Genomic DNA, 57,671 nt, shown 5'->3' with positions numbered 1-57,671 from the left:
GTGAAGCGCGATTTTATCCTGCGCGGCCTCATCGACGCTTCGGTGTCTATCAACGCCTTGGCCAACAATGCCCCTGACGACTTGAACGAAGTAGTCGAGGAAGCGGAGAAGACCCTCTTCAGCGTTACCGAGAAGCGCGTCAGCTCGTCATTCCGTAAAATGAGCGACCTGGTTACCGAGGCCTACGACCAAATCACCCGTTTGGCTAATCAGAAGGACTCCATGGCCGGTGTGCCTACGGGCTTCACGGACGTGGATAACTTGTTCCACGGCTTCCGCGGTGGCGACTTGGTTATTTTGGCGGCCCGTCCTGGCGTGGGCAAGACTTCGTTCGCGCTGAACTTGGCCACCAATGCGGCGAAGGCCGGCGTGCACGTGGCCTTCTTCTCGTTGGAAATGAGCGCGGACCAGCTGGTCCAGCGTATCTTGAGCTCTGAGGCCCGCGTGTCTCTTTCCAAGCTGCGCAGCGGTATTGTGCAACCGGGCGACTGGGAGGCGCTGGCCAACGCTTCGGGCGTCATGTCGGGACTGAACATGTACATCGACGACTCGCCGGGTCTGTCCATCTTGGAGGCCCGCGCGAAGGCTCGTCGAGAACTGCGCAACGTGGTGGGAAACGAGAAGGGTCTCATCATCGTCGACTACCTGCAGCTGATGCAGCCGGCCACGGCCCGTCGCGACGGCAACCGCGCCGTGGAGGTGGGTGAGATTTCCCGTGGCCTGAAGGTGTTGGCCAAGGAAATGGACATGCCCGTCATCGCGCTGTCCCAGTTGTCCCGCGCCATTGAGCAGCGCGGTGCGAATAAGCGCCCTATGTTGTCCGACCTGCGTGAATCTGGTTCTATCGAGCAGGACGCCGACATTGTTATGTTCATCGACCGCTCCATGAACGAAGTGGAGGCCGAAAGCGACAGCCGTCCCGATCTGGGTCAGGCCCAGCTGATTGTGGCCAAGCACCGTAACGGTGCCACCCGTGATATCGATCTGGCGTTCAATCCCGAATTCACCAAGTTCATGGACTTCATCGACGACTCGCGCGTCGGTTACTAGGGTAGTTCGTGGGTGCCTCGCTGACATTTCTCCACACGGCCGATTTGCACATCGGTGCACCTTTCCGCGGCTTGCGGGCGCTTTCGCCCGCCTGGGCCGACCGGCTTATGGAGGCTATTCCCGAAGCGTGGGACCGCGTGGTGGATATTGCGCTGACCAACCACGTGGACTTTGTGGTCATTGCCGGAGATATTTTCGATTCGGCGCGCGCTTCTTACCGCGACTACCTGCGTTTTTTCCAGGGTTTAGCGAAGTTGGATGCGGCGGGTATTCCCAGCTACCTGTGTACGGGTAATCACGACCCTCTCAGCCTGTGGCAGCAGGATTTTTTCGCGTTGCCTCCCCACGCAACTATTTTGGCAGCCGACCGTCCCGACTTCGCTCTCTTCGAGCGCGACGGCAAGCCGCTGGCAGTCATCGGGGGGCGAGGATATCCCAATAAGGTGTGGTCGCCCCACGAAAATATCGCCGAAGGAATCACGCGCGCAGCTGCTATTCGCGCTTTGGGACCGCTTGCCGCCGAGGCGCCCTTTGCGGTGGGCGTGCTTCATACGGGGCTGTGCCTCGACACGGTAAAAGCTCCGACGGAGCCCAAAGAGCTGCTGCGCGCGGGATTCGATTACTGGGCTCTGGGCCACATTCACCAGCGCTGGATGAACGACGAACGGGCACCGCGTCTGGTGTTCTCTGGTTGTATCCAGGGAAGGGACGTGCGGGAAACAGGCCCACGCGGCGTCTACTTGGTGCATCTGGAACAGGACCGTCCCCCTTCGCTGACCTTTGTGCCCACGGCGTCCGTGGTATGGGAGCGCCTGACTGTCGATGTGACGGACTGCGCCAATATTCCCCAGCTCATCCAGAAAACCATGCGCGAGCTTTTTGCGCTGAACGGCGATGCGGCCTGTGAGGAAATGATCACCCGTATCACCTTGACGGGGGCCACGCCGCTCCATGAGGTGCTGCAGCGACCTGGTGTTTTGGAGGACGTGCGCGCTGCTTTGAACGACTCCTACACCGAGTTTTTCTGCGATGCGCTCATCGACGACACGCAGATGCCCGTTGATAGGGAGGCGCTGCGGACCGAAAACCTGTTCCCCGCGGTGTTTATGCGCGCGGCTGATACCGTGCGCGCCGATCGAACAGCCGAGGCGGATTACCTCCAGGAGGAGTTTCTGGCCCGCAATGTGTCGCTTTCCGAGCCGCTGTCGGCCAAGCAGATCGACAAGCTGGCCGAGGAGGCCGAGCGCTTGGTGCTCGATCTTCTGTTGCAAGGAGACGAGGCTTAAATGTCCCACGATCGCCTTGCTCTTTTTCTCCAGCATATGCGCATCGACAACTTCGGTGCCTTCAGCCGCCGCACCTTAGGTCCTTTCGGCCCTCACCTCAACGTTGTCTTCGGGCAGAACGAGGCGGGAAAGACCACCGTGGCCTCGTTTGTGGGCGGGGTGCTTTTTGGCTGGGAGGAAGCCCGCGGCAATCGCAACACCTACCGCCCCGTAGGCGCGGACCGCGCCGGTTCGCTCTTCTTTGCGGCGGTTCCTGAAGAGGCAGCGGAAGAGGCTGGGACCGAGACAAAGAAGCGCGGCGCCGTTCTCCGCGAGGAACCGGTCGTGGCCTCGGTTTCTCGAGCGCGCAATGCCGACGGGCTGCAAGGGGATACCTTCGTGGTGGAAGATATCGACAAGGATACCTTCCGCACCATGTTCTCCCTGAACAGCGACGAGTTGCGTTCGCTGCGCAACACGACGGACACGACGGCGAAGCTGTTGACGGCAGGATCGGGGACGGGTTCGTCGCCGGCCCACGCTCTGGCCCACATCAACGAGCGCCTGGCCACGTACACGTCGCGTGCGGCGGGGGCCGAGCATTCCCTTGTGCGGCTCGCGGCAGCCCGCGCCGAACTGCGCGAGCGCCAGCACCGAGCCGCCGCCGAGGCGGATGCGCTGCGCGATCAGGACCGCGAACTGCACCAGCTTGATCCTGAGCGCCAGGCCATGGCGCAGCGTGTCGATGAGGCCAATCGGCTTATCGAGGCGCTGACGGCGGCTCAGGCCGAGCTGGAGCGCAACACGGCCGAAGAGGAGAAGCTGCGCCGCGAACTGCGGCGCCTGCGCGAAGACGAAGCCCGCGCCGCCCAGGAGCGCGTACGCTTGGAGGGGGACATTGGCCGCCATCTGGCCTCGCTGACCAGTACCGACGAGCGCCTGTTGCGCGATCGTCTGGACAGCTTGAGCGACCAACAGACCCGGCAGGGCCATGCCGTGGAAGTGGCACGCAGCAACTACACATCTTCCAAGGCGGTCTACGAAGCGCTGGTGGAAACCACCGACGAGCGCTCCGATCGTCGGGAACGCCGCTCGAAGCGCCGCCTGCAAATTGCCTTCACCCTGGTGATTCCTGCTATTCTGTTTCTGCTGGGCGTCCCTCTGTTCGTGGAAGGACGCAATCGCGGGTCTATGACCTACATGGCGCTCGGCTTCGCCCTTTCGCTGTTTGCCGCCCTCATGGCCGTGGGTGGTTTCGTGATGCTGTTTCGACCTAACAAGCAGGAATCGGCGCGGAAGGAGCGCTTCGACGATGCCCATTGGGTGATGGTGCAGGATAAGAAGAAGCTTGAGGCGTGCCTGGCCGAGGAAGAGGCCATGGCCCAGCGCATTGCTCGGGCCTTGGAGGACGAAGGGCTGTCCGAAGCGGGCTCTTCGCTGCGCCAAGCGCGGACTATTCTTGACGAGGCGCGGGACACGCGGGCGGAGATGGCTTTGTGTACGCAGCGCCAGCAGGCGGCGGCGTCGCGTCGCGGCCAAGCGGAACAGCGTCTGGAGGAGCTGGCCGAAGAGCGTGGGCTAATTCTGCGTCGGGCCCAGCTGGAGCCGACGGCTACTATCAGCGATGTCGAGCGCGAGCTGGCCCATCGCCTCCAGCAGCGCGAGGGACTTTTGGAGGCCTTCGAGGCCATGAACCAGCGCATTGGCGAGCTGACCAGCACGCTGGTAGCCGCCCAGTCCGAGCATGATTTCGATCGGCTGAAGCTGGAGGCCCAGCAGGTAAATACGCAGCTGGAGGAAGCGCGCGCCGATTTCGCTCGCTTGCTGCTGGCCAAACATATGCTGGAAGTGGCCATTTCCACCTGGGAGTCGAAACGACAACCTGAGGTGTATGCCCAGGCCAGCCGTTTGCTGGCCATCATGACCCAGGGGGCCTGGACGGAAGTGTCGCTCACGCCCGAGGGAACACTGCAAGTGTCCAACGCCCTGAAAGAAACCCGCGCACCGGTGCACCTTTCGCTGGGCACCTGCCAGCAGCTGTACCTGGCCCTGCGCATCGCCCTGTTGACCAGCGCCGACAACGTGGGCCGGGCCATTCCCATCTTGGCCGACGACATTCTGGTGAATTTCGACGCCCAACGCCGCTTGGGCGCGGCCCGCGCCTTGGCCGAGCTGGCGCAGCAACGGCAGATCATTTTGTTCACCTCCCACGAAGAGGTGGTTCGTGTGCTGAAGAAGGCCGCCAAGCAGACGGGGCACCCCGCAGTCATCATCGATTTGTAGCGTGGCGTCGCCCCCCGCTGACCGTTCCCGAAGATTCACCCAGGAATCCCCACCCGATGGCAGGGCTTTGATGGCACGGGTTCCTGCGGCTGGTATACTGGGCTCTTGCAGGAAATAACACCTCATTGTTCCAGAGCAGCGACGAAAGGAACCGGCATGCCCAATACAGTGCTCGTCGGCGCCCAGTGGGGCGACGAAGGCAAGGGTAAAATCACCGATCTCATTGCCAGCGATTACGACTACGTAGTCCGCTTCCAGGGAGGCAACAACGCAGGCCACACCGTCATTCATGGCGACAAGAAACTGGCGCTGCACCTCATGCCCTCCGGCGTTATGTACGAGCACGCGGTGCCCGTCATCGGCAACGGCGTGGTGGTGGACCCCGGCGTGCTGGTGAAGGAAATGGCCATGCTCGAGGCCGAGGGCGTTTCCTGCAAGAACCTGAAGATCTCCAACGACGCGCACCTTATCATGCCCTATCACAAGGATCTGGACGGTGCCGACGAGAAGAGCCTAGGCACGAAGAAGATCGGCACCACCAAGCGCGGCATTGGTCCGTGCTATCAGGACAAAATGGGCCGCAAGGGCATCCGCATGCAGGATTTGCTCGATGAGAAGATTTTCCGCTTGAAGGTGGAAACGGCCCTGGCCCAGAAAAACCCCATCCTGGAGAAAATCTACGGGCTGCATACCTACACCGTCGAGGAAATTTGCGACGAGTACCTGCCCTATGCGCGCATTCTGGCGCCCTATGTGTGCGAGTCGGCTCACATGCTGAACTCGGCGCTCAAGGAGGGCAAGACCATCCTCTTCGAAGGCGCCCAGGGCACGCTGCTCGACATCGATCACGGCACCTATCCCTTCGTCACCTCGTCCAGCTGCTGCGCTGGCGGTGCCCCCACGGGCACGGGCGTGGGTCCCAAGGCCATCGACAAGGTACTGGGCATCCAGAAGGCCTACGTCACTCGCGTGGGCGAGGGTCCCTTCCCCACGGAACTCAAGTTCCCCGAGAACGGTGGCACGGGCCAGGATGCCGAGGACGGCGAACTGCTGTGCTCCGTGGGCCACGAGTTCGGCGTAACTACGGGACGTAAGCGCCGTTGCGGGTGGTTCGACGCGGTTATCGGCCGCTATGCCGCCGAGGTGAACGGTCTGACCGATGTGGCCCTCACCAAGCTGGATGTGCTGTCGGCCTTCGACACCATCAAGGTGTGCGTGGCCTACGAGTGCGACGGCCAGCGCTACGATTACTTCCCCATGCAGCAAAGCGTGCTTCACCACGCGAAGCCCGTTTATGTGGAGCTGCCCGGTTGGAAGGACCAGGACATCACGGGTTGCCGCACCTATGAGGAGCTGCCCGAGAACACGCGCAAGTACATCGAGTACCTGGAGGAAGTTACCGGTGTGCCCATGAGCATTGTGTCGGTGGGCCCCGATCGTGATCAGACCATCATTCGCGACAGCTGGTACGAGACGAAATAGGCCGCTCCGGCGGTTTTGCCAGACCCTGGCCGCAGCCTCGCGGATGTTGCGGCCAGTCTGCACCTTCACCTTCTCGGTTGAAATTGATGAAAGGACGAAACGTGAACATTCTGCTTATCGGTTCCGGCGGCCGCGAGCACGCCATTGCATGGGCCCTGCAGAAGTCTCCCCACACCGATGTGCTCTATGTGGCCCCGGGCAACGGCGGCACGGCCGACATTGCCGAGAACGTCGACCTGGACGTGGCCGACGGCGAGGCGCTGCTCAGCTTCGTGCAGGAGCGCAACATCGGCCTGGTGGTCATCGGCCCCGAGGCGCCGCTGGTGGACGGCGTGGCCGACCTGCTCCGCGCCGACGGCGTGCCGGTGTTCGGCCCCAATGCCGACGGCGCCCAGCTGGAAGGGTCCAAGGCCTACTCCAAGGCGTTCATGGAGGCCAATGATATACCCACGGCGGCCTACGGGCGCTTCGACAAGGAAGCCGATGCCCTGGCCTACGTGCAGGAACAGGGTGCTCCCATTGTCATCAAGGCGGACGGCCTGGCCGCGGGCAAGGGCGTAGTAGTGGCCGAGACGCTGGAAGATGCCGAGGCGGCGGTTCGCGCCTGCTTCGATGGCGCTTTCGGCGATGCCGGCAGCACGGTGGTCATCGAAGAGTGCATGACCGGCCCCGAGTGCTCGCTGCTCTGCTTCGTCACGAACGGAAAGTCCTTCCCCATGGCCCCGGCCCAGGACCACAAGCGCGCCTACGACGGCGACTTGGGCCCCAACACCGGCGGCATGGGTGTGTATTCGCCCGTGCCCATCGTCACCGACGAGGAAATGGCTGCCATGGTGGCCATCATGGAGAAGGCGGCCGCTGCTACGGCCCGCGAACCTTTCGCCATGGACTACCGCGGCACGCTTTACGGCGGCTTTATGCTGACGCCCGAAGGGCCGAAGATTGTCGAGTTCAACGTGCGTTTCGGCGATCCGGAAACCCAAGTGGTGCTGCCGCGTCTTGAAAGCGACCTGGTGGAGGTCATGATGGCCGTGGCCGAGGGCCGCGCCGACGACATCGACCTGCGCTGGTCCGACGACTGGGAGGTCTCGGTGGTGCTGGCCAGCGAGGGCTATCCCGGTTCCTACGAGAAGGGTAAGGTCATTCTGGGCATCGAAGAGGCCGAAGAGCTGCCCGGCGTGCTGGTGTTCCATGCGGGCACGCGTCGCAATTACGATGGCGAGCTGCTTACCAACGGCGGCCGCGTGTTGAACGTGGTGGCCCGCGGCGACAGCTTCGAAGAGGCCCGCGAGCGCGCCTACGAGGCCTGCGAGCTCATCAACTTCGAAGGCAAGCAGCTGCGCTACGACATTGGCAAGAAGGCCCTGCAGGGCCGCAGCGCCTGGGAATAACCGCGTTCCGCCCGTCCTAGGACGGGCGGAACTGTCGATGCCGAGGTTCTGGCAGGCGTCTGTCGGAACCTCGCTTTCTTCCTTGGGCGAACCTACGAGAAAGAGGTAACGGGAGCATGATCTCAGAGCGATTGCTGACCCAGGCGGTGCGTTTGTGCACGGCCAACTACTTGAAGCTTTCCCCCTGCGAGGAGTCGTTTATGCCAGCTCCCGAGCCGGGTCAGCGCTACATGCTGTACATGCATGTGCCGTTCTGCGAGCGCCTGTGCCCCTACTGCTCGTTCAACCGCTTCCCCTTCCGCGAGGAGCGGGCGAAACCCTACTTCGAGAACATGCGCAAAGAGATGCGCATGCTGAAGGACTTGGGCTACGACTTCGATAGCGTGTACATTGGCGGCGGCACGCCCACCATCATGATCGACGAGCTGTGCGAGACCATCGACCAGGCCCGCGACTTGTTCTCCATCAACGAGGTGTCCAGCGAGACGAACCCCAACCACCTTATTCCGTCGTATTTGGAGAAGCTGAAGGGCCGCGTGCAGCGCCTTTCCGTGGGTGTCCAGAGCTTCGACGACGGCCTTCTCAAGCAGATGGACCGCTACGACAAGTACGGCAGCGGCCAGGAGATCATGGAGCGTATTCAGGAGGCGTCCCCGTACTTCACCTCCATGAACGCCGACATGATCTTCAACTTCCCGGCCCAAACCGAGGACATCCTCATCAACGATATCGAGATGGTCATTCGCTCGGGGGCCAGCCAGACCACCTTCTATCCGCTTATGGCCTCGCCGGCGGTGGAGCGTTCGCTGGCGGCCACGGTGGGGAAGGTGGACTACAACCGCGAGCGTCAGTTCTACGAGATCATCTGCGATTTGCTGCTGGGCGATTTGCCCGACGGGCGCCCCGGCCTGTTCGAGCTGGGCAGCGCCTGGACCTTCAACCGCCGCGGCACCGGCGCGGCGGGCGAGGACGCCATGATCGACGAGTACGTGGTGGACTATGAGGAGTACCCGGCCATCGGCTCGGGCGGCATTACCTATTTGGGCTCCAACCTCTACGTGAACACGTTCTCGGTCAACGATTACAACGCCGCGCTTGATGCCGGCCGCATGTCCATGATGGGCAAGACCACGTTCTCGCTGCATGATCGCATGCGCTATCGCTTTATGATGCAGCTGTTCGGTCTGCGCCTCGACAAGCGCCAGTTCGAGCGCGATTTCGGCGTGTCTATCGAAGTGGGCCTGCCCGTAGAGATGGCCTTCATGCGCGCGTGCGGGGCCTTTGCTACCGACAATGCTGACGAGCTCACTTTGACTCCTAAGGGTCGCTATCTGGTAGTGGTGATGATGCGCCAGTTCTTCATTGGCGTGAACAACCTGCGCGACCAGGCCCGTGCGGCTCTGACGGGCGAGGAGCGTGAGCTGATATTCGGCGACGGCTGCAAGAAGGAGCCTGCCGCAGCAGCTCCCGCGGCGGCTGGCGCTACGACCGATGGCGCTGCTTCGGGAGAAGCCGAGCATGAGAGTGTGGCCTACATTAAGTTGGAGGAAGCGGTGGCTGAGGCCCAGGCTGAAGCGGCGGCCGATGCCCTTGAAGACGCCACAGCTGCCCATGACGCAGCGGCATCCTTTATCGCCAGTGCGCACTAGCTGCCTTCCGAGGTTTGATGACGTATCTTTCTGGCATAACGCTTGCCGCCTACGGGCTGGTGGTGTTGTTGCTGGTGGCGGCAACGGTGACCGACGTGCGCACGCGTCGCATTCCCAATCTGGTTCCCCTGGCCATAGTGGCACTCTGGGGCTTGTGGCGTATTGTCCTGGGATTTGCCGGCATGCATACGGGCTTGGGCTTTGTTGAGGAGATGTTCGCGCCGGCCCCTGATGTGACCGTGCCTCCCGGCCTTGAGATTGGCGGCATCACCGTGGCCAGCGGCATCCTGGGCGCGGTGGTGCTCGGCGGTGGTTTGCTGGTGCTGACGGTGGGATACGAGGCGTTCACCCATAAGCAGGCTTTCGGTGGGGGAGACATCAAGCTGATGGCCGCCCTCGGTTTGTTCCTGGGTCTTGAGCGCGGGATTGTGTGCTTGATGGTGGCCTGCGTGTGCAGTCTGATCTACGCCGTTATCGCGCGGAGGATTGCGAAAGCGGCGGCGCCTGCTCGAGGCGCCGCGGGCGAGGAGCCAGCGGGGCTCGCCCAGTGCGACGGGTGCGATGGGCGCAACGGCCGCAGCGGGCACGATGGGGTCGTTGGACCCGGTAGCCGCGCTGGGCACGGTGGAGACGATGTCCGACTCGAGCGGGAGAAGAGCTTTGGCGCTACGGTTCTGCCCTTCGGGCCCTTTATCGCCCTCGGTGCTCTGGTGGCGTTCGTCTTTTAGGCCGCGGGAGCCATGAACCGTCTGCCACAAAGCCCATTTTTCTTCTTGCATTGCCGCGAGAGTGCCGCTAGAATATATCCTCGCATTGGAAACCCCGCGTTTCCGCGCATCCGGTCGGGTAGCTCAGTTGGTAGAGCAGCGGACTGAAAATCCGCGTGCCGAGGGTTCAAGTCCCCCTCCGACCACCATGAATGACAGAGCCCCTGCAAAGGGGCTCTTTTCGTATAACGAGCAGTTTGAGAAGGCGAGCAAGGTAAGGGATGAAGGGGAACCTAAGATGGCTGGCGGGCTTCAGCCTGTATTGGGCTTGGGTCGTCATTGTCTTCTATAGCGACACCCTTATGCTGTTCAGCACTGATCCTGCTTCGTCTCTTGAGGTGTTCTGGGTGTGGGCCACCTGGGCTCATTTCGTGGGCCTCGTGCTATTTGCTATTTTGGGTGCTCGGACTCCTCAGATTCTCACAGGAAAGCTGGCGTGCTGGGCTGCAGGGTGCGCGACAGCCTTGGGTGCTGCGGCTGCGGCGGGCTCATTTCCTCTTGCCAGTCAGCCGGGAGGCCTTTGGCTTTCCTTCGGAGGAGCGTTCCTCATCGGTCTGTCTTCGTCCCTGGTTCTCTTGCAATGGGCGGCGTTCTTTGAGCGGGCGCCTTCGTCGAGTGTTGGCATTGCATCGGTGATGTCGTTTGCGGGCGGCCTGCTGGTGTATCTGGTTGCTCGTTTGTTCCCGCTTATGGTGGATTTCTCCCTGGTCTTTATCTTGCCCCTGGCTTCAGCGGCTATCCTCGCAGGGCCAGCCCAGGAGTGCGCCTCTCAGGGCGAAGGCGAGGGCGGCGGTGTTGCTTCATCGGAGGATGCCTCTCTGTGGCGGAGGCGCTCTTTTGTTTTGGGTCTCGTTGCCTTGGTTTTGGCGGTGGTGGTATTTGCCGTGTGCGGCGAGTTGCTGCGGTCGCTGTCAGTGCGTGTCGGTGGTGCCGGCGCGCAAGCTATGGGCATCCCTTATTTGACCGGCGGCCTGGTGGGGCTAGCCGTGCTTGTTGCGGTCTTGCTGATACCAGGAACCAAGCGCGTTCGCGGTCCGCGGCCCATCACTGTCTCCCTGTTGCGCGGCGTTGTGCTTGTGATGGCCCTCGCTTTCTTGGTCGTACCGTTTCTCGAGGGGCCTGCCATTAGCTTCGCTTATGCCATTTTCGGTGCGGGATTCTGGTGCTTCCGAGCAGTTAGCTGGGTTGTCTGCTTTTCCGGGGCTCGTCATCTTCATGCCCGCTCTACAACGTTTGTGGCCGTGATGGATGCGGCTTTCGCTATTGCCGTAGTGGGCGGCGGCGAGGCCAACGAGCTCCTTGTCTCCACCATTGACAGCCAAGTCTTGAATCTGGCGACCGTGTCTCTGTTTACGGTGTTCGTGCTCATGGTGGTAGCTTTGGTGGTGCTGAACAGCTCGGCCATGCGTTACTTTGTGCAGGGAGCTACTTCAGGTGATTCGATCAAGGTTGATGGAGCAACGGAGGACACGCCCCAGTTTCCCGAAGCTGACAACGGTACGGCGGCCAGCGAGGCGCCCTCGGGTGATACTCGCCTCGCTGCTAACGTGGATGCGCTCGCGGAACGTTACGGCCTTACTCCGCGAGAGCGCGAAGTTGCCCATTTGCTCGCCCGTGGCCGCAGTCTTCCCTTCGTGCAGAAGGAACTGCACATTTCGCAAAACACGGCACAGACCCATGCTCGGCATATTTATCGCAAGCTCAGCGTGCACTCACGCCAGGAGTTCATAGACCTGGTTGAGATTGGGAATTACCAGGTCAAAGAGGACTATCACTGAATTTATGTGAGGGAAATCACAGGCTTTCATCAATTGTTTTTCGTCTTGAGGCTGACCCATACTGACTCTTGTCGATTCAACCTGTATCGACGATTTCGAGACCGCGTAGATACATGCGCGGACCAAGGAGGGAGTCATTATGTCTCAAAAGAATCTTTCCCGTCGTACGTTTCTGACCGGGACCGCTCTTGCTGGCGCCGGGGCCGCCCTTGCGGGTTTGGCCGGCTGCGCACCCGCCGCAGAGGACAAGGCCAAGGGTGAGGAGGCGTTGAGCCAGACGGGTGCGGAAGCTCCCGCGGCTACGGCCTCTGCAGGCGACTTTGCCATCGCCGCTGTGAAGGTAGCCGACGCGGGCACGCCTGTGAAAGAATGCGACTACCTGGTTATCGGTGCGGGCAACTGCGGCATGATGTCGGCGGCTCACGCAGGATCACTCGGCCTTTCCACCATTGTCCTGGAGAAGACGTCCATCACGTCGGGCTCGTCCGTAGGCACCGAGGTAACCATGGGCTTCTCCGACAACAAACCGATCATCGAAGGCGCCAAGGATCCCAATATTGTCAACGTGTCTCAGGAAGCTGGTACGCCTGCGGAAATCTACGATTGGTTCATGAAGCACAACTCCTATAAGGCGAACGCCGAACTGGTGTCCAACTACATCAAGAACAACCATCGCCAGCATGACTTCTTGTACGATCACGGTGCGCGTCCCATGATGCTGCTCCCCTCGCTTGATGCCCCTACCAACGGCATCATGTACGAAGGTCAGGGCATCGGTGCCCATGACGTGATGGAAAGCGCTGCTCGTGAGTACGGCGTCGAGATTCTTGTTGAGTCGCCGGCAACGGCGCTGGTAGTGGACGATCAGGGGGCTGTCGTGGGAGCGATGGCTACCATCGATGGATCTGAGGGCTATGTGGCCGCTAAGGCAGTGTTCGTGGGCACGGGCGGTTTCTCGAACAATGAGGCCATGGTGGAAGCCCTTATTCCGGGATGGGGACCGCTGGCCTGGAAAAACGATGGTCATCTGGCCCACGATGGCGATGGCATCTGCATGATGCTTGGCGCCGGCGCCGTGCCTTCGGACACTTCTTTTGCCCAGCCCGCTGGCTCGGGTGTTGAGGGAGCTACGTGGGAGTCTGCCATTGATCGTGCCGGCCGTGAGCCCTATTTGTGGGTGAATCGCGTGGGCGAGCGCCTGGCTAACGAGAAGTGGACCACGATGGATCAAACCTACAAGGTGGCCATTAACCAGGACGACTACTGCTACTTCAATATCATCGACAGCAATGCCGTTAAGCGTATGCAGACGGAGCCGTTCATGTGCGACGCCCGTACCGTGCTTGGCTCGAACGACCCCATGGAGAACATGGGCGAAGAACTTGAGGCCGGCGTAGAGTCGGGTCTGCTGTACAAGGGGGAGACCTTGACGGAGCTGGCCCAGGCCGCCGGCATTGATCCTGAGGGGCTCGAAGCTACGGTGGCGGCCTACAACGAGCTGTGCAAGAAGGGCGAGGACGATCAGTTCTTCAAGCCGGCGGAGTATCTGTTCGCCCTGGAGGAGGGTCCGTTCTATGCGCTGCGCAACATTCCGGGATGGTACTCCACGCTTTGCGGCGTGAAGATCAACGGCAAGATCCAGGTTATCGATGAAACGGGCCATGCCATTCCCGGCCTGTATGCGGGTGGCCTCGACTCTGGCGAGTTTTTCAAGGACGATTACTACCACGGCTTCTCGGGTAGCTGCTCTGGCTACTCTTACTTCACCGGTTTCTTTGCTGCTGATATGGCCAAGGAGTACATCGATTCGCTGTAGGAAGCCACCCTCCCTGTTTCCTTCAGCTTATTGAAGGCTCCAACCTCTGCGGTTGGCGTCCATGTGAGCCCGGCTCCGGAATATTTCGGGGCTGGGCTTCCTGGATTCTTCAGGGGTCTGGGTTCGCGTTGTTGGTCAATCGGAGCCCGTTTTCCATCGGGCACGGCGAATTGGCTTCTTTTTGGTCAATCAGCCCGCGTTTTCCATCGATTCGACTATTGAGATGAGCTGTTTTTGACCACCCTTTTGAGGCGCTTCAAGAAATACCAGGTCAGAAGCGCGCTCATTTTTCCTTGATGGAAGTTGACGAAGCCAAACAGCGGAAAACGCCGGCTGATTGACCAAAAAATGCTTGTTGACTAAGCGTCGATGGAAAACACTCAGAATTTGACCACTTCCAGCAGGGAGGAACCCTCCGAACTCGATCTCCTTCGGGAGGGGCGGTCGTGGAGCACCGCGCTATTACCGTCTTATTAACTATAAGTCAACATATCAACAATAAAAAATTACCTTAACGGTATGTATTTCTCGAAAAACGGTGATTATTGCCGTCATTGAAGGGCTTCGAACGTGGTACCGTGACAGCTTGGGGCGATCCTGCCCTGAATCGAATAGGAGGAAACCATGTTCAAAGCTAACGTAGGTTCCAGTACGGCTGCTGATGCTCGCGCTGCGGGCAAGGAAGCTGCTGCTCAGGCAGCAGCCGGCCTCGACGCCACGCAGGTGGCGCTTGTGTATTGCAGCTGCGATTACGATGTTAACGAAGTAGTGGCCGGTGTGGGCGAGGCTCTGCCCGAGGTGCCCGTGCTCGGCAACACTTCTTTCACCGGCGTTGTTGTGCCCGGCGCTGGTTATGTGGGCGGCGACACCCCGTTCGTGGGCGTCATGGCCCTGTCCGATCCTGGCATGACGGTGGGCGTGGCCGCGGCCGATCGTTCCCAGAACAGCGATCCCACCGAGGCGGGCGCCGCTTTGGCTACGGCTGCCATGGAGGCTGCGGGCCGCGCTGACGCTCCCGACTTCTTCTACATGGCCGCTTCTCCGGCTGAAGAGGAGTTCTACCTGAAGGGCATCTCCACCGTGGTGGGCCGCGTGCCGTTCTTCGGCGGCTCGGCTGCCGACAACTCCATCGCCGGCGAGTGGAAGCTCTACGCTACGGGCGAGTCCTTCGCCGATGGCTGCGTGGCTGCTTTCTTCTGGGACGCTCCGGCCATGACCAACGTGTTTACCGGCGCCTATCGCGAGACCGAGGACTTCGGCGTCATCACCAAGATCGACGGCAACCGCACCCTGGTGGAAATCGACGGCGTTCCGGCGGCGAAGAAGTTCCAGGAGTGGACCGGCTGCACCGACGAGGACATTGCCGGCGCCAACCTGCTGGCCTACACCGTGTGCTCGCCGCTGGGCGTGAAGGACCGCCTGGGCGACCTCATCGCTATCCGCCATCCCATGAACGGCAACGACGACTTCTCCATCAACGTGGGTAACAACCTGGCCGAGAAGACCTGCGTCATCCGCATGGAGGCCACGGTGGACGAACTCATCCAGTCCGTACCCGACACCCTGCGCGAGCTGATCGAGCGCATGCCCGGTGAGCCGGCAGCCTTCCACCTGGTGCACTGCGGCGGTCGTCGTGCCGGCATCGATGCTCGTATCGGCGAAGTGGCCGACGCGGTGGCCGAGGTGTGCGGCGACACCCCGTACCTCATGGAGTTCACCTTCGGCGAGTATGGCTTTGAGAGCGACAACAACAATACCTGCGGTGGGTTGATGCTGTCCTTTACGGGTTTTAGTGCTTAGCACTAAAACCCCGACGCTGCGGTTCCGACAGGCACCTGGCGTTGCCCCTTGTTTGGGGCACGGCGCGGCACAAAGGCCGCTTGGCCCCAAGGCGGGGCAATTCCAGGCACCTGTCGGACCCTCGCTGACTTCCTTGGGCGAACCAGTGAGATTGAGAAATAATAATTATTTAAAGGAGCACTCTGTATGAAGATGTTTATTGATGGCAAGGCGGTTGATTCTTCGGACGGCGCTACCATTGACGTTACCAATCCGGCTACGGGCGAACTGGTGGACACTGTCCCCGCTGCTACGGCCGAGGATGTGGCCCGCGCCGTGCAGTGCGCCAAGGCGGCCCAGGTAGAGTGGAACAAGGTGCCGGTGTGGAAGCGCGCCGAGTACATGATGGCCTTCCTGGACCTGGTGGAGCGTGACAAGGAGAAGCTGGCCCGCACCCTGTCCGAGGAAACCGGCAAGCCCATCACCGAGGCCCGCGCCGAGATCGGCAACATTCCCATCGCGTTCAAGGCTTTCTCCGAGCGCGCGAAGCACCTGTACGACGAGGTCGTTCCTGCGGGCATCGAGCAGGGTCAGGACACCACGCTGCTCATCACTCGCCGCGAGCCCCTGGGCGTGGTGGCCGCGGTCATCCCGTTCAACTTCCCCTGCGATCTGTTCGATCAGAAGGTGGCCCCGGCTCTGCTGTCCGGCAACGCCGTCATCGTGAAGCCCTCCACGGACAACCCGCTGACGCTGTGCATGCTGACGGCCCTGCTGGGCGAGGCCGGCGTGACGCCGGGCGCCGCCCAAATTGTCACAGGCCGCGGCTCGGTGGTGGGCCACGAGCTGACCAGCAACCCCGATGTGGATCTGGTCACCCTGACCGGCTCCACCGAGGTGGGCATCGAGACCGCCGAGGTGTGCGCGAAGACCCTCACCCATACGGCGCTTGAGCTGGGCGGCAACGACGCCTTCATCGTCATGGACGACGCCGATCTGGATCTGGCCGCCGACGAGGTGCTGTGGGGCCGCATGTACAACGCCGGCCAGGTGTGCTGCGCCTCCAAGCGTTTCCTGGTGCAGGAGTCGGTGGCTGACGAGTTCGCGCAGAAGGTGGTCGACCGCGTGAGCAAGATCAAGACCGGCATGCCCTCCGAGGACTCCACCGAGCTGGGCTGCCTCATTTCCGAGAAGGCGGCGAAGAAGGTGGAGGAGCAGATCCAGCTGACCGTGCAGCAGGGCGGCAAGATTGTCCTGGGCGGCGGCCGCGATGGCGCCTTCATCGAGCCGACGGTTATCGTGGACGTGCCGAAGACGGCGGATGTGGCCATCGACATGGAGATCTTCGGTCCCGTGGTGCCCATCATCAAGTTCAAGGACGAGGCCGAGGCCATTGAGATTGCCAACGCTTCCATGTTCGGCCTTTCCGGCTGCATCTTCTCTCGCGACCAGAAGCTGTGCGCTCGCGTAGCCACGCAGCTGGAGTGCGGCGGCGTGGTTATCAACGGCGCCAGCTTCTACCGCTCCTTCGAGCAGCCCTTCGGAGGCTACAAGTACTCCGGCATCGGCACCGAGGGCGTTATGAGCACCTTCGACGAGATGACGCACACCAAGTCCATCATCTTGAAGAACATCCTGTAGCGCGCAGCGCGTCATAGGAATCGCATGGTCGAGGTGGGGCCCAATCGGGCCCCGCCTCTCTTTCCGCCCCTTTCCGAGGGGCGGAACCGGGCCGGGGAGCGAAAGCCCCCGGCCTTTTGCGTCTGCGCCCCGCGTGCCCTCCAACTAAGGTGCGAAATTTGATGGAGAAACGCCCTTCCCCAAAAAGCCGAGTGTTCGTATCATGGTTTACATTGGATTAGCGTGCAATCCGCGCCAGGGGGAAGGAGTTGCCATGCAAATCATCGAGGAGAAGGTCTACGCGTTTTCGAAGGATAATCCTCCGTGTGCCACGGCCCAGCCGGGCGAGGTGCTGATGTTCCGATCGCTTGACTGCTTTTCGGGCCGCTTGACGGACGAGTCGGTCACCATGAAGGACATGGACTTCTCTTACAACATCACCAATCCTGCCGCCGGTCCCGTGTATGTGGAAGGCGCCGAAGTGGGCGATGTGCTGGTAGTGGACATCTACGACATTCAAGTAGCCGACGAGGGCACCATCGCCACCGACGATCACTGCGGTCCGCTGTTCGAGGGCACACCCTATCGCACGAAGAAGATTCCCATCGTGGACGGCATGGCGCAGTTCAACGACATTCGCTTTCCCATCAACCCCATGATCGGCGTTATCGGTACAGCGCCGGCCGAGGGAGCTCCCGCCGACGGATTCGTGGGCAACTACGGCGGCAACATGGACAACAAGCTCATCACCAAGGGCACGCGCCTGTACTTCCCTGTGCGGGTGCCGGGGGCGTTGCTGCAGATGGGCGATGTCCACGCCACCATGGGCGACGGCGAATTGTGCGGCACCGGCATCGAAATTGCGGCGGACATCACCGTGCGCGTCAGCCTCATCAAGAACTTCGAGCTGCACTGGCCCGTGCTGGAAACCTTCGGCCCCGCCGGGAAGTGGTACGTAAACGCCAGCGCCCAGGAGTACAACGAGGCCCTCGTGTGCGCCGCGAAGGAACTGCAGCGCCTGCTCATGCGCGTAACCGGCTGGGACGCCACGGATACCTACATGTACATGTCCGTGCAATCTGATGTGGAAATAAGCCAGGGATGCAAGCCGTGCGAAGTGCAGCTCTCGCTGCGCATGGGCACGCCGAAACTGCCTGAATTTACCCCTCTAGTGGGATAAAGAGTTGCCTGTGTAATCACGGTAAATACGGGCAGCGCATAATGGGCTCGCCTATCGGTGCTGCGCGACGCTGCGATGAGTGGAGACGTCGCAACTTCGCGTAACAGCGATATCTCGAGAACGGTCAGGGGAAGACCGAAGCATCGATTCAAGGAGAGGGCGATTTTCGCCCTATCGATGGAGGAAGGAGACGGTATGTCGAAACCCGCTCAATCGTCGAGCCTTTCGGCGGACAGCAAGTCCCTCGAGAAGTTCGGCTACAAGCAGGAGCTGCGCCGCGGCTTGGGCTTGTGGGACGTCGTGCTCTATGGCGTTCTGTTCATGGTAATTATTGCGCCCCACTCCATTTGGGGCCTGGTCCAGCAGGACTCGCTGGGCATGTCCACGCTGGTCTACATCGTGGGCTTTGTGGCAATTTTCTTCACCGCGCTCAGCTATGTGCGCATGAGTAACCGGTTCCCCATTGCTGGTTCCGTGTACTCCTACGTGCAGCGCGGCATCAACCCCCACGTGGGCTTTATCTCTGGCTGGCTGATCCTGCTGGACTACTGCATCACGCCGGCCCTGCTCTACGTCATGGTGGCTAACTGGGGCACCATGTTGGTACCGGGTAGCCCCTGGTATCTGTGGGTCATCGTATTCGTGATCTTCAACACCTTCGTGAACATCCGCGGCATTTCTATGACACGCGGCATCGACCTGGTCATCTTCATTGTGGAGATCCTGGCCGTTATCGCCTTCATCGCCCTGGGCACGAACTTCATCCTGGGCGGCGGTGGCGCCGGCGAATTCAACGCCGATCCGCTGTGGCAGCCCGGCAAGGTGGACGCGCACTTCCTGGCCGCGGGCATCTCCATCGCAGCCCTGAACTTCCTGGGCTTCGACGGCATCTCCACCCTGGCCGAGGAGACCAACCGCCCCGAGAAGAACATCGGTCGCGGTATCCTGATTGCCCTGGGCATCATCATCGTGTGCTTCGTGGCCCAGACCTACATTGCCTCGCTGGTGCAGCCCGACTGGCAGAGCTGGACGCCCGAGCATGCCGAGAACGCCTGGTTCTACGGCTGCCAGATGGTGGGCGGCGATCTGTTCATGAACCTCATGCTCATCATCAACATTGTGGCTATCGGTATCGCCAACATCATGAACGCCCAGCTGGCTGCTTCGCGCCTGCTGTACTCCATGGGCCGCGACAAGGTGATTCCCGCCATCTTCGGCAAGGTGCACCCCAAGTACCAGACCCCCTGGGTCGGCGCCATCTTTATCGGCGCTGTGGCGCTGGTGCTGTCGCTCATCCTTACCATGGCCGACCTGGCCACGCTGGTGAACTTCGGCGCTCTGGCCTCGTTCATCATGCTGAACTTCGCGGTGTTCTGGTTCTTCTTCGTTCGCGAGAAGAAGCGTCGCACCGTAGGCGATTGGGTGAAGTATGTCGTGTGCCCGTGGCTCGGCATCATTATTCTAGGTTACGTGTTCACCGGCTTCGATGTCATGACCTATGCGCTGGGCGTGTCCTGGTTTGTTATTGGTTTCATCATTTGCGCGGTGAAATCGAAGGGCTTCAAGGAAGTGCCCGAGGCGTTCAAGAACCTCGATGTGTAAGTAGTTTTCTGGCAACATCTTCCCCCGCATCGATGAGGGCTCCCCGTGAAGGCGGGGAGCCTTCTTGTATACTGAGGAAAACTATCCGGATGAAAGGATGTCCCTATGTCCGAGAAAACTATCCTGTCGCGCCGCCCCTTGCTTGCAGCGGCCGCGCTTTCCCTAGCTGTGGCCTTGCTTTTGGCGTTGTCGGGTTGCATTACAACGAACCCGCAGACTAACGATGCTTCCCAAGGTGCGGACAATCCCCAAAGCGCAGCGGCTCCTCAAGGCCGCTCCACCGAAGATACGCCTTCCCAGGATTCCGCCCAGGGCGATGTGGTGAGCACTGCCATGGTGGTGTACAACGACGGCAAGACCGTGCTGTTCGCGGACCAGGACACCGGCAGCCTGTACTATCCGACGCTCACCGGCGCCACGGGCGATCCCGATGACGTGCTGCGCGGCCTCGACGGCGATGACATCGACCTCGACGAGCTGGCTGTGGGCAACATCGTGCGTGTAACGGGCAACGGCATCATGCTGGAAAGCTATCCGGGCCAGTACCCGGGCATCACCAAGGTGGAAGTCATCGAGCGGGGCAACCCCTCTGACGCCGATCAGTACGCCGAAGAGATCAGCCAGGTTATCGTTACCCCCGATCCCGCCGATGTGCCGTCCAGCTATGTGGAGTACACCACCGACATGGCTCAGGCCTCGGTGCTGCTGGAAGCCTACGAGTACGAATGGGTGGTGCCCCAGAACGGCGACCGCAAGGCCGGCGAGCAGGAGCTTGAAGGATCTGCCGACGACCGCCAGGGTGTTATCAAGCAAGGCATCAACGACGCGCGCATTTCCGGACCAGTTGAGGCGCTGGTGGGATTCTCCGTGGCGCCCACCAATGTAGTAATAGAGCGCACGCCCCTGGTGAATACCAGCACGCCCGCTATTGATCCCCGTGCCGAGGATCAGCTGGTGCCCGTTACGGTGCAGGCCGATGGTTCGGTAACCTTCACCATGGAGCCCAACTATCTGTACGAAATTGACGCCGACTTCTCCCAGGGAGAGGCCAGCTACGCCTTCTACACGCTGAGCTAGCAAGGCATCACGCACGCTATGGCCCAGGGATCACGGACGTCTTCCTACGCCCGGCGCTACGAGCGCTGGGCGGCCCCCTTGCGAGGCCGGGAGGGAATCGTTCGCGGTCTGGGCTTGGCGAACCGCGTCATTGTGTGGGTGTTCTATCTTGCCTACGCGCTATTGGTGGGGTTGATCCTGCCGGGTACTTTCGGAGACGAAGGCCTGTCGACCGTTGCCGCGGTGCCTGGTTTCAAGGCGCTGGCATTTTGGGATACGCCGCTCCGCTGCCTTTCTCTTGCAGGCGCGGTGGTGGTTATTCCCGCGCTGGGCTTCGTACTGCTCTCCTTGGTGAGAGCGAAGCTGGATGTGCCGCGTCCAGCCGAAGGGGCCGGTATAGAGCCCTTGGTTCCTCGGCCAGGCACGGGTCGCTCCTTTCCTAGCCGTCATGCATTTTCCGCCTTCGCCATCGCAGCCAGTTGGTGGGTGGCAAGTCCGACCGTTGCTGTCGTGCTGCTCGTGTTCGCGGGCTTGTTGGCGGTCCTGCGCGTTGTTGCCGGCGTCCACTATCCGCGCGATGTGGTGGTTGGTGCCGCCATTGGTGTGGCCACCGGCGCATTGGTGGTGGCCATGGCAGAGCTTCTCAAAATGATGATGTGACAAAGGCAGAACAATCTATTGACCTGGTCTTGGCAACCACCAGGCGCCTTGAAGTTGCGCAAAAAGATGCCGCAAGTTGGTGGCGCGCTACAGATCTGGCAGGTAAGGTGAAGGCGTTGATCAACCACCGAGGATGGGGAAACGGAGATGCCGTTCGACGGCAAAACCTCCGAAGCGGAAACGCCTCTTAAAGACAAGCCGCCGAAGTTCGCCGCCCTCGGCCGACCTGCCCAACGCTATCATGAAAGAACACACCATGAGTTTTCGCAACAACCTCCAATACCTGCGCGCTTCCCACTCCATGACCCAAGAGCAGCTGGCCATGCTGCTGGGCGTGAGCCGTCAATCTGTGACGAAGTGGGAAGCGGAAAAGTCCTATCCGGAAATGGATAAGCTGCTGAAGATGTGCCAAATCTTCGATGTCTCCTTGGACGACTTGGTCCAAGGAGACGTCACCGCCACACCGGTGACGGCCGCTGCCCAGGCCAAGGCCCAGGTGCTGCGGGCCAATGCCGGTGGGCCGCCCCAAGATGTGTGCGGCTACGACGAGCACATGCGCGCCTTCGCCGCCAAAATAGCCACGGGGGTGTTGGTGGTCCTTCTGGGCGTGGCCCTGCTGATGGCCGTCGAAGGATGGGCCGAGACCTACCAGCCTGCCCTGGAGGCCCTGGGGCTCATCCCCTTGTTCGTCGCCATCGCTGCCGGCGTGGCGCTGTTCCTGATAGCGGGCTTGCAGCATACGGAATTCCAGCGCAATCACCCTTTTATCCAGGACTTTTATACAAGCGACGATCGGCAGCGAGCCCAGCGCTTCTTCGCCGTCACCTTGGTGGCGGGCATTGCGTTCGTTTTTACGGGCATTGTGGCCATGGCGTGTACTGACGCAGCCTCGGAGTTCGTTCAGATGGAGGCGGCGGCCCTTATGATGGGGTGCTTCGCCGTGGGCGCGTTTCTCATCGTCTACGGTTCCATGCTGCTGGGTCGTCTCAACATTGCCAACTACAATCAGGCGCGCGAGCAGGCGCTGGCCGAAGGGGAGTTGTGGGAAGGTCTGGCGAGCATGGACCTTGCCACCTTGCGCAGCACCTATACCGACGAGCAGCTCTGTGCGATGCTGGGGGTGGAGCAAGCCACCGACGAGGAGCTGCTGCGCGTGCGGGCGCGCCTTGAGCGCCGGCGCCGCAAGGGCCAGATCACCGGAGGGTTGTGCGCCATCATTATGATTGTGGCCACTATCGCCGGCCTGGTTATGCTGTTCGTACCGGGCTACCAGACGCCGCGTTTCTGGATGGCCTGGGCCATCGGCGGCCTGCTCTGCGCCGTGTCCGCTATTGCCGTCAGCTCCTTCGTCAAGGATGACCCCACAGTCTAGGATCACGGCACAAAAGAGGCGCCCCGAAGGGCGCCTCGAATGAAGGTGCGTTGTCTGTTCGGCGTGCGTTTTAGCGGCCGTTGGCCTCGCGCTGCGCTTCCTCGTAGTAGCGGTCGATGGCGTAGCGGGTGATGTTCGAGCGGTTGATGATGCCCACCATGCGCCCGTTCTCCAGCACCGGGGCCTTCTTCAGGTGGCCCTCCGACAGAACGCGGGCCACTTCGCCCAAGTCGTCGTTCACGTCCACGGAAATCACGCGCTTCGTGGCAATCTCGCTGACCGGCAGAGCCATGGTCTCGCGCAGCGTGGCGTCGAAGTCGGCGTTCTCGCGCTCCACCACGAAGGACCAGGCGGTCTTGAAGGCCGGCACCTGGTCGGCCAGGGAGGCCATGATGTCGCCGTCGGACACGAAGCCCACCACGCGACGGGCCTCGTCAACCACGGGCGCACCGGAGATGCCCTTGTCGGCGAACAGCTCCATGGCCTGGGCCACCGAGGTAGTGGGAGAGACGGTGAACACATCGGTCTTCATGATGGCGGCCAAGGTGTCGGAAGCCGCGGCGGCCGCCCCAGCAGCAGCGCCCTCGGCGGCTTCGCCCCACGCGGCTTGCGGAGCGGCGTCCACGATGGGCTTTGCGGCCGCGCGGCGAATCCACAGAGCCAGGAAGAAGCCCACCAGGGCGAACACGCCCACCAGCACGCCGGAGGCCACCATACCGCTGGTAGCGGCTTCAGCGGCGGCAACGCCCGAGGCAGCCGCCGAGGCGCCCACCAGCGCGTAGACGCCGGTGAACACCGAAGAGCCGAAGCAGCCGGCAATCTGGAAGCCCGTGGACATGACGGTCACGCCGTGAGGGTTCATCTCGGGCGGCAGCTTCGACAGGGCGAAGGACTGCACCGGGCCGATGATAAGCGCCGAGCCGCAAATGACGGGAATGTAGATGATGGCCAGCAGTACCGGCGAGGCCGTGGCGATGAACAGGGCCGTCAGCACCGAGAACACCGCGATGCAGGCGAAGCCCACGGGCAGCAAGATGCCCGGACCGTGCTTGTCGTAGATGCGTCCCGCGAGAGGGGAGGCGGCGCAGGAGCACAGGATGGCAGGGAACAGCGTCAGCGAGGCCACCAGCGGCGGCGTGCCCAGTACCGACTGCATGAAGGTGGGCACGATGATGTTCATGGCGAAGATGGTCACCAGGGAAAGCATGTTGGCGATAACGCCCACCGCGAAGGGCGGGATCTTCAGCGGACGCAGATCGATCAGCGGCTCGGCCAAGGTGCCCTGGCGCTTCACGAAGAACACGAGGGCGATAATGCCCACTACGGCAGCGCCCACGGCCACGGGCACCGAGCCCGCGAAGATGGTGGACACGCCGTACAGGATGCCGATGAGCGCCACGCCGATAAGGGCCACCGAGGCGGCATCGAGCTTCGGATGCGTCAGGTGCGCGATGTCGCGCAGGATGAACGCGCCGCACAGCAGGCAGATAAGCGACAGCCCGGCGAACACCCACAGAAGCATGTTCCACGGGGCAATGGCAAGAATCAGGCCGGCCAGGATAACCGAGGAAGAGGGTCCCAGGGTGGTCATAGCGCCCATGATTCCCATATAGGTGCCCAGCTTCTCGCGGGGCGCCACCTCCAGGGTGATGTTCATGCCGATGGGGATGAGCATGCCCGTGCCCAGGGCCTGCACGATGCGGCCCACCAGCAGCACGGCGAAGTTAGGCGCCAAGCCGCCGATAATGGAGCCGATGACCAGCAGGGCCGTGGTGGCGCAGAACAGCGGACGCGTGGGGAACGAACGGTAGGCGAAGGCCGACACCGGCACCATGACGGCCGCGCCCAGCATGTAGGCGGTGGCCAGCCACTGAACCGTGGACACGTCCACGGACAGGGCCTCCATGATGGGGGCGAAGCCCACGTTCAAAAACGTCTCGTTGAAGGTGGCCAAGAAGGCCGCGAAGGCGGCAACGAAGAGAATAGCCGCGGGGTTTTGCTGCTTGGTGGCGGCAGCGGGTGATGCTTGATGGGACACCGATTTCCTCCTTCCGCAGCGCGCGGCGGGCAAATCGGATCAGGCAGAGGAAGAGCGCAGTGGGCATGACGTCACGGCGGAAGTCTTTCCTGTGCCGTGATCAGATTTACGCGCCGCCCGGCGCTACATGTGTCGTTTGCAGTGCTTATTAAATTGTGCGAGTTGACAGGTTATCACGAAAAGGGCGCGAAACGCGCCCTTCAATTCCGTGAATGGAGCCGCCAGACCCCGTTCTTTGTGGTGAAATGCGGCCGTGCGCTACTCGGCAACTACCTCGGCGATGACCTCGCCCAAGCGGCGAATGCCGTCGCGGATGGTGTCCTCATCGGCGTTGGTGAAGTTCAGGCGCATGGTGGAGTGCTTGCCCGGCTCGGCGTAGAACGGATCGCCCGGCACGAAGGCCACGTTGCGCTCCAGCGCCTTATCGAACATATCCATGGTGGAAATGCCCTCGGGAAGAGTGACCCACAGGAACATGCCGCCCTCGGGCTTCGTGAAGGAGACGTTCGCGGGGAAGTACTCGCCCATGGCCTCCACCATGGCCGCGGCCTGCTTACCGTAGAGATCGCGGATCTTCACCAGGTGCTCGTCCAGATCGTTGTGGGTCAGGTAGTCGTACACCACGTACTGGGAGAACACGTTGGTGTGCAGGTCGGCCGCCTCCTTGGCGGTGTTCAGGGCCTTCAGCAGCGCATGGTCTTTCGTGAGCAGGTAGCCCATGCGGAAGCCGGGGGTGACCGTCTTCGAGAAGGAGCCCATGATGACACCGTGGGGGTGGTTCACGCCGCCGATGTAGGGCAGCGATTCTCCCTCGAAGCGCAGCTCGCCGTAGGGATCGTCCTCCACCACCACAATGTTGCGGTTGGCCAGGGCCTCGCGCACCTGGCGGCGGCCCTCCTCGGTGTAGGTAAGGCCCGTGGGGTTCTGGAAGTTCGGGATGAGATAGATCATCTTGGCGCCGGCGTCCAGGGCCTCGTTGAGCTCTTCGATGTTCAGGCCGTCCTCGGTCAATTCCACTTCGCGGAAGACCGGCTGGTTGAGAGCGAAGGCCTGGATGGCAGCCAGGTAGGTGGGCTTCTCCACAATGACGCCGTCGCCCTTGTCCAACAGCACCTTGCCCAGGAGGTCGAGCACCTGTTGGGAGCCGGTGGTGATAAGTACGTCGTCGGCTACGTAGTCGGTGCCGAAGCGCTTGTTGTAGCGATCGGCAATCCAGCCGCGCAGCTCTTCGATGCCGGCCGTGGCGGAATACTGGAAGGCATCGGCACCGCGCTCGGCCACCACGCGCTCCATGGACTCCATCAGCTTTTCCTGGGGGAAGGAGATGGGGTTGGGCAGACCGCCGGCGAAGGAGGTGACGTTCGGATCCGAAGCGGCCTTCAGGATAGCGCGCACGAAAGAGGGCGGCGTGTTCGTGATGCCGTCGGAAAGAAGCTCGTCAATTTCAAAGGTGGTGTCTGCCATAGGGTCCTCCGCTCGTTCGGCGCGGGACGATGGTCTCGCAGCCGCTTCCTTAGGGAAATGCTCTCGGAACCATTGTTCCACTAACAAGCGGCCGCGCAACCGTTATTTCGGCCCAAGCGTGGAAGAAAGCGCCGTGAGGGGCGGTTATGCCTTCCCTGATGAGAGGTCACCCCGCAAGGTGGCGATAACGTGAGGAACTAACTTCGCCATAAGCTCACGGGGAAGGAGGGCGCGGCGCATGGACTGGTAGGCATCTCCATAGGCGGCGTTGGTGGTAAAGCACACATAGGCAGCTAGAGTTTGAGCTGCCAGATCGCCGGCATCAAGGGGCGCATCGTTGTCGGCAAGATCGACAATGAGCTCGTAGGTGCCACCCATGGCTTTGACGGCGCTTTGATGGCACGCGGCATCGGGTGCGCCCGTGGAAAAGGAGAAGGCCGACTGATAGTGCAGCATAATAATGTCGCTCATAATGCAGCGCTGAGAAAGAACATCGCGCGTGAGCGCAATCATCGATCGATCGTACAGGAGCAGCGAAAGGTACAGCTGGGTGAGATGGAGGGCTCGGGTAACGGGAAAGCTATCGCGAACTCCGGCCTCGGACAGAAGCTCGCGACAGCGTGCGGCTGCTTGAGAAACCAGCTCCAGAATGAAGAGCTCCTTTTTGGGGAAATGGCGCTGCACCAGCGGCCGGCCGCAGCCGCTTCTGAGGGCAATCTCGGTATAGCTGGAGGCGCTATACCCCTTTTCCTGCATAAGGGTAAAAGCCGCTGCGCGAATGCGGCGTTTGTTGGGATTTTCGGGCCTCGAGCTCATGGGGGTCCTCACTCTCGGGGGCGCCCTTTGTGGTAAAGGGCGCCCCGCTGCTGTCCGGTTTGGCTACAGGCGCTGCTTGAAGTCGTCGAACTTCTGGCGAATGGCCTGGCGCTTCTCTTCTATCTCCTGCTTGCGATCGGCCTTCTTCTGCGCGCGCAGCTCTTCCTTGGCCTGTTTGGCCAGCTGCTTCTGCACCTGGCGCTCCTGCTCCACTTCGTCGGCTACTTCGGCGGCGTCCCAGCGCATGATGACGCAGTCGTAGTCCTGCAGGCGCAGGTTGAACGCCGCTTCGTCAGTTTCCTGAACCAAAGCGATAATGGCCGTCTGGCCAGCTCCAAGGGTCTGGCTGACGTACTCGAGCAGCGTCGACTCGTCGTCGGCGTCCGAAGCGTCTACGATGCTGCCGGCAATGAGGCCGACTCCGCCGCACAGCAGCACCCCAAGCGGGCCGCCCAGAATGCCTAGCACGCTTCCCAGCAAGCCGCCTACCAGGGTGTTCGTTGCAGCATCGGTCTCCGAGTCGAACCCATCGACGGCAACGACGCGACCGTTCTCGTTCTTGAGGACGGCCATCTGCAAGATAGTGTAAGCAGAATTGACCGCATCGTTCTTCAGCTGAGAGAAGGCTTGGTAAGCCTGGCTCTCTACGTCAAAGGTGACCATAACGACATTTTCCACGGCAGTTCCTTTCTCGTTAAGCATACGCCAGAATGCATCGCATATAGTTGTATATGCGTATACCTGCATCATAAAAAGGTCGACGGCTATCGAAGGGCGGCTCCGTGGGTTGTTGCCGCTCCGCCCCCTCTTTGTCAGGCGTGGTAATTCTGACTGGGGGAGCCGCAAGGGTCCTCTTGCTCCCGCAAGAGGAGGGGCAGATGATAGAATTGCGGCTAAGACAAGGGAAAAGGGGTGCGGTATGGCCGAGGACTTCTGCGTAAGGCAGGGAACACTCGAGGACATTGACGATCTTCTGGTTATGTATACGGAAGTCCAGGAAGCCGTGGCGGGTACCGACAACGACCCGCTCTGGCGCGTGGGCGTGCATCCCTGCCGCGAGCAGCTTGAGGCTGCGGTGGAGGCCGACGCGCTTTTTGTTGGCTTCAAGGACGGCCAGGTGGTTGGTGCCCTCGTCTGCGACGAGACGGCGGCCCCGGGCTACGAGGCGGTGCCCTGGCAGGTGGATGCTGCGCCCGGGGAATTTGTCACAATCCACCTTTTCGGCATGCATCCGGCTTTCCGCGGGCAAGGCCTAGCCCGCCCCTTCATGGAGGCCGTGGAAGCAGAAGCGGCGCGCCGCGGTTACGGCGCCGTGCGCCTGGACACGCTTATCACCAATGTAGGAGCCCAGCGCACCTACGAGCGTTTGGGCTATCAGAACATGGGGCGCCATCATCTCACGTACGGCACCTACATCGACACCGAAGAGCCCCGCTTCGTGCTGTACGAAAAGGCGCTGTAAGGGGCGGCGCGCTGGGGGTCGACCGAGGCTCGTCGGCTACGCTCTTCTCGGGTCTCTGTTTCCTCGCCGTCGGGCAAAATCGCTCCTGAATGCGAAGGAAGCACGAATCCTAACTAGTCCTCGTCAACCTGGCCGATGCGCGTTTGTAGCTCTTTGGCCGAATGGACATCCAGCTTGCGATAGATATGCTTCTTGTGCGTGTTCACCGTGCTAACGGCAATGACCAGCTGCTCGGCAATGGCCGAGGGCTTCTTCCGCTGCGCCATGAGCAGCAGGATTTCTTCTTCGCGGGACGAGAGACCTGCTTCGCCAGCCAGCTCGTGGCACCGTAGGCCCAGGCGCGACCGCTCGAGCAACGGCGCCATGTCCTGGCCGACAGGTTGGCGAATGAGCGTGCTCCAACGACCTTGGAGATCAGGATCGGAAAACGTCCTCACGGCGGTGACGGCATAGAGAAGAGCCAAGAGGCTGCAGACAAGCGTTAGCGCAAGTCCTATCGATGAGGGGAAGGCGTGAGAAATACCGTTAAGAAGCAGATCGCCTGCCATACCTGCAGAAAGAGCGATGCAAATTTCAAGGGAATACAAGAAGGTCGAATTATAGAAGCTGCGATAAACCAAATCTCCCAAGATGCAGTACACAAGCATAAGACAGAGCTCGTAAGAAGCGCATACGAGAAACCCGGATATGAGGGGCAGGCCGGCACCGAAAAGCGCGTAGACGACAATAGCTGTCGCAATAAGGGCAATGGAGCACTGCCACAGCCATTTGAATTGGAAGTTATCGCCCTTGAGCGTGACAAGCGTGATGGCCAACAGGGCGGCTCCCAAAACGCCCGGGTTTCCGTTGGTGCCGGCGGCACTTCCGCCTAGCCCCAGGGCGAAAGAAAGTGTGAGCGTGCCCGTCACAACGAACAGAAGAGGACGCACGGGAAAAGCGCAGCGTGTTTCCTCGTGGGAGCTGTCTTTTTGTTTATTGTCAAAAGAGGGGGAGAGAACGGGGGTCTCTTTCGCGACGGCGTTGCGCGCAAGCCGAAGGAGCGCGATGGCGGCGAGAGCGACCAGTCCGAGCCATATTCCCTGGCGATCGGGCTGCATTCCCGACCCAAACCAGATGAGAACCACGCGCAAAACACAGCCAAGCGCATAAGCAAGGAGTAGGTCCGCGGGCTTCAAATGGCTGACCACTTCAAACCACATGACGAAAAGAAAGCCAAGACCCACCCCGCCGACGACGGCCGAGAGGGCCAGCAGCCAGGGAAGCCCGTCAAAGAGGAGCATTGCGCAAAAGCTTGTGGCAGTGGCCATAAGCAAGAGAGCAAGCGTCGTCGCTAGACACAGGGGACGCGACACCAGGGGGCGACTGATTTTTCCCAGTCGGAGAAGCAGGGCGACAAGGGCCATGGGGACGACCGAACTGAGATTGAATGTCTGAAAAACCGGTTCGGCAAGAGTCCCGAAGGAAAGCGGCGAATGAATAAAGCTCAGCTCACTCCAGGTGGAGACGAGTCCGATTCCCAAACAGCTGAGGGGAAAGCAAAGACGCATGCGAAGTAGAGCAAGAACATGGTGGATCTGACGCATTGGCTTTCCTTGGGGGAACGGGCGAGCAAAGAGAAGCGCGATGGTGGGGCAACGAGTCGAAGCTCTTTCGCGTGTTCGCATTGTACCCCACGGGAGAAGAAGAGACTCCGGTAGGGTACGTTCCTATGAGGGCGTTTAGTCAAATTACCCTGATTTTTTGGCTGATTTGGGTATGCCCTACCTCCACAATACCGTGGTTTTCGGCGGTGGATTGGGTCGCATGATTTCTTGCTGAACCGTAGGATTTTCTTAGCGAGAAGAGCCGGGCGCTTCCCAGGGAAGGGAGAAGCGTGGGAGAGGGCTCCTCGTATACTCTTGAAAGGAGATGGGATCATGGATCTGACGAGAAGGAATTTTCTCAAGGGAGCCGGCATGGCGGCGGGTGCCGCCGCGGTAGCGGGATTGGCGGGCTGCGCTCCCGAGGCACAGCCGGCGACGAGCGACGCTGAGACCCCCACAGAGCTCAGCAGCACCTCGGACGTGCGGTGGAGCTGGGATGCTGCGCCTGAGCTTCCTGCCGATGACCAGATTTCCGAAACTTACGACTGCGATATCTGCGTCGTCGGCTTGGGCGCCGCGGGCCCGGGCGCCATGTACTACGCCATGAAGAACGGCAAAAAGGTAGTGGCGCTGCAGAAGCTCGAGACCATGCACAACGGCGGCGGTGGCTGCGGTGTCTTCAACACCTCCGACCCCGAGAAGTACGGCCTTCCCGAGGGCTATGATTTCCAGACCATCATGCAGGGCTTGGTAGATGCAACCTGCGGAAAGACAAACCATGCGCTGATTCGTCGCATGGTGTTCAAGTCGGGACCGGCGGTGGAATGGCTGCGCGACAATATTCCCGGCGCCAATCTTGATTACGTTCTGCTGTCCGGTGATCACTTCGGCACGGCCTGGGCCATCGACGGGTGGGAATCCACCAAGGACGGCATCGGTATTGTCGGCGACTGGATTTGCAACTGGGCGCAGGAAAACGGCGGTACCATCCTGTACGAAACGCCGGCCACCCAGCTGATCAAAGACGACTCAGGAGCGGTAACGGGCGTTATCGGCCAGACCGCCGATGGCAGCTATGTGCGCGTTAACACCACCGATGGCGTCATTCTGTGCACAGGAGACATTTGCGATAACGAGGAAATGCTGGAGCGTTGGTTCCCCGAGGCCATCGGGCTTCCTCACTTTAATGCCCGCGACGGCCTGGACGGCGACGCGGTGAAGATGGGCACCTGGGTAGGGGCAGCCATCGAGCCGGTGGCGGCAAACTGCCAGCTTCACTTGGATGTAGCGGGCAATGCTCAGTTCAAGGGCGTGCCGTGGCTCACGGTAAACAACAAGGGCGAGCGTTTTATGAACGAGGGGCAGTGGTTCGAGTTCGTCACGAACTCCATTCTGCACCAGCCCAACCACGAGTGCTACCAGATTATCGACAGTCATCTGTTAGAGGGGATTCCGGCCTACAATCGCGCCTTCATGCCCCCGGACAACATGGAGGCTGTCGAGGGCATGGTTGCGGAAGGCACGGGCTTCAAGGCCGATAGCATTGAAGAGCTGGCCCAGCAGATCGGCATTGATCCCAGCCAGCTGAAAGCGGTGGTCGATCGTTTCAACGGGTTCGTGGACCAGGGAGCTGATGAGGATTACTTCTTGGATCCGAAGTACCTGAAGTACGCCGGTATCAAGGAGGGACCCTTCTATGCCTTCCATTACACGAACGGCATCAACTGCGTGGATGCCGGCTTGCTCGTGGATGACCAAATGCGCGTGCTTGCCGAAGACGGTCAGGTTATTCCGGGCCTGTGGGCCGCGGGCAATGCCTCGGGCGGCATGTTCGGTCCTGATTATCCGGCGCGCTACCTGGGGTTCTCGGTAGGCCGCTCCGTGACGGGCGGTATGGTGGCCGTGCAGTCTATCTTGGGCACGGTGGACGAGGACTTCTAATCGCTCACGCGACCTTTCCGCATCGGCGCCCCTGGGTCCTCCCTCCCAGGGGCGCTTATTTGTGCTTGCGCCACTTCAGCAGTAGGGCGGAGTTGCCGATAACGAGCACTGAGCCGACGTTGTGCACCAGGGCGCCCACCACGGGGCCCATAAGGCCCAGGATGGCCAGCAAGGTAGCAACCAGATTCACGGTCATGGCGAAGGTGAGGTTGGCGGTGATGGTGCGCATGGTGTGGCGGCCCAGGGCGGTAAGGTGCGGCAGCTCGGCGATGTCGTCGTTGATGAGGGCGATATCGGCGGCATCAACGGCAATGTCGCTGCCCACGCCGCCCATGGCTACCGAGACGTAGGCGCGCTTCAGGGCCGGCGCGTCGTTCACGCCGTCGCCCACCATGCAGGTGAGCTTGCCTTCTTTCTCGTAGGCGTCGATGAGGCGAATCTTGTCCTCGGGCAGGCAGTGGGCGTGCACCTCCTGGATGCCCAGCGTGCGCGCGATGGCGGCAGCAGCGCGCTCGTTGTCGCCCGTGAGCAGCACGGGGACAAGGCCCTGCTCCTTCAAGGCGGCTATCATGGCGGGGGCCTCGGCTCGCAACTGATCGGCCAGGGCCAGATAGCCGGCCAGTTCGCCGTCCACGGCCACATACACCACGGTGCAGCCGTCGGCCTCGGCCTCCTCGGCCGTTCTCGTCACGGGTTCGGGTACGGTCACCCCGCGCTCGTCGAGTCCCGCTCGGTTCACGACCAGCACCTGGCGGTTGTCTACTTCGGCGCTGACGCCGCGACCTAAAAGCAGCTGGAAGCTCTCGGCCGCCACCGCGCCCAGGGCGCCATTCGGATGGGCTTTCTGCCAGCTGGCCACGATGGCGCGGCCCAGCGGATGCTCGCTGCGCGACTCGGCGCGCGCTGCTACCTCGAACAGCTGCTCATCGGTCCAGCCGTGCCCTACGGCGCGAACCCCGACAATCTGCGGCGCACCGTAGGTGAGGGTGCCGGTTTTATCAAAAGCTACCTGGGTGACGCGGGCCATGCGCTCTAGGGCGTCCCCCTCGCGGGTAAGGAAGTTGTGCTTGGTGGCGTTGCCGATGGCGGCCATAATGGCGGTCGGGGTGGCCAGCACCAGGGCGCAGGGACAGAACACAACGAGAATGGTGACGGCGCGCAGAATTTCACCTGTAACCAGCCACGTAATAAGCGCGGCAGTCAGGGCAGCCACTACAATCCAGGTGGCCCATCGATCGGCCACGCGCACCACCTTCGCCTTGTCGGCATCGGCCGACTGTACCAGGCGCACCATGCGCTGAATTGAGCTGTCCTCGCCCACGCGCGTGGCGGTCATGTCGAAGGAGCCCAGCTGATTCACAGTGCCCGAGGAGACCTCGTCGCCCTCGGCCTTGTCCACGGGCATGGGCTCGCCGGTCATCACCGACTGATCTACGGCGGTTTGACCGCGGGTGATGATGCCGTCCACGGGGATGGTCTCGCCGGGAAGGATGCGCAGCGCATCGCCGATCTTCACTTCCAAAGCGTCAAGGATGCGCTCTTCTCCGTCCACCAGCACGCGCGCTGTGCGCGGGGCCAGATCGATAAGGCGCTCGATGCCCGCCCGAGCGCGTTCCACGGTGATTTCTTCCAGCAGAGCGCCGATTTGCATAATGAAGGCCACCTCGCCGGCGGCAAAGTCCTCGCCAATGGCAATGGCGGCAATAAGGGCAATGGACACCAGCACGTCGGCCTTGATGTCGAACTCGGTGACCAGGCCGATGATAGCGCCCACCACAATGGGCACGCCGCAAAGGATGATGGCAATCCAGGCGGGGTCCACGGGGAAGCTCTGGGGGGCTACAAGGCTTACCACCAGGGCCAGACCTGAGACAATCAAAAAGGCGATGGACTTCTTGATGCCGCCCACCTCCATGGCTTCCTCAACGCGTTCGCAAATATCGTCGATATGTTGTTTAACAGCCATGGAGCACCCTTCAGACAGATAAGCCATTACGGAACATACTGTTCGTTATAATGCAATACGTTTGGAAACGAGCGGAGCATTCGGTGGTCTTTGATCGCTACGGGACGCTTGGGAAAAACTGGCCGTTTCCGAACAAATTCGCCTTATTGTCCAGAAAGGACCGGCCATGGACCGACGCCAGCGCCGTAGCCGCCGCGCTATTTACGAGGCCTTCGAGGCCCTTATGTCCGAGGAGCACTATAGCCAGGTAACCGTGGCCCAAATTATCGATCGGGCCGATATCGGCCGCTCTACGTTCTACGCCCATTTCGAAACGAAGGACGAGCTGCTCCGCAGTATGTGCACGGAAATGTTCGACCACATCTTCGAAGGCGTGAACGCCTACTGCGTCACCCATCAGGAGCTGCAGACGGCAGATTTGCAGGGCAAGTTGGCGCACCTTCTGTATCATCTGCGTGACACCCACTCGGGGGTGTGCGGCAAGCTGATCAGTGAAGGCGAGCCTATCTTTACCGGTTACTTCCAAAGTCAGCTGCGCGTGCTCATCGAGGCCGAGACGACGCCCTCGCCTGAGGTGCCGTCCGACCTGATGAGCGCTATGCTGGTGAGCGCGTTCTCCCAGGCAGTAGCCTGGTGGCTCGCCCAGGGAGCCCAAGAGAAGCCCGAGCGGGTAGCCGCTTGGTTCGCGGTGCTGGCCGAAGCTCCCGCCCCCGTGCTTTCTAGCTGACGCGTCCGTGCTCGACGGTGATGGTGCGGTCGGCCACGGCAGCGGTGGAGGGGCGGTGGCTTACGAGGATGACCGTGCGGTCGCCCTTGCCATCGCGCAGGGCGCGCAGCACGGCGGCCTCGTTCAGGCTGTCCAGGTTGGACGTGGGCTCGTCAAGCAGCATGAACGGCGCTTCATGCAGGAACATGCGGGCCAGCCCGATGCGCTGGCGCTCGCCGCCGGAGAGGGTGTCGCCCAGCTCGCCCACGGGTGTCTCGAGGCCCTGGGGCAGACGCGCCAGGAAGTCGCCCAAGGCCGCCTTCTCGCAGGCCGCGGCCAGCTCTTCGGGGGTGGCGTCCGGCTTCGCGATGAGAATGTTCTCAGCCAGGGTGCCGACGAACAGGTGCGTCTCCTGGGTCATGCAGCTTTCATTGGCTCGCAAGCTGTCGGTATTGATCTGGCGAATGTCCTGGCGGGAGAGCTCCACGGTGCCGCGAGTGGTGTCCCAGAAACGCAGGAACAGCTTGCACAGGGTGGACTTGCCCGATCCCGAGCGGCCGGCAATCTGCACAATGGTGCCGGGCTCGATGGCCAGGTTCACATCGTGGAGCACCGGCACCGCGTTATAGGAGAAGTCGACGTGATGGGCGCCGGCACCGGTGAAGTCGGCCAGTTCTACGCCGTCGGTCACCTCGCGAGTCTGGGGCTCCTCGCGAAGCAGCTCCAGCACGCGGGCGCCCGAGGCCAGCGTCTGCTGCAAGGTGGTGCCCAGATTCGCCACGGCAATAACCGGCCCGAACGACGACATGAAGGCGGTAAGGGCCACCAGGGCCGCTCCGGCGGAAACCTGGCCGGAAAACACCAGGGCGCCGGCCAGCAAGATCATAAGGGCATCCAAGGCCAGTACGACGGCATTGGTGCCCGCCATGAAAAGCGCCGTGCGGCTTTTCTGCTTGCGCTCGACGGCCTCGTGGGCCTTCATGCGATCGGCCAGTTCCCCGGCGCGCTCATCGGCACGCCCGTACTGCAGCGTCTCGCGCAGGCCGCGCAGGCTGTCCAACACAAAGGCGTTCATGTCGGCAATGCCCTCGCGCAGGGCACGCCCGGCGTTGCCGCTGGCCTTCGAGCCCACCCAGGGAAGACCCACGCCGACTATCAGATAAGAGAGCGCGCCCATCCAAGCAAAGGCCGGATCGATGCTGCCGAAGAAGGCCACCATGGACACCGATACGATGAGCGCGATAACGACGGGCGAAAGCGTGTGGGCGTAGAACACCTCGAGCAGCTCGATGTCGGCGGTGACCAGCGACACCAGATCCCCCTTGTCGCGGCCTTCCAGCTTGGCCGGGGCAAGGCGCCGCAGGGCGCCGAAAACCTGGTCGCGCACAAGAGCCAACAGCTTGAAGGCCAGGTAGTGGTTGCACATCTGCTCGCCGTAGCGCAAGGGCCCGCGTGTCAGGCCGCAGACGGCCACCAAGGCCAGAGCGCCAGTGAAGCCCAGCGCCGAGGGGAAGCCTGCAACATCCATCAGGGCGACCATGCCGAACACGGTAAGGAAAATAGCGGCGCCGAATCCGAGGACGCCCAGCAGCACCGCCAAAAGCATCCAGCCCAGCAGCGGTTTCACCAAGACGACAAGACGTCCCATAACAACCAGATGGGAAGCATCGTAGCCGTCGGCGGCAGAGGGGGAGGAAGCGGTACCCTCGGCCTCGGTGCCTTCCGCAGCTTGAGGAGCGGGGGAGGCCGTAGGCGCGGGGCCCTCGTCGGCAAGGCATTGAGGGGCATCGGCGGTGAGCGCCTCCAGCTCGGCCTGTTGGTTCCACAGATGCGCATAGGAGCCGCCGCGGGCCAACAGGTCGTCGTGGGTTCCCTGCTCGGCCACGCGGCCGGCCTCCATGACATAGATCTGATCGGCGTCGGCCACGGCGGACAAGCGATGGGAGATCATAACGACGGTCTTCGTGCGCGCCAGCTCGTGGATGGTCTCGATAATGGCGTGCTCGCTTTCGGCGTCGACGTTCGATGTGGCCTCGTCGAAGATGTAGGCCGGGGTGTCATGCAGCAGCGCGCGGGCTAAGGCGATGCGCTGACGCTGGCCGCCCGAAAGGTTCTTGCCCTCCTCGGCCACGGCGGCGTCCAGGCCGCCCATCTCGCGCACGAAGGCATCGACGCGGCAGCGGCGCAGGGCGTCCCAGAGCTCCTCGTCGGTGGCCAGGGGGTTGGCCATCAGCAGGTTCGATCGTACGGTGCCCTTGAACAGGTAGCTGGAAAAGGGAACAACGGTAACCGTGGCCGCCAGGGCCGTGGGGGAGGCCTTTTCCAGGGGCACGCCGCCGATGCTCACGTCGCCGCTGAAATCGGCCGCACGGCCGCTCAAGATGCCGGCCAGGGTGGACTTGCCCGAACCGCTCTCGCCCACAATACCCGTGAACGAGCCCGTGGGCGCCGTGAAGTCCACGTTGCTGAGTACCGTGCGCTCGCCGTCGTAGGAATAGCTCAGGTTGCGGCAGGTCAGCGTGGCATCGCTTTCGTCGATGATGTGGCTGCCGCGCGGGGCGCAGGGAGTGTCCAGGATGCGGTACATCTTCTCGGCCACGGCCATGCCTCCCATGGCGGTGTGAAAGTACGAGCCCAAGGCGCGCAGCGGCAGGAAGAACTCTGCCGACAGGAACAGTACGGTGAAGGCGGCGAAAAACGGAATGGAGCCCGTGGCGAAGTTGACCGCCACCACCACGATGCCGATGGCCGCCCCGCCGAAAGCGAAGAGGTCCATGACCGTCACCGAGTTCAACTGCATGGACAACAGCTTCATGGTGGCGCGGCGGAACCGCTCGGCCTCCCGGTTCATCGACTCGTGGCGCGCCCCATCGGCTTGGAAAATCTTAAGCGTCGTCAGACCCTGCAGGTTCTCGAGGAAGGTTTCGCCCAGGTCGGTGTAAGCGCCCCAGTAGTTGCCCATGACGCGCTTGGCAATCTTTTGAATGGCCACGATGGAGGCGGGGATAAGCGGCACGCACACCAGCAGCGCAATGGCGGCGGGCAGGCACAGCGGCGCCAGGCACACGAACAAGGTCAGCGGCGCCAGGGCGGCGTAGAACAGCTGCGGCAAATAGGCGCCGAAGTAGCCCTCCAGCTGCTCGGTGCCCTCTACGCAGACCTGCACGGCCTCGGCGGTGGAGACCGATTCGGTATAAGACGGCCCCATGCGCACCAGCTTGTCGTAGATTTGCGTGCGCACGGCCCGTTTGGCCACGGCGGCTGCCTTCAGGCCCGCACGCTGGGCAAAGGAAAGGCACACCAGGCGGATGAGAATAGCCGCCGCAGCCACGGTAAGAAGAAAGCCCTGCCACCCCGGCGAGGCCTGGCCGGAAAGAAACGACTGCACGACGATGCCCACGGCCAGCACGAATCCGATGTTGGCCAGCAGCGCTATCCACTGCAGCACCACGCTGGCAATAATGTGGGCCCGCGCTTCGGGGGCCATTTCCAACAGTCGCTTATCGAACATGAGGTTCCTCCCGTTATAAAGTCGCGCTATTCCGCCGCTGCGGCCGCTTCAATGCCGCCCTCGTGCGCTTCCGGCGTCCGATCGAGTTTGACGACGAAGCCGAAGTACACGATGTGGGCCGTCCACACCACGGCGATGATGGCGCGGGCCACCGGCACGCTGGCAAGGAGCATGAAAGAGATGCCCAGGAGCACCGTAAGAGGCCCGAGCAGCATGAGTTTAGCCTTCAGCGTCATCGTGCGACGCTGGGCGTAGCTTTCGAATACCAGCTTGTAGAGCTTCGTGCCCTTGAACCAGGTGTTAACCTTCTCGGAGCTGCGGGCGAAGCATACGCCCGCAAGCAGAATGAAGGGCGTGGTCGGCAGAAGCGGAAGGATGGCGCCCAGAAAACCAAGGCCGAAGGCGAAGAAGCCGGCGCCTGCCCAAAGCTTTTGCGCCAAGGTCATGGGTGCCGTGCCGCTACGTTGAGTCTTCTGCATAGAATTTCCCCTTTCATCAGGTGCAACACCCGAGTGATCAGGAGCCGCGCTTATGGTCGGCGGGCGATGTTATATCAAGTTAACAATTACAGAGACGGGAATGCTCTTTTAAAGTGAACCTCGGCTAATTCTTCACATTTGTGGAGGTTCAGAGAGCCTTTCGCCCTCTCTTGCAAATAAACTGGTACCTGTGTAATATACACCTGTACCTGTTTAAAATATCATCTCATAACAAGGGAGACTATATACATGGACAACAACACTATTGATCACCGCTTGTGGCATCGTTTCGATCGCGTTCATGACCTGGCCTATCGCCAGGCTCGTCGCGGTCACGGCGGTCGTATGCGCCAAGGGCGCGATGCGTCGCGCGGCCAGGGGAGGGTGCTGAAGGCGCTCTCTCTTGTCCCCGAGATGAGCCAGAAAGACCTGCAAATCCTGTTGGACATGCGCCAGCAATCGCTGGCCGAACTGTTGGCGAAGCTCGAGGAGAAGGGCTCGGTAGCTCGTCGCCCGTCTGAGGAAGACCGTCGCATGCAAATTGTCACGCTGACGGAGGCCGGCCGCGCGGCGGCCGAGGAGGTGGCCGAGCCCGAGCCCGCCGAATCGCCCTTCGATTGCCTGTCGGAAGAGGAGAAGGAGCTGCTCGACGGTTACCTGGAGCGCATAGAGGCCGTGCTGGTCGAAAAGCGCGAAGAGGACGAGGAGCAACCGCGGGGTCGTCGTCACGGCAAGGGCCACGGTCATGGCTGCGGCCATGGAAAAGGCCGCCGCCGCGGTGAGGGCTTTGACGAGCAGGCGCCGGGCGAAGTGCAGGAGACGCGCCGTCACGGCCGTGGAGGAAAGGGGCACGACCGCGTCCATCAGCGCTATCCTCAGACTAGCCCCGTCTTTGAAGAAGCACCGGCGGAAGCACCGATCGACTTCGTCTGCGATCACAACTGCCGCGCCTGTCCCCTGCGTGCCCAAGGTGCCTGCATCAAGCGACGCTAGCAAGCCATCTTGAAAGAGCAATAAAAACGGCCCCGAAAGGGGCCGTGTCGTTTATGGAGCGGGCGACGGGACTCGAACCCGCGAATACAAGCTTGGGAAGCTTGGGCCTTACCACTTGGCGACGCCCGCAAGTGCACGGGGAATTATACCCCAACTTCGCCATTCCGAGAAGAAGCACACATCTTCCCTTGGCGGTTCAGCGAGGAGCCTCGGCTTGCGGGGCTCCCGTCTGCGTCTGGCTGGGCCTAGATACTCTCTTTTGCCAGAACATGCATGATGTGGTGCACGATGTCGTCGCGATTCACGGTGCCGGCAAGGCGGTCGCCGTCCACCACGGGCACTTTCTTGAAGCGGCGTTGGGCGAGCACCGAGCACACATGCTCGAGGGTATCGTCGATGCTCACCGTGACCACATTGTGCGTGGCAATGCCCATGACGTTGCGGTCGATGATGTCCGAAAGGCGGGTGCGCAGGCTTTCGTTGTCGGCCACCAGCGACCAGCCGGCCATATCCGGCGTGAGCATCTTGCGCTCTACCAGCTGGCGCATGATGTCGCTTGAGGACAGAAAGGCCACCACGTGGCCTTTCTCGTCGATGATGGGCGAGTCGGTCACGCCTTCGCGGTTAAACAGCTCCATAGCCTCGCGCACCGTGGCATTGCTGGTGAGGAAAGGCACCTCGATGCGCATGAAGTCGCGGGCTCGGGCATTGGCCGGATCGGTGTCGTGAATCTGGGCCTCTTCGGTGGCAGCCTCTTCACCGGGGCGCACGAACGCAACTACCAGCACGAGCACCAGCACGCACAGAGCCGTCTGGCACCAGAAGGCGATACGGCTGCCGTCGACGACTGCTGCCGCGGCATCGGCGCCGACCGTGGTGGTGGATGCCACGGCCATAATGGTGACGAACAGGGTGACCGACACCGACATGGCCACCTGGCGCAGGGTGTTGGACATGGCGTTGCCGTGGGGGATAAGCTCATCGGGCAGATATCCCAACGACCAGGTGTTCAACGGAATGTTCACCAGCATCATGCCCAGGTTAGAAAGGGCCATGCATACGGTGAGCCATGCAATGCCCATCGAAGGGGGGAACAGGGCGCAGCCCGCATAGGCCGCCACCAGGATGACAGCACCGGCGATGGCCAGGTGCCGACCGCCCATGCGGTCGAACAGCCGGCCGGCAACCAGGGCCGTGACCGCGCCGATAATAGAGGCGGGAATGGTCATGAGGCCGGCCACCGAGGCCGACTCGCCCAGGCCCTCCTGCACCACCAGCGGCAGCGTGACTGCCGGGGCGCCGCACACAATCATGACAATCATCACGGTTCCTAGGCCGATGACGAAGCGGCGGAAGCGGAACACGTCCATGTTCAGCACCGGCTCGGTCAGGCGCGTCTGGCGCCATACGAACAGTGCCAGAATAACGACGCCGGCCACTACCAGGCCGATGGAGAAGGGCGTGAAGCCCGCATCCCCCATAGAACTGATGCCGTAGAGCACGCCAACCAGGCCGAGGGCCGACAGAATAACCGAGGGCACGTCCAGCGGCACGCGCTCGGATTTCCCGTAGTTGCGCAGCGACGCGAGGGCGATAACGGCCACGAGCGCGGCCAGCACCATCATGATCACGTACACCATGCGCCAGCCCACCGAATCGGTCAGGCCGCCGGCCACCGAGGGGCCCACGGCCGGCATGAGCGAGGTGATAAGCGAGTAGATGCCCATGGCCATGCCGCGCTTCTCGGGTGGGAACACCAGCAGCATGATGTTGGTCGCCAAAGGCATGAGCATGCCAGCGCAAATGGCTTGGCAAATGCGCCCCGCCATAAGCACAGGGAACACCGGCGCGGCGAAGCAGAGAACGCAGCCCACCACAAAGAACGCAATGGAGGCGAAGAAGATGGAGCGGGTGCTGAACCGCTTCATCATGTAGGCGCTCACGGGAATGACCACGGCCGAAACCAGCGAGAAGCCCGATACCAGCCACTGGGCCGTGGGTGAGCTCACCGAAAGCTCCTGCATGATGGCCGGCAGCATGGGAGACACACTTGTTTGGTTCAGCACGGAAAGGGCTGCTCCCACCAGCAGCACCGTCACCATGACAATTTGCTTCTTTGTCAATGCCCCTGACTCTTCGCTCATCGTTCGCTCCTTTGCTGGGGGCGTCGGGGCCCCGCGTCTCGTCTCTAAGATTTTGCCGGGTGAGCACTATGACGATGAGCCGAGATCCTGTCACCTGTTCCCCAGGTGAGCGGTAAACCGTATTTTTGCCAGCGGAGATCCATGGGAGCGCGAGGTTCACCTCTTGCGAGCGCGCGATGGAAGACGCACAGAGCGTCGTTTGAGAAAATTATTCTCGACGTGCTATAATTCGCCCACGCCAAAGGTTCCCTTGCGGTCGTCGTGCAGCGGTCTCAAGGTTTGTCTGTTGTTGCACCGGGTGCATCGAGGTGGCGCGCGATGCATCGCCTTCCAGCAAAGGAGCGTGCAACATGGGCACCGTCAAAGCCGTTTGCACCAGCGCCATCAAAGGCATCCAGAAAGAGGAAGTTCCCTCTGTCGAGCTGCGTCCCGAGTGGGGCATCGAGGACGACGCCCATGCGGGTCCGTGGCACCGCCAGGTGAGCCTTCTCAGTTTCGAGAGGATCCAGGAATTCAACGAGCGCGGCGCCAATGTCGGCCATGGCGCCTTCGGCGAGAACCTCATCGTTGAGGGCTTCGATTTGAAGAGCCTGCCCGTGGGCACACGATTCCGCTCGGGCGACGTGCTGCTTGAGCTCACTCAAATTGGCAAGGAATGTCACGCCCATTGTGCCATCTACCATAAGATGGGCGACTGCATCATGCCCCGGGAAGGCGTCTTCTGCAAGGTTCTCGAAGGAGGCCGCATTGCCCCTGGGGATCCTATCGATATCGTGGCCTAACGGGGGATGCCCAGGTGCGCTACAGCCACTCGATTGCCGTGGGCAGGGCGCCGCACTCGAAATGGTAGCGCACAATGCCCAGGTCCATCTTGGCATAGAAGCCCCTGCCAGGTGTGGCCCTTACGCGGTTCTCTCCCTCGTAGATCAGGGTGAACTTCTGCTGGTTCATAGCCGTGGGGGCCAGAAGAGCGGCATCCACGCCTCGCACGAACCAGTCGGGTGCGCCTTGGATATTGGGGGCGACGGCCTGGGGCAGCTTCACTTTATGCGCGGTGCCCTGAGTAGTGCCGTAGCCGAGGGCAATGACCGCTGCCAGCTTCTCTCCCCTGCCGATGGTATAGGCATTGGGCACCTTCTGGAACGTCATGGCGACCCAGCAGGTGTTAAGCCCCAACTGTTGGGCGAGAAGTACCAGGCGCTCGCCGTAGTAGCCGCATGCTTCGTCCAGATCGCGCCCCTTGGGGCCGACAAGGGCCAGATAGTTTCGCACGCCTGAGAACTTTCCGTAGCGCGCCATCATGCAGTCGAATGCGTGCGGCTCGTCGAGAACCAGTTGAATGTTGAGGGATCCCTCGGCATTGCAGCGTGCTATTTCATCGCGCAGCGCTTGAGCAGCTTCGATGGGAAGAGGGTCGCTTTTGAACGAGCGCACCGAATGCCGAGCCTCCATGGCTTGGTTGATATTCATTATTCATCCCTTTCTGCGAGATCGATCCCCGCCATGGCGGCCTCGCGGCCCTCGCGAACGACTTGGTTCCAATCCACCACGCCCTCGCGGTAGTTGCCTCTGATGAGCAGGTCGGACAGGGTCAGGTGCGCGAGCTCGGAAAGAAAGGCGGTCCATCCCGCCTGGAGCGTCGCGTCGACGCGCTCAACACTCGACTCGGTTTGCTTGCAGGAGAGAAACACCCGATAGGCAAAGTCTTCCGACTGCTTTGCCGACGGCGCTTCTTCGAACACGGTCAGCACGTCGGCTAAGGTAACGGTCTCGATGGGGCGCCCAAGGACAAATCCACCGCCTGGGGCCGCCGACGAGTCGATGAGCCCGGCCGCCACCAGCTTGCGCAGTATCTTCTTCAGGTAAGAGTCCGACACGTCCAGAATGTGGCTGAGCACATCGCTGCGTACCGGCTGGTGGTTCTTCGACAGGGCCAGCATGAGCATGACGAAGACGCCTTGCTCGACTCCCTTGCTCAGCTTCATAGATGACCTCTCGAAAACGGAGTCCTATAACTATAGATAAATAATATCCACAGTTATAGCATAGCGGAAAGACGAAGCTGCTCATGCCGCTCGAAAACCATGCGGCCTTCGCCAAATCGTTACAGGAGGATGAGTCTCATGGGAAAAATCACCGTTATACAAACGGGTTCGACTTTGGTATCGCCCGCTGTTCCCAATCGCAACACGCGGAAAAGCCCTCTGGCCTATACGGGGTTGTTTCAGCGGCGGTCAAACCGTATTGAAGTGCCGGTCAAGTGCTTCTTGGTAGAGGTTGCCGGCCGCAAAACGCTCATCGATGCGGGATGGAGCGCCCAAGACGCCACTCGTCCTCTGCGACATATGGGGTTCGGCCTGTGGTTCGCCAGCCAGCCGGTTATGGAGGTCGACGAAGCGGTCGACCGACAGCTTGCGCACCTGGGCGTGGCCGTCGACGACTTGGAAGCCGTGGCGTTCACGCACCTCGACTGCGACCATGTAAGCGGCATCGACGGTGTGGCGAAGGCGCGCAGACTCTACGTGAGTCGCGAAGAGCTGGAGCAGGCGGATACGCCCGATCCTCGCTATCGCAAGAAGTTCTGGGAAGGCGTTTCCTTTACGCCGTTGGAAATGCAGGCCGACCCCAAGGCACCGTTCAACGCGTCGTGTGATCTTTACGGCGACGGCTCGCTTGTGGCCTATCTTGTGCCCGGCCATTCGGCCGGATCGGTGGCGTATATCGCCCGCGAGGGCGATCGGTTTGCCATTCTGGCCGGCGACACGGGCTATAACCGTGCATCGTGGGAGAAGCTGTACCTGCCCGGACCGGTGTACAACAAAGAGAACATGGAGCAGGCACTGCTTTGGGTGCACGACTTGCTGGAAGATGAGCGCTGCGCTGGCGCCTACGCCGCGCACGATCCCGCCGTTGCTCCCGGAATCTATGAGTTCTAGGGGCTGTGCCGCCCCGTCTCCTAGCGCGTCGGCTCCGATTGCGTTGTCCGTGTAAGGCGCAGAATATCCTCGCGAGAGGAAACGTCCAGCTTGCGATAGATGTTGTGGATATGCGTGCGGGCGGTGTTCGGCGAGATGAACAGCGCGCTGGCAATATAGGAGCCGTTGTGCCCCTCGGCCAGATAGGCGAGAATCTCGCGTTCGCGGGAGGTAAGGCCGAACTCCGTTGCCAGGGCATCGCAGCGCTCTTGGAGCGACGGGGTGCCAGCTTCCAGCCCCGCAGCCGAGCCGCCCTTTGATGCGGCCGCAGCGGTGCTGTCGGCATCGGCGCCGACGCGTTCCTCGGCGCCGTTAGCGCCAGCATCGCGGATGCGGCGCACGTAAGACACCAGCGCCAAGGCGAAGGCGTACAGCGTTGTGGTAAGGGTGACGGCTACGTTGATCAGCTCATCGTCCAGGCCGCCGGCAATCATCTGGCCGATGAACGAGGTGCCGCAAAAGGCCGCTACCGCCACGGAGAATACCAGGTCGGAAGAGAACTCGCCGGCGTGGGCCACGGCGCAGAGCGTGGCAATGGTCAGCACAGCGGCCAAAGAGTAGACGCCGTAGGTCAGCCAGACGGCCACCGCCTCGCCCGCGTTCACGGTGGCGGTAATGGCAATAGTAGCCAAAAGCACCAAGGCCGCAATGGGCAGAAATGTTAGTTGCAAGCCTCCGGGCAAAAGAAACCGCCCCCGCTTCAGGGCCGTATAGGCCACCAGCCCCAAGGCGGCCACCACCATCATGGAAAGATAGGCCACCTGGCCCTCGTTGAAGGCCGTGCGCATAACCGCCATGACGAAGGCGAAGGCAATGAGTCCCAAGCCGGGCATGAGGGCAACGTCAACTAAAGAGGCCAGGGTCTGGCGCGCCGAAGGCTGGGAAGCCGTGTCGGGTTGCGCGCCCTCGTCGTCGGGCCCGCTGGCTGTCTGAGGGGAAGCGGCCAGAACGGGCAGGCTCTGCAGGGTCAGGGGAATAACAACGCTAGCAAGGGAAGCCAGGAAAAAGAGCCCCAAGGTAGCTTCCAGGGGAAGCTTGCCGTACAGAAAGCACAGGACGGCCGAAAGAGCCGAGGCCATGCCCACCACAAGGAGCGCCGGGCGAATGGAAAGCAGGCGCCCGCAGATGCGTCCCCACACTAGAACCAGGCAAACGTTGGCCACGCCCGTGATAATGCTCAGCACCACGTAAGCCGCGGTGCCGGCCACGTCCAGGTAGCCGACAAATCCAAAGGCGAGGGAGCAAGCCACGTAAACGACGCCTACCAGGGCCATAAAAGGCGCCGATGCCAGGGATGCTCCGCGCAAGGCCATTGCGCCTGCGACGGCCGCCACGACGGTGCTGGCAAGAAGGAGCGTTTCGGCGAACGTTCCCATATGCGCTCCCAAGCCTGGAAGCCGCAGAAACGAGATGGCCGTTCCCGAATAAATAAGCAGGGAGGAAAACAAGGAGGCCAGTCCGATAACGAGCAACAGGCCGATGCCCGGTGAAAGAGACGGCGATGGCAAAGGGCCGGCGTGCGGCGATGGTGCTTTGTTGGTCATGCGGTCCCTCCCAAGCCCGTAAATGACGTTGACGGCCATTATAGCAAGCGCCGCGCCACTGGGTTGCACGAACGTGTGCGGGTTATCTTTTCACCTGGGAAAACACCGAAGCGCTGAGAGGAAATACGTAAAACCGTTGAGGCCGAGCGGAGCTCTTGCGCGGTGAAAATCAACGGTTCTTCCGATGGCGTCGCACCAAGGTTCGCTGGCATGATGGCGTCATCGGCCAAGCGCGACGCTCCGAACGGCGGGGCAGCCCGGCAAGGGAACTCCGGGAAGCGCGCTGGCAAGTCAATCCTAGAAAGGGAGAGGGATTATGGAACTGACGCGTAGGAACTTCATTGCGGGTGCTGCTGGCGCGGGTGTGCTGGGTGCTTTGGGCCTGGCCGGGTGCGCTCCCCAGGCCACGAACACGGCCTCGGCTAAGGTGGCCGACGGCGAGAGCCTGAGCTCCACGGGGGCCGCCGCACGCCCCGACTACTATATGTGCGACGAGGACTGGTTGGGCGCTGCTCCCGAAATTAGCTCCGACGAGATTACGGCCACCAAGAGCTTCGACGTGGTGGTAGTGGGTGGCGGCCATGCCGGCACCCAGGCGGCTCTGGCCGCGGCCCAGGAGGGCGCCAAGGTGGCGGTTATCGAGACCCACAACGACGGCGAGATTGTCTACCGCGGCGATGACATTTGCTCCTACAACTCCGAGCTGCTGCAAAGTTGGGGCTTCGGACCGTACGATCTGGACGAGATTGTCAACGAGTACGTGCGTCGCGCCAACGGCCGCTGCAACACCGAGGTTATCCGCTCGTTCGTGTACAACTCCGGCGAGATGATGGACAACCTGGCCTCGCTCATTCCCGCCACGTCCAATGTATTCGACTACGAGGGCAACGAGTGCATCGTGCAGATTGCCTACGGCAAGGACAAGGGCAGCGACTACCCGGTGGAAATTTCCGGCTACAAGATGTGGGCCTCCACGGTGCAGACCGTGGGCACGCAGAACGCCCAGCCCGTGGGCAAGGCCGGCCTCACCGAGGTGTCTCGTCTGACCGAGATCGAGACCTACTGCCGCGACGCCGCCGAGGATCTGGGCGCCGAGTGGCACTGCGGCCACACCGCCGTGCGCTGCCTGCAGGATGAGGCCGGCGCCGTGACGGGCGTTATCGCCCAGGATGCCGAGGGCAACTACGTGCAGTTCGACGCTGCCAAGGGCGTCATTCTGGCTACGGGCGACTTCGGTGCGAATCCCGACATGGTGTGGGAGCTGTGCTCTGAGTGCGCCGAGAACGCCATGCGTCACGGCGTGGAGCGTGAGCGCATGACCGGCATGACCGACTGCGACGGCTCGGGCCACAAGATGGGCTGCTGGGCCGGCGGTGCCATCGAGAGCCATCCGCGCCCCGTGGCCGGCGACGCCCCCTCCATCTCCTTCGGCCCCTGGGGCTCCACGCCCTGCCTGTGGCTGAACTGCCAGGGCAACCGCTTCATGAACGAGTCCTTCGCGGGTCTGGTGCTGGCCCAGTCCGTGCGCCAGCCCATCAACCAGGAGGCCGCCATGGTGGGCAACTTCGCCATCATGGACAAGAAGCACATGCAGTACATTCAGGCGGGCGGTCTTGACCACGGCGCTCCCAACTGGGGCTTCCCCGAGGGTATCGAGGAGTACCAGGCTCAGATGGACGCCGCCGATCCCGCTGCCGGCACGGTGACCGTGCGCGGCCTGGAAATTGCCAACCGCGGCATGGCCATGACCAACGATGTGTTCGTGGGCTCCACGGTGGAGGAGGTGCTGCAGAACGCCGGCCTGACGGGCGACGCGCTGGAGAACGCCAAGGCCGCCGTCGAGCGCTACAACGAGCTGTGCGCCGCCGGCAAGGACACCGATTTCGGCAAGCCGGCCGACAACCTCATTCCCATTGACGAGGCTCCTTTCTACATTGCCGCCCAAAATACGGCCAACCTCTACGGCCCGGGCCTGAATACGCTGGCCGGTCTGTGCGTGAACGGCAACTACCAGGTGCTCACCGCCTCGAAGAACGATGTTGTGCCCGGCCTGTACGCCGTGGGCAACACTATGGGCGAGCGCTACGGCAATGCCTACAACTGCCCCTCGGCAGGCAACAACATGGGCAACGCCATGACCTCCGGCCGTGTGGCCGGCAAGCACGCCGCTCAGGCCTAAGCCCCTCGCGGGTATCGAGCAAACCTCGGTGCCATCAAGCATACGCGGGCGCAGCCCCCTCTGCCGCGCCATAGTCTTCGACGCCCCGCTTCCCTCCCCGCGGGGCGTCTTTGTTTTTCCCGCGCGATTCTTCTCGACAGGGTGCCATCGGTTTTCGCGATGGGGATCTATCGGGTTTTGGGGCGTTCCGTCCGACGGCGCCCTCGGGTAGTATTCCTTTCACACAAGAAGCAAACCGTGGGGCGGCGTCTTTGTGCCGTCCTGTGAAAGGAAATGCGCCTCGTGATCGAGCTTCGCAACATAGACAAAACCTTCCGTTCGGGCAAAACCGAGGTAACGGCGGTGCGCGATGTGAATCTGACCATCGCCGACGGCGAGATCTTCGGCATCATCGGGTTTTCCGGTGCGGGCAAGTCCACGCTCGTGCGCTGCATCAACCTGCTCGAGCGGCCGACGGCCGGCGAGGTAATTATCGACGGCACCGATCTCACCCGGCTCTCGCCCAAGCAGCTGCGAGCAGCGCGCAAGAACATCGGCATGATCTTCCAGCAGTTCAACTTGCTGTCCCAGCGCACGGTGGCCGACAATATCCGCTACCCCTTGGAATTGGCGGGCACGCCCCGCGCCCAGGCCGACGAGCGCGTGCGCGAGCTGCTGGCCTTGGTTGACCTGGCGGATAAGGCCCGTGCCTACCCGGCGCAGCTTTCCGGCGGTCAGAAGCAGCGCGTGGCCATTGCCCGTGCCTTGGCCTGCAACCCCAAGATCATTCTGTGCGATGAGGCTACCAGCGCGCTGGACCCCATCACGACCCATGCCATCTTGGACTTGCTGAAGAAGCTCAACCAGCAGCTGGGCGTCACGGTGGTGGTCATCACCCACGAGATGCGCGTAGTCGAGCAAATTTGCGACCGCGTGGCGGTGATGGACGCCGGCGCCGTGGTGGAGCAGGGCAGCGTTCGCGACGTGTTCCTTCGTCCCCAGTCCGAGACGGCGCGCCGCCTCATCGACCCCACCTACAAAGAGGGCTCGGGCCTGACGTTGCCGCCCAACACCCTGCGCCTGGCCTTCACGGGTGAGGAATCCGGGGCGCCGGTTATTTCGGACATGACGGTGAAATGCAACGTCATGGTAAGCATTGTGGCGGCGAATACCGAGAACATCGGCGGCAAGCCCTTCGGCCAGATGCTCATCGAGATGCCCCACGACGCCGCTGCCCAGCAGCGCATCTGTGATTACCTGGACGGCCGCGGCGTGTACTACGAGCGTAGCATCCCCGCCGGCTCAGGCCCTGCCGCGTCCCAAGTTCCGGCAGCGCCCGATGCGCAGGCTGTTATTGAAAGCGATATTCCGAACAACGAAGAGTACGGCCTGGGAAAGGAGGCGAGGTAAATGTCACCGGAACTGATCGACCTTATCGTCACGGGGGTGTGGGAGACCCTGTACATGACCCTCGTTTCCACGGTCATCTCCTATGTGCTGGGCATTCCCTTGGGCGTTATTCTCTATGTGACCGACGCCAAGGGCATTCGCCCCAATCGCGTGATGAACCTCATCGTCGGCACCATCGTGAACATCCTGCGATCCATTCCGTTCCTCATCCTGCTGGTGATGATTCTGCCCTTTACGCGTCTGGTGGTGGGAACCACCATCGGCAGCACGGCTACCATCGTTCCGTTGGTGGTAGCGGCGGCTCCCTATGTGGCGCGTATGGTGGAGTCCTCGCTCAAGGAGGTGGATCCGGGCGTCGTTGAGGCAGCCCGGGCCATGGGATCGTCGGTGTGGCAGATGATCTGGAAGGTGTTCCTGCCCGAGGCCAAGCCGTCGTTGCTGGTGGGCGCGGCCATTTCGCTGGCCACCATCCTGGGCTATTCGGCCATGGCCGGCTTCGTGGGCGGCGGCGGTTTGGGCGCCATTGCCATCAACTACGGCTACTACCGCTACCAGTTCGACGTCATGCTCATCACGGTCATTCTGCTCGTTATCATCGTGCAGATATTCCAGGAAGGCGGTTTGGCGCTGGTGCGCAAGATCGACAAGCGCCTGCGCTAGCCCCTCTCCATCCCCTGTTTCTTGGGCGGTTTCAGCCGCCCGCTCAACCACGGTACCACCGCGGCTTGGCCGCGTGCGCACAGCTTTCATGATGCTTATCAGCAAATATCGAAAGGGAGGAATCATCATGAAGAAGGTAGTTACTCGTAAAACGTTTCTGAAGAAGGCCGGCGCCTTCGTGGCCTGTGCCGCTCTGTCCGGCTGCTTGCTGGCCGGCTGCTCCAGCAGCACCGAGGCGGCCGATGAGAGTTCGGCTGCCGACAACAACGCTGCCGGCACCGAGCAGGCGGCCGAGGGCGACAACGTGATCACCGTGGGCGCCTCGCCGACGCCCCATGCCGAGATCCTCAACGCCATTGCGGACGATCTGGCTTCCGAGGGCTACACCCTCGAGGTGAAGGAGTACAACGACTACATCCTGCCGAACACGGCGCTGCAGGACGGCGAGCTGGATGCCAACTATTTCCAGCACATCACCTACCTGAACGATTTCAATGCTGAGAACGGCACCGATCTGGTGGCCGTGGCCGAGATTCACTTCGAGCCCTTCGGCCTGTACTCCAACAAGGTGACGAACGTAAGCGACCTGGCCGATGGTGCCACGGTGGCCGTGCCCAACGACACAACGAACGAGGCCCGCGCGCTGCTGCTGCTCGAGCAGGAGGGCCTCATCAAGCTGAAGGACGGCGTTGGCATCAACGCCACGGTGCTCGACATCGAGGAAAATCCCAAGAACCTGAACATCCAGGAAGTAGAAGCTGCCCAGGTGCCCCGTACGCTGGACGAGGTCGATCTGGCCGCCATTAACGGCAACTATGCTCTGAATGCCGGTCTGAGCGTGGCCGATGCCATTGCCACCGAGTCTTCCGAGGGCGAGGCGGCCCAGGCCTACGCCAACGTGCTGGCCGTGAAGGCGGGCAACGAGAACGACGCGAAGACCCAAGCTTTGGTGAAGGCGCTCCAGAGCGACACCGTGGCCCAGTTCATCGCCGACAACTACGCCGGCGCCGTGGTGGCCGTGTTCTAATCACCTCCGCGTTCCTTGCGCCTAAAGGGCGGCCGAGTTGTCACTCGGCCGTCCTTTTTGTTAGCAAAGGCCTTCTGCGCGGACGGGAACGGGCTATTTTCCCGGCATGAAGAACTTCAACACGCGCATTTTCCCCTCGTTGAACGGAGGGTTGCGCACGTCCAACTCGATCTTCGTGCTCTTCTTGGTAGTGGATTTGTAGTGGGTGAACGCGTCGAATCCCACTTTGCCATGGTAGGCGCCAATGCCGGAGTTCTGCACGCCGCCGAAGCCCATATGGTTGTTGCTGGCGTGGATGACCACGTCGTTGATGGTGGCGCCTCCGCAGCGCACGCAGTCGAGAATATGCTGCTGGAACGCGCGGTTCTCCGAGAAAATGTAGCACGCCAGCGGGTGCTTGATGGAGCGCACAATAGCCAGGGCGTCGCTTAAGTCGTTCCAGGTGATAATGGGCAGAGCCGGTCCGAAGATCTCTTGGCTCATCAGGGGGTCCTCGATCTTGACGCCCGTGACCACGGTCGGCTCAATTTGGAGGGTGGTGGGGTTGCGGCGGCCGCCAAAGGCAATCTTGGTGCCGGCGGGACGGTCGTCGATAAGCCCGCACACCATGTCGAAATGCTTCTTATTGATCATATGGGGGTAGTCGGGACTGGCCAGCACGTTGTCGCCGTAGTAGCGGTGCACGGCGCGGCCGAATTCCTCTACGAAGGCATCGGCGACGCTCTCGTGCACCAGCACGTAATCGGGCCCCACACAGGTTTGTCCCGAGTTCAGACACTTTCCCCAGGCCACGCGCTCGGCGGCGCACGTTACATCGGCGTCGGCTGCAATAATGACGGGGCTTTTCCCGCCCAGCTCCAGGGTGACGCTGGTAAGATTCTGCGCGGCCGAGGTCATGATCTCCTTGCCCACGCGAGGACTGCCGGTGAACATGATCTTGTCGAATTCCACCTGCAGCAGCCAGTTGTTCATGTCATTGCTGCCGTGCCAGCAGTACACGTAGCGCGGGTCGAAGATCTCGCGGCACATATCGCGCAGAAACTGAGAGGTGTGCACTGAGGTTTTCGACGGCTTCATGGCCACGCAGTTGCCGGCCCCCATGGCATCGATAAGGGGAACCAGGGTAAGTTGCAGCGGGTAGTTCCAGGGCGAGAGCACCGCGGCCACCCCGAAGGGGTAGGGATATACTTTCGAAGTGGCAGGGAAGTGGGCAAGCGAGGTGGGCACATGGCGTGGCCGCGCCCAGTGGCGCAGCTTCTTCTGATAGAGGCGCAGCTCGTCGTAGACCAGGCCAAGCTCGGTGGCATAGGCCTCGAAAGCGGATTTGCCCAGGTCGGCATGGAGCGCTTCCAGCGCCTCCTGCTCGTGGCGCAGCAGGTAGTCCTGCAGGCGCCGCAGCTGGCGCAGGCGAAATTCCACCGAGAGCGTTTCGCCAGTCTCGAAGTAGTCTTCCATGGTGTTGATCTGATTTTGCACGTCGGCCATAGAGGTGGCCACGCCGTAGTTGTTTTCTTGCAGCTCAGTCATGAGCGTTCCTTTCTGGGGAGTTCCAGCGAACAGGGGGCAAGGGCTTTCTGCATCAGGCGCTCCGCTTCTTGCTAGAGACGGCGCAGCACATCCCAGCCGGCCATGGTGACGCAGGCAGGCATGATTTTGCTGATCACGCGCAGAGCGGCCGACTGGGGGCTGGCGCAGGCCACGGCGAAGTGGGCCTTGTTGGCGCAGAGCGCCCGGCGCACCACGGTTTCGGGGGTCTGCTCGCCCAGCAGGTGCCCCACATCATGGCCACCGCCCGAGGCGCGGGCCACCTTTTCGAACCCGGTTTTCACCCAGGTGGGGCACAGGGCCGTGACGGTAATGCCGGTGCCGTGCAGTTCCCAGCGCAGGGCACGGGTGTAGCGCAGCACGAAGGCCTTGGTAGCGGCGTACACGTTCATGTGGGGCAGGGGCGCGAAGGCCGCCGCCGAGGCTACCTGGATGATACGGCCGCCGCGCTCCATGTAGGGAAGGCTTGCCCGGGTCATGTCCACCAGACCGCGACAGTTGAGGTCGATCATGGCATCGACGGAGGCATCGGCAATGGTCTGCCAATCGCCGAACTTGCCGAAGCCAGCGGCGTTTACCAGGAAGGTGACGCGCGGCTGCTCCTTGGCAAGCAGCGCGCGAATGGAGGCAATGTCGGCTTCGCTGGTGAGGTCGGCGGCTACTGCTCGAGCCGGCGTATCGAGCTCCTTGGCAACGGCCTGCAGCTTCTCTTCATTGCGGGCGATAAGCCAAAGCTCATCGGCTACCTGGCGCTCGTCAAGCTGACGGGCGAATTCCAGGCCGAGCCCTGAGCTGGCACCAGTGATAAGGGCAACGCGTTTCGGTGACTGATCCATGGGAGCCTTCTTTCTGTGATCGATGTTCTCACCTTAGCAATCCCGATGTCTGATGCGGTGCGGCGGGGGCTGTTCGTTACAAGGTCGTGGCTCAAGTTTTCTGAGGGAGGGCGATTGTGAAACCCCGCTAACAATTTGGCTCGAATGGTGGCATCGCAGCGTTGTTCGTGGTTTCCTAGAGCTAAACGAACGCGCAAACCGAAGGAGCCTGACGTTATGACCACTGTTGCCGATGCAACGCCTACGCCGCCGTTCGATACCTTTGTGTTCGATCTGGACGGCACTTTGCTTGACACCCTCGACGACCTTATGGTGCTCACCAATGAGGTGCTGGCCGAGTTCGATATGCCGCCCCACACCCGTGAGGAAATCAACTCCTACGTGGGCAACGGTGCCCAGGCCCTTATTTATCAGGCGGTGCCCGAAGGCACACCGCAAGAGGTGGCGGATGCGTGCCTCGCACGCTGGAAGGAAGCCTACGACACCTTCCCGAACGACCTGACCAAGCCCTATCCAGGCATCGAGGCCCTGCTGGCGGAGCTGCGTCGTCGCGGCTGCAAGCTGGGCATTCTTTCGAATAAATTCGACGGCGGCGTCCAGTTCATCGTGAAGAAGTGCCTTGATGGCCAGGTGGACGTGGCCCACGGAGAAGGCGGTCCGCAGCACTTTCCGCGCAAGCCCGCGCCCGAGGGGCTGCTCGCCACTATAGAGGAGCTGGGCAGCACGCCGGCGCGTACCGTGTACGTCGGCGACTCACCGGGAGACATTCACGCTGCGCGCAACGCTGGCTGCTATGCCGTGGGTGTGACGTGGGGCTACCACGATCCGCGTGATTTCGCCGCCGAAGGCTGGGAGCCCGATGTGCTGGCAACATCGGCGGATCAGATCCTCGCGCTGGCACCAGAGGCCTAAGGTTCCGGACGCAGAAGTGCTATCGTAGGCGTTGCCGCTGCGCGGGCCCTGAGCGTCCGGGCAGCGTTTCCCGTGAAACAACGAATGCGCAAGGCTGGGCGGCATGACGACACGCGCAAAGCTCATAATCTCGTGGATGGCGGTCGCCCTGTGGGCGGCCTTCATCTTCTTTATGTCGGCGCACACCGGGGCCGACCTTGATGACGGCGTAGGGTTAGTGGCCGATCTTAAGCGCTGGCTCGTGTCTTTGGCAACGCCACTGTTCGGTCCTGATACCGATATCGTGTCCGTGGCAGGGCACTTCGCCGAATACCTGGTGTTCGGCGTGCTCCTCTTCCATGCCCTTTGGCGCAGCGCCCCGCAGCAGCGGTGGTGGCTGCTGGCCCTAGCAGCCGTGGCCATTGCCAGCCTCTACGGCGTGACCGACGAATTCCACCAGTCCTTCGTCCCCGGCCGGCTGTGTGACCCCGCCGACTGGCTCACCGACACAGTGGGCGCTGCTATCGGCGTACTCTGCGCCGGCATCGCGCTTTGTCGGCCCCGGCACTCCGCGTAAGCGCCTCTACTCTCCGTAGCCGTCGGGATTCATCGACTGCCAGCGCCAGCTGTCTTCGCACATGCGCGTCAAGTCACAACGGTCTCTTTTCCTTGCGGCGGCCGGTCGCTTGGCGTGCGGTGCCTTGATGGAAGTTGGCAACCGCGCAACGTATACACTGATACAAGAACAAATGTTCTATGAGTTGCTATATTGACTGCAGAAGAGGAGAAAAAATTGACAATATAGGATAAAACCTATATTTTGGGAGGAGGCAGCAATGCCGAATTTCTGCGTTGAGTTTTACGAAACGCCCCAAGGAACGTTCCCTGCAGAGGAGTTCATCGACGAGCAAGACAGCAAAATGCAGGCTAAACTCTATCGTCTTATCGAGCTGCTTGAAATAAAGGGGAGCGAGCTTCGCGAGCCTTATTCGAAGGCTTTGAGGGATGGCATATTTGAACTGCGCGCTCAGCAGGGAGGAGACAGAGCGCGGGTGCTTTATTTCTTCGTAGTGGGTCGACGGGTGATATTAACGAATGGGTTCATCAAGAAAACCCCGAAGACTCCCCTTAGTGAAATTGAGACAGCAAGACGGGCGCGGGATGCGTTCATGCAGAATGAGGTGAAGTAGATGACGAAGAATTTCCGCGATAGCCTGAATGCCAAACTGCAGGATCCTGAGTTTCGGGCAGAGTGGGATGCCCTCGAGCCCGAGTTTCAGATCATCAAGGCCATGCTCGATGGACGGGCGGCAAAAGGGCTCACTCAGAAAGAGCTTTCTGAGATAACGGGCATTGCTCAATCGGATATAAGCAAGCTGGAGAACGGCAACGCCAATCCTTCGCTGCGCACCTTGGAGCGCCTTGCCGAAGGTCTTGGCATGAGAATTAAATTGGAGTTTGTCCCCGTCTAGCGCTGGAGCAAAAGAGCACTCATTGGTAGCTCGCTAAAAGGGGCTCCTGCTTCTACTCTCCGTAGCCGTTAGGGTTCATCGACTGCCAGCGCCAGCTGTCTTCGCACATGCGCGTCAAGTCGTAGCGGGCCTCCCACCCTAGCTCATCGTGAGCCTTGGTGGCGTCGGCGTAGAATTCGGCAATGTCGCCGGCGCGACGGGGGAGCACCTCGTAGGGAATGGGGCGTCCGCAGGCCTTCTCGAAGGCATGGATGACGTCGAGCACCGATGAGCCATGGCCCGTACCCAGGTTGAAAATGCCCACACCGCGACGGGTGCCGTCGGAGGCAGGTTCGCCTGCGAAGCTGCCGACGCCGATGGGTTCGCCGGTGCCCACGCGGCCGGCCATCCAGTCCAGAGCCGCGGCATGGCCCCGGGCCAGGTCCATCACGTGAATGTAGTCACGTACGCCCGTGCCGTCATGGGTGGGATAGTCATCACCGAAAACGCCAACAGAGGGACGGCGACCTACGGCCACCTGGGCCACGTAGGGCACCAGGTTGTTGGGAATGCCCTTGGGATCCTCGCCGATGGTGCCACTTTCGTGAGCGCCAATGGGGTTGAAGTAGCGCAGCAGCACTACGTTCCACTCGTTATCGCCTACGTACAAATCGGTCAGCATCTGCTCGATCATCGCCTTCGAGGTGCCATAGGGGTTGGTAGTGGCACCGCGCGGCAGCGACTCGGTATAGGGAATAGGCGCATCCTGCCCGTACACCGTGGCGCTCGAAGAGAACACGATATTCTTGCAGCCATGCTCGCGGGCTACGGCGCACAGGACCAGCGTTCCCGCCACGTTGTTCCAGTAGTACTCCAGCGGCTTGGCAACACTTTCACCTACGGCCTTAAAGCCAGCGAAGTGAATAATCACATCCACCGGGTGGGCGGTAAAGATGGTCTCCAGGGCCGCGCGGTCAAGGATGTCAGCCTCGTAGAAGGTGAGGGAGGGGCCCGCTGCCACGTCGAGCATTTCAGCGCCGGCCACGGCCGCCGCCGCTTCGGCCAGCTCCTCGGTAGCCAAGTTGGGGAAGTGGGGCCCCACGCCGACAATGGCGCCTACGCGGCGAACGGCTTCGCGGTTGGCGTTGCTCAAGTCGTCCACCACGACAACTTGATAGCCGCGTTCCAGAAGCTCCACCACGGTATGACTGCCAATAAATCCAGCGCCCCCCGTTACCAGCACGCAGGTGTCCGCAGGATTCTTAGCCAAAAGCGCATTTGCCATAGTCGCTTACCTTTCATGAGGCGTGGGCCACAAAAG

Annotated in this window: 45 protein-coding genes and 2 tRNA genes (1 of these 47 only partly in view); 31 read left to right on the top strand and 16 right to left on the bottom strand. The window is 61.7% G+C overall.

What is annotated here, in order from left to right; genetic code table 11:
- From dnaB to PZH32_RS01300, 17 genes are all read left to right on the top strand, one after another.
- Positions 1 to 1,050 carry the 3' portion of a replicative DNA helicase gene (gene dnaB, locus PZH32_RS01380; RefSeq protein ID WP_275205843.1) on the top strand. The gene continues 354 nt to the left of window position 1, outside the view, so only the last 1,050 of its 1,404 coding nucleotides appear in the window; the start codon falls outside the window, past its left edge; the stop codon is at positions 1,048 to 1,050.
- 8 nt (positions 1,051 to 1,058) lie between these two features.
- On the top strand, positions 1,059 to 2,336 hold the full coding sequence (locus tag PZH32_RS01375) for a metallophosphoesterase family protein (RefSeq protein WP_275205842.1): 1,278 nt from the start codon (positions 1,059 to 1,061) through the stop codon (positions 2,334 to 2,336).
- A complete protein-coding gene (locus PZH32_RS01370) occupies positions 2,337 to 4,598 on the top strand; it encodes an ATP-binding protein (protein WP_275205841.1) in 2,262 nt (753 codons plus the stop codon).
- Between the two features lie 156 nt (positions 4,599 to 4,754).
- Positions 4,755 to 6,080, top strand: coding sequence for an adenylosuccinate synthase (locus PZH32_RS01365; protein ID WP_275205840.1), 1,326 nt, complete (start codon positions 4,755 to 4,757; stop codon positions 6,078 to 6,080).
- A 101-nt stretch (positions 6,081 to 6,181) separates the two neighbouring features.
- A complete protein-coding gene (purD, locus tag PZH32_RS01360; protein WP_275205839.1) occupies positions 6,182 to 7,471 on the top strand; it encodes a phosphoribosylamine--glycine ligase in 1,290 nt (429 codons plus the stop codon).
- Between the two features lie 116 nt (positions 7,472 to 7,587).
- Entirely contained in the window at positions 7,588 to 9,120 is a 1,533-nt protein-coding gene (locus PZH32_RS01355; protein ID WP_275205838.1) for a coproporphyrinogen III oxidase family protein, read from the top strand.
- A 17-nt stretch (positions 9,121 to 9,137) separates the two neighbouring features.
- A complete protein-coding gene (locus PZH32_RS01350) occupies positions 9,138 to 9,848 on the top strand; it encodes a prepilin peptidase (RefSeq protein ID WP_275205837.1) in 711 nt (236 codons plus the stop codon).
- A 112-nt stretch (positions 9,849 to 9,960) separates the two neighbouring features.
- A tRNA-Phe gene (locus PZH32_RS01345) sits at positions 9,961 to 10,036 on the top strand.
- Between the two features lie 72 nt (positions 10,037 to 10,108).
- Complete coding sequence (locus PZH32_RS01340; protein WP_275205836.1) at positions 10,109 to 11,665, top strand: helix-turn-helix domain-containing protein; 1,557 nt, start codon at positions 10,109 to 10,111, stop codon at positions 11,663 to 11,665.
- A 139-nt stretch (positions 11,666 to 11,804) separates the two neighbouring features.
- Positions 11,805 to 13,481, top strand: a complete 1,677-nt coding sequence (locus tag PZH32_RS01335; RefSeq protein ID WP_275205835.1) for an FAD-dependent oxidoreductase — start codon at positions 11,805 to 11,807, stop codon at positions 13,479 to 13,481.
- A gap of 624 nt (positions 13,482 to 14,105) precedes the next feature.
- Entirely contained in the window at positions 14,106 to 15,281 is a 1,176-nt protein-coding gene (locus PZH32_RS01330; RefSeq protein ID WP_275205834.1) for an FIST signal transduction protein, read from the top strand.
- 186 nt (positions 15,282 to 15,467) lie between these two features.
- The gene (locus PZH32_RS01325; protein ID WP_275205833.1) at positions 15,468 to 16,901 is read left to right on the top strand and encodes an aldehyde dehydrogenase family protein; all 1,434 of its coding nucleotides are present in this window, start codon (positions 15,468 to 15,470) and stop codon (positions 16,899 to 16,901) included.
- A 253-nt stretch (positions 16,902 to 17,154) separates the two neighbouring features.
- Complete coding sequence (locus tag PZH32_RS01320) at positions 17,155 to 18,060, top strand: acetamidase/formamidase family protein (RefSeq protein WP_275205832.1); 906 nt, start codon at positions 17,155 to 17,157, stop codon at positions 18,058 to 18,060.
- Between the two features lie 195 nt (positions 18,061 to 18,255).
- Positions 18,256 to 19,662 (top strand): APC family permease, encoded by a 1,407-nt coding sequence (locus PZH32_RS01315; protein ID WP_275205831.1) that lies wholly within the window; start codon positions 18,256 to 18,258, stop codon positions 19,660 to 19,662.
- A gap of 105 nt (positions 19,663 to 19,767) precedes the next feature.
- Positions 19,768 to 20,739, top strand: a complete 972-nt coding sequence (locus tag PZH32_RS01310; RefSeq protein WP_275205830.1) for a hypothetical protein — start codon at positions 19,768 to 19,770, stop codon at positions 20,737 to 20,739.
- A gap of 18 nt (positions 20,740 to 20,757) precedes the next feature.
- Positions 20,758 to 21,378: a phosphatase PAP2 family protein gene (locus PZH32_RS01305; RefSeq protein ID WP_275205829.1), complete on the top strand. Its 621-nt coding sequence runs from the start codon at positions 20,758 to 20,760 to the stop codon at positions 21,376 to 21,378.
- A gap of 256 nt (positions 21,379 to 21,634) precedes the next feature.
- Complete coding sequence (locus PZH32_RS01300) at positions 21,635 to 22,750, top strand: helix-turn-helix transcriptional regulator (RefSeq protein WP_275205828.1); 1,116 nt, start codon at positions 21,635 to 21,637, stop codon at positions 22,748 to 22,750.
- Positions 22,751 to 22,820: 70 nt separating this feature from the next.
- Here PZH32_RS01300 and PZH32_RS01295 read toward each other — a convergent pair whose 3' ends face one another.
- The 4 genes from PZH32_RS01295 to PZH32_RS01280 form a co-directional block, all read right to left on the bottom strand.
- Positions 22,821 to 24,788: an MFS transporter gene (locus PZH32_RS01295; RefSeq protein ID WP_275205827.1), complete on the bottom strand. Its 1,968-nt coding sequence runs from the start codon at positions 24,786 to 24,788 to the stop codon at positions 22,821 to 22,823.
- A 258-nt stretch (positions 24,789 to 25,046) separates the two neighbouring features.
- Complete coding sequence (locus PZH32_RS01290) at positions 25,047 to 26,252, bottom strand: PLP-dependent aminotransferase family protein (protein ID WP_275205826.1); 1,206 nt, start codon at positions 26,250 to 26,252, stop codon at positions 25,047 to 25,049.
- A 144-nt stretch (positions 26,253 to 26,396) separates the two neighbouring features.
- On the bottom strand, positions 26,397 to 27,068 hold the full coding sequence (locus PZH32_RS01285) for a TetR/AcrR family transcriptional regulator (RefSeq protein WP_275205825.1): 672 nt from the start codon (positions 27,066 to 27,068) through the stop codon (positions 26,397 to 26,399).
- Positions 27,069 to 27,131: 63 nt separating this feature from the next.
- Positions 27,132 to 27,746, bottom strand: a complete 615-nt coding sequence (locus PZH32_RS01280) for a DUF1269 domain-containing protein (RefSeq protein ID WP_275205824.1) — start codon at positions 27,744 to 27,746, stop codon at positions 27,132 to 27,134.
- Between the two features lie 241 nt (positions 27,747 to 27,987).
- On the opposite strand from PZH32_RS01280, the gene PZH32_RS01275 reads away from it, so the two are divergent.
- Positions 27,988 to 28,530, top strand: coding sequence for a GNAT family N-acetyltransferase (locus tag PZH32_RS01275; protein ID WP_275205823.1), 543 nt, complete (start codon positions 27,988 to 27,990; stop codon positions 28,528 to 28,530).
- A 113-nt stretch (positions 28,531 to 28,643) separates the two neighbouring features.
- On the opposite strand, the gene PZH32_RS01270 is transcribed toward PZH32_RS01275, so the two are convergent.
- A complete protein-coding gene (locus PZH32_RS01270; RefSeq protein ID WP_275205822.1) occupies positions 28,644 to 30,113 on the bottom strand; it encodes a helix-turn-helix transcriptional regulator in 1,470 nt (489 codons plus the stop codon).
- A 333-nt stretch (positions 30,114 to 30,446) separates the two neighbouring features.
- Here PZH32_RS01270 and PZH32_RS01265 point away from each other — a divergent pair, with 333 nt between their 5' ends.
- A complete protein-coding gene (locus tag PZH32_RS01265; RefSeq protein WP_275205821.1) occupies positions 30,447 to 32,054 on the top strand; it encodes an FAD-dependent oxidoreductase in 1,608 nt (535 codons plus the stop codon).
- A 55-nt stretch (positions 32,055 to 32,109) separates the two neighbouring features.
- Here PZH32_RS01265 and PZH32_RS01260 read toward each other — a convergent pair whose 3' ends face one another.
- Positions 32,110 to 34,020, bottom strand: coding sequence for a heavy metal translocating P-type ATPase (locus PZH32_RS01260; RefSeq protein WP_275205820.1), 1,911 nt, complete (start codon positions 34,018 to 34,020; stop codon positions 32,110 to 32,112).
- 166 nt (positions 34,021 to 34,186) lie between these two features.
- Between PZH32_RS01260 and PZH32_RS01255 the strand changes: the two genes are divergently transcribed.
- Positions 34,187 to 34,747: a TetR/AcrR family transcriptional regulator gene (locus PZH32_RS01255; RefSeq protein ID WP_275205819.1), complete on the top strand. Its 561-nt coding sequence runs from the start codon at positions 34,187 to 34,189 to the stop codon at positions 34,745 to 34,747.
- Here the strand turns inward: PZH32_RS01255 and cydC are convergent.
- Together cydC and PZH32_RS01245 are read right to left on the bottom strand one after the other, a co-directional pair.
- Positions 34,740 to 38,237, bottom strand: a complete 3,498-nt coding sequence (gene cydC, locus PZH32_RS01250; protein ID WP_275205818.1) for a thiol reductant ABC exporter subunit CydC — start codon at positions 38,235 to 38,237, stop codon at positions 34,740 to 34,742. The genes PZH32_RS01255 and cydC overlap by 8 nt on opposite strands.
- Before the next feature lie 26 nt (positions 38,238 to 38,263).
- Positions 38,264 to 38,716, bottom strand: a complete 453-nt coding sequence (locus PZH32_RS01245) for a YbaN family protein (protein ID WP_275205817.1) — start codon at positions 38,714 to 38,716, stop codon at positions 38,264 to 38,266.
- Between the two features lie 249 nt (positions 38,717 to 38,965).
- On the opposite strand from PZH32_RS01245, the gene PZH32_RS01240 reads away from it, so the two are divergent.
- A complete protein-coding gene (locus PZH32_RS01240; protein ID WP_275205816.1) occupies positions 38,966 to 39,709 on the top strand; it encodes a MarR family winged helix-turn-helix transcriptional regulator in 744 nt (247 codons plus the stop codon).
- Between the two features lie 54 nt (positions 39,710 to 39,763).
- On the opposite strand, the gene PZH32_RS01235 is transcribed toward PZH32_RS01240, so the two are convergent.
- Both PZH32_RS01235 and PZH32_RS01230 read right to left on the bottom strand, forming a co-directional pair.
- Positions 39,764 to 39,838, bottom strand: a tRNA-Gly gene (locus PZH32_RS01235).
- A 116-nt stretch (positions 39,839 to 39,954) separates the two neighbouring features.
- Positions 39,955 to 41,853 (bottom strand): MDR family MFS transporter, encoded by a 1,899-nt coding sequence (locus PZH32_RS01230; protein WP_275205815.1) that lies wholly within the window; start codon positions 41,851 to 41,853, stop codon positions 39,955 to 39,957.
- 350 nt (positions 41,854 to 42,203) lie between these two features.
- Between PZH32_RS01230 and PZH32_RS01225 the strand changes: the two genes are divergently transcribed.
- Entirely contained in the window at positions 42,204 to 42,635 is a 432-nt protein-coding gene (locus PZH32_RS01225) for an MOSC domain-containing protein (protein ID WP_275205814.1), read from the top strand.
- Positions 42,636 to 42,654: 19 nt separating this feature from the next.
- Here the strand turns inward: PZH32_RS01225 and PZH32_RS01220 are convergent, their stop codons facing one another.
- The gene (locus PZH32_RS01220) at positions 42,655 to 43,323 is read right to left on the bottom strand and encodes a nitroreductase family protein (RefSeq protein ID WP_275205813.1); all 669 of its coding nucleotides are present in this window, start codon (positions 43,321 to 43,323) and stop codon (positions 42,655 to 42,657) included.
- Positions 43,323 to 43,838, bottom strand: a complete 516-nt coding sequence (locus PZH32_RS01215; RefSeq protein ID WP_275205812.1) for an RrF2 family transcriptional regulator — start codon at positions 43,836 to 43,838, stop codon at positions 43,323 to 43,325. Before PZH32_RS01215 ends, PZH32_RS01220 begins: the two co-directional genes overlap by 1 nt.
- Before the next feature lie 138 nt (positions 43,839 to 43,976).
- Between PZH32_RS01215 and PZH32_RS01210 the strand changes: the two genes are divergently transcribed.
- Positions 43,977 to 44,789, top strand: a complete 813-nt coding sequence (locus tag PZH32_RS01210) for an MBL fold metallo-hydrolase (protein ID WP_275205811.1) — start codon at positions 43,977 to 43,979, stop codon at positions 44,787 to 44,789.
- A gap of 20 nt (positions 44,790 to 44,809) precedes the next feature.
- On the opposite strand, the gene PZH32_RS01205 is transcribed toward PZH32_RS01210, so the two are convergent.
- Complete coding sequence (locus tag PZH32_RS01205) at positions 44,810 to 46,204, bottom strand: helix-turn-helix transcriptional regulator (RefSeq protein WP_275205810.1); 1,395 nt, start codon at positions 46,202 to 46,204, stop codon at positions 44,810 to 44,812.
- Positions 46,205 to 46,688: 484 nt separating this feature from the next.
- On the opposite strand from PZH32_RS01205, the gene PZH32_RS01200 reads away from it, so the two are divergent.
- The 4 genes from PZH32_RS01200 to PZH32_RS01185 all read left to right on the top strand — a co-directional run bounded on the left by PZH32_RS01200 (position 46,689) and on the right by PZH32_RS01185 (position 51,627).
- Entirely contained in the window at positions 46,689 to 48,551 is a 1,863-nt protein-coding gene (locus tag PZH32_RS01200; RefSeq protein WP_275205809.1) for an FAD-binding protein, read from the top strand.
- A gap of 282 nt (positions 48,552 to 48,833) precedes the next feature.
- Entirely contained in the window at positions 48,834 to 49,940 is a 1,107-nt protein-coding gene (locus tag PZH32_RS01195) for a methionine ABC transporter ATP-binding protein (RefSeq protein ID WP_275205808.1), read from the top strand.
- Positions 49,941 to 50,600 (top strand): methionine ABC transporter permease, encoded by a 660-nt coding sequence (locus PZH32_RS01190; RefSeq protein ID WP_275205807.1) that lies wholly within the window; start codon positions 49,941 to 49,943, stop codon positions 50,598 to 50,600.
- A gap of 127 nt (positions 50,601 to 50,727) precedes the next feature.
- Complete coding sequence (locus PZH32_RS01185) at positions 50,728 to 51,627, top strand: MetQ/NlpA family ABC transporter substrate-binding protein (protein ID WP_275205806.1); 900 nt, start codon at positions 50,728 to 50,730, stop codon at positions 51,625 to 51,627.
- Between the two features lie 93 nt (positions 51,628 to 51,720).
- Here the strand turns inward: PZH32_RS01185 and PZH32_RS01180 are convergent, their stop codons facing one another.
- Both PZH32_RS01180 and PZH32_RS01175 read right to left on the bottom strand, forming a co-directional pair.
- Positions 51,721 to 53,154 (bottom strand): aldehyde dehydrogenase family protein, encoded by a 1,434-nt coding sequence (locus PZH32_RS01180; protein ID WP_275205805.1) that lies wholly within the window; start codon positions 53,152 to 53,154, stop codon positions 51,721 to 51,723.
- A gap of 71 nt (positions 53,155 to 53,225) precedes the next feature.
- A complete protein-coding gene (locus PZH32_RS01175; protein WP_275205804.1) occupies positions 53,226 to 54,008 on the bottom strand; it encodes an SDR family NAD(P)-dependent oxidoreductase in 783 nt (260 codons plus the stop codon).
- 216 nt (positions 54,009 to 54,224) lie between these two features.
- On the opposite strand from PZH32_RS01175, the gene PZH32_RS01170 reads away from it, so the two are divergent.
- The 4 genes from PZH32_RS01170 (at position 54,225) to PZH32_RS01155 (ending at position 56,371) form a co-directional block, all read left to right on the top strand.
- Positions 54,225 to 54,920: an HAD family hydrolase gene (locus tag PZH32_RS01170; RefSeq protein WP_275205803.1), complete on the top strand. Its 696-nt coding sequence runs from the start codon at positions 54,225 to 54,227 to the stop codon at positions 54,918 to 54,920.
- 103 nt (positions 54,921 to 55,023) lie between these two features.
- The gene (locus PZH32_RS01165; protein ID WP_275205802.1) at positions 55,024 to 55,476 is read left to right on the top strand and encodes a VanZ family protein; all 453 of its coding nucleotides are present in this window, start codon (positions 55,024 to 55,026) and stop codon (positions 55,474 to 55,476) included.
- Positions 55,477 to 55,735: 259 nt separating this feature from the next.
- Positions 55,736 to 56,089 carry a type II toxin-antitoxin system RelE/ParE family toxin gene (locus PZH32_RS01160; RefSeq protein WP_275205801.1) on the top strand — a complete coding sequence of 118 codons (354 nt, stop codon included), beginning with the start codon at positions 55,736 to 55,738 and terminating at the stop codon, positions 56,087 to 56,089.
- The gene (locus PZH32_RS01155; RefSeq protein ID WP_275205800.1) at positions 56,090 to 56,371 is read left to right on the top strand and encodes a helix-turn-helix domain-containing protein; all 282 of its coding nucleotides are present in this window, start codon (positions 56,090 to 56,092) and stop codon (positions 56,369 to 56,371) included.
- 52 nt (positions 56,372 to 56,423) lie between these two features.
- On the opposite strand, the gene galE is transcribed toward PZH32_RS01155, so the two are convergent.
- Positions 56,424 to 57,635 carry a UDP-glucose 4-epimerase GalE gene (gene galE, locus PZH32_RS01150; RefSeq protein WP_275205799.1) on the bottom strand — a complete coding sequence of 404 codons (1,212 nt, stop codon included), beginning with the start codon at positions 57,633 to 57,635 and terminating at the stop codon, positions 56,424 to 56,426.
- Positions 57,636 to 57,671 lie beyond the last annotated feature (36 nt).

Origin of the sequence: Adlercreutzia equolifaciens, from assembly GCF_029076695.1 — a bacterium.
Classification (GTDB): domain Bacteria; phylum Actinomycetota; class Coriobacteriia; order Coriobacteriales; family Eggerthellaceae; genus Adlercreutzia; species Adlercreutzia equolifaciens_A.
Note: the sequence above shows the minus strand (reverse complement) of the source record. Positions and strands in the feature narration are given on the sequence as shown.

Coding starts and splice junctions, on each gene's coding strand:
- PZH32_RS01170 (WP_275205803.1), top strand. CDS start 54,225: ATGACCACTGTTGCCGATGCAACGCCTACGCCGCCGTTCGATACCTTT.
- PZH32_RS01320 (WP_275205832.1), top strand. CDS start 17,155: ATGCAAATCATCGAGGAGAAGGTCTACGCGTTTTCGAAGGATAATCCT.
- PZH32_RS01340 (WP_275205836.1), top strand. CDS start 10,109: ATGAAGGGGAACCTAAGATGGCTGGCGGGCTTCAGCCTGTATTGGGCT.
- PZH32_RS01220 (WP_275205813.1), bottom strand. CDS start 43,323: ATGAATATCAACCAAGCCATGGAGGCTCGGCATTCGGTGCGCTCGTTC.
- PZH32_RS01205 (WP_275205810.1), bottom strand. CDS start 46,204: ATGGGAACGTTCGCCGAAACGCTCCTTCTTGCCAGCACCGTCGTGGCG.
- PZH32_RS01175 (WP_275205804.1), bottom strand. CDS start 54,008: ATGGATCAGTCACCGAAACGCGTTGCCCTTATCACTGGTGCCAGCTCA.
- PZH32_RS01270 (WP_275205822.1), bottom strand. CDS start 30,113: ATGCGTCAGATCCACCATGTTCTTGCTCTACTTCGCATGCGTCTTTGC.
- PZH32_RS01350 (WP_275205837.1), top strand. CDS start 9,138: ATGACGTATCTTTCTGGCATAACGCTTGCCGCCTACGGGCTGGTGGTG.
- PZH32_RS01160 (WP_275205801.1), top strand. CDS start 55,736: ATGCCGAATTTCTGCGTTGAGTTTTACGAAACGCCCCAAGGAACGTTC.
- PZH32_RS01230 (WP_275205815.1), bottom strand. CDS start 41,853: ATGAGCGAAGAGTCAGGGGCATTGACAAAGAAGCAAATTGTCATGGTG.
- PZH32_RS01190 (WP_275205807.1), top strand. CDS start 49,941: ATGTCACCGGAACTGATCGACCTTATCGTCACGGGGGTGTGGGAGACC.
- PZH32_RS01260 (WP_275205820.1), bottom strand. CDS start 34,020: ATGGCTGTTAAACAACATATCGACGATATTTGCGAACGCGTTGAGGAA.
- PZH32_RS01180 (WP_275205805.1), bottom strand. CDS start 53,154: ATGACTGAGCTGCAAGAAAACAACTACGGCGTGGCCACCTCTATGGCC.
- PZH32_RS01365 (WP_275205840.1), top strand. CDS start 4,755: ATGCCCAATACAGTGCTCGTCGGCGCCCAGTGGGGCGACGAAGGCAAG.
- PZH32_RS01200 (WP_275205809.1), top strand. CDS start 46,689: ATGGAACTGACGCGTAGGAACTTCATTGCGGGTGCTGCTGGCGCGGGT.
- PZH32_RS01215 (WP_275205812.1), bottom strand. CDS start 43,838: ATGAAGCTGAGCAAGGGAGTCGAGCAAGGCGTCTTCGTCATGCTCATG.
- PZH32_RS01210 (WP_275205811.1), top strand. CDS start 43,977: ATGGGAAAAATCACCGTTATACAAACGGGTTCGACTTTGGTATCGCCC.
- PZH32_RS01165 (WP_275205802.1), top strand. CDS start 55,024: ATGACGACACGCGCAAAGCTCATAATCTCGTGGATGGCGGTCGCCCTG.
- PZH32_RS01155 (WP_275205800.1), top strand. CDS start 56,090: ATGACGAAGAATTTCCGCGATAGCCTGAATGCCAAACTGCAGGATCCT.
- PZH32_RS01325 (WP_275205833.1), top strand. CDS start 15,468: ATGAAGATGTTTATTGATGGCAAGGCGGTTGATTCTTCGGACGGCGCT.
- PZH32_RS01355 (WP_275205838.1), top strand. CDS start 7,588: ATGATCTCAGAGCGATTGCTGACCCAGGCGGTGCGTTTGTGCACGGCC.
- cydC (WP_275205818.1), bottom strand. CDS start 38,237: ATGTTCGATAAGCGACTGTTGGAAATGGCCCCCGAAGCGCGGGCCCAC.
- PZH32_RS01255 (WP_275205819.1), top strand. CDS start 34,187: ATGGACCGACGCCAGCGCCGTAGCCGCCGCGCTATTTACGAGGCCTTC.
- PZH32_RS01265 (WP_275205821.1), top strand. CDS start 30,447: ATGGATCTGACGAGAAGGAATTTTCTCAAGGGAGCCGGCATGGCGGCG.
- PZH32_RS01275 (WP_275205823.1), top strand. CDS start 27,988: ATGGCCGAGGACTTCTGCGTAAGGCAGGGAACACTCGAGGACATTGAC.
- PZH32_RS01315 (WP_275205831.1), top strand. CDS start 18,256: ATGTCGAAACCCGCTCAATCGTCGAGCCTTTCGGCGGACAGCAAGTCC.
- PZH32_RS01185 (WP_275205806.1), top strand. CDS start 50,728: ATGAAGAAGGTAGTTACTCGTAAAACGTTTCTGAAGAAGGCCGGCGCC.
- PZH32_RS01240 (WP_275205816.1), top strand. CDS start 38,966: ATGGACAACAACACTATTGATCACCGCTTGTGGCATCGTTTCGATCGC.
- PZH32_RS01330 (WP_275205834.1), top strand. CDS start 14,106: ATGTTCAAAGCTAACGTAGGTTCCAGTACGGCTGCTGATGCTCGCGCT.
- PZH32_RS01245 (WP_275205817.1), bottom strand. CDS start 38,716: ATGCAGAAGACTCAACGTAGCGGCACGGCACCCATGACCTTGGCGCAA.
- PZH32_RS01335 (WP_275205835.1), top strand. CDS start 11,805: ATGTCTCAAAAGAATCTTTCCCGTCGTACGTTTCTGACCGGGACCGCT.
- PZH32_RS01305 (WP_275205829.1), top strand. CDS start 20,758: ATGGCCCAGGGATCACGGACGTCTTCCTACGCCCGGCGCTACGAGCGC.
- PZH32_RS01310 (WP_275205830.1), top strand. CDS start 19,768: ATGTCCGAGAAAACTATCCTGTCGCGCCGCCCCTTGCTTGCAGCGGCC.
- PZH32_RS01370 (WP_275205841.1), top strand. CDS start 2,337: ATGTCCCACGATCGCCTTGCTCTTTTTCTCCAGCATATGCGCATCGAC.
- PZH32_RS01285 (WP_275205825.1), bottom strand. CDS start 27,068: ATGAGCTCGAGGCCCGAAAATCCCAACAAACGCCGCATTCGCGCAGCG.
- PZH32_RS01290 (WP_275205826.1), bottom strand. CDS start 26,252: ATGGCAGACACCACCTTTGAAATTGACGAGCTTCTTTCCGACGGCATC.
- PZH32_RS01225 (WP_275205814.1), top strand. CDS start 42,204: ATGGGCACCGTCAAAGCCGTTTGCACCAGCGCCATCAAAGGCATCCAG.
- PZH32_RS01300 (WP_275205828.1), top strand. CDS start 21,635: ATGAGTTTTCGCAACAACCTCCAATACCTGCGCGCTTCCCACTCCATG.
- galE (WP_275205799.1), bottom strand. CDS start 57,635: ATGGCAAATGCGCTTTTGGCTAAGAATCCTGCGGACACCTGCGTGCTG.